This is a genomic window from Lysobacter daejeonensis GH1-9, assembly GCF_000768355.1.
In the GTDB taxonomy this organism is placed as follows: domain Bacteria; phylum Pseudomonadota; class Gammaproteobacteria; order Xanthomonadales; family Xanthomonadaceae; genus Aerolutibacter; species Aerolutibacter daejeonensis.
The window spans coordinates 57,672-111,292 of the sequence record NZ_AVPU01000009.1 but is presented as its reverse complement, the minus strand read 5'-3'; the positions used below and the strand labels follow the sequence as shown (position 1 = coordinate 111,292).

The window sequence follows — 53,621 nt, the reverse complement described above, 5'->3', positions numbered from 1 at the left end:
GTCCGTGAAAACGGGGGTGAACCCATCCATGAATGCTAACGCCTGAGTTAAGCCGAGCCGCGAAGCGGCTTCGGCTTGAATGAACTGTTAGGTCGCAGACTAGGGCCGCACAGCAGGGAAAACAACGGTTACCGCCGACGACGGAACAAGAACCTACTAAACAGTTCTTCCGGTGTGGCGGCCTGCTGGAAGAATAGTCGCAGGGCAAGGCTAGCGAGGGAAAACGCCAGCACCGCCAAAGCGAGATGAGCAGGAGACGCATGCCCAATGGAGAAGCCAGCCTGATGCAGGAACGCGGTGATGCCGACGGCGAATGTAATGGACGCTGCATGCCAAGCGACCCGCATAACGGGTGTCATGGGCTTTAGGAAGTGATTAGCCATCAATGCGGCCTAACGCCTGAATTAAGCCGAGCCGCGAAGCGGCTTCGGCTTGAATGAATTGTTAGGCACGCGGCTCGCGGCCTGTGGCAACGAGGATAACGCCCTTTGAGGTGCCCCAAGCGCCCATCAGAATCCACCCAGAGTGAAACAGTAGTGCCAGCTCCCCATCGACCCGGCGCGGCGGACGCCCATAGCTAATGGTTCCGGTCTGAAAGTAGTAAGCGATTGCTGAGAGGCTGTTGTAACAGAGCCAGCCGCCGAGCAAGAGCAGGCACAAACCAAAGATCTGAGTGCCGAGCCGAGAAGGTGTCATTGCGGGCCTAACGCCTGAATTAAGCCGAGCCGCGAAGCGGCTTCGGCTTGAATGAATTGTTAGGTGCGTGCCTGATTGGCGACTTGAAGCACCTGATGAGTGAGATGCACCGCTACATCTTGGGCAAGCGAGTATGCAGGATGGATGACCTCAAAGGCTTCAAGCGCTTCCTCAAGTAATTCCATGCGCGTTCCCTCATCAAGCATGGCGAGCGAATTGCGCTTGAACAGGTGATGTGCAACGAAATTCCTGGCTTTTAGTGCCTCTCCGAACGCCGCCTCAAGGTCTTCAGCCATGTTGAGCTTTTTCCCCATTCTCCTGAGGGCTTTGCCGAGCGTAAGCCCGTCTATTTCCACCCGGAGGCGTTGGTAGGTATCTGCGTTGGGAGCTAAGAAGCTGTTCGTCTCAAGCGCATCAAGCGCGAGGAGAGCTGTGCCAAGCTCCATTTCGAGCATTTGCGAGGCTTCTAGCGCTCGCCCTGCTGCTTCGTAAACTGCCTGACGCGTAGACATTTGGTCAGCACCTAACGCCTGAATTAAGCCGAGCCGCGAAGCGGCTTCGGCTTGAATGAACTGTTAGGCCTACAAGCCGAGCTGCATGCCATTGATGACACTGTCCAATACCTTGGTCTCGAAGTCCTGCAATTTTTGCCACGTGACCATGTCTAGCTTGGACCATTGTCCGCCGGCCGAAAGTCGCTTGCCTTTCTGGTATGCGTCAGCCCAGACGGCCTGGCAGCCTGACTCCCCTGTAAGGCCTTGCTTATCAACGATGCGAGCGGCAACCGACCCAACGAACTCCTTATCTGCGCCCAGCGCTAGGCCGGTTATCTCGCAGTACTTGTAATCGGGGGCAGCCGACGCGGTGAACGGTAGGAGCAAGAGGGATGCAACGACTAGGAATCGCATAGAACTCTCCTGTAGGCCTAACGCTAATTAGATCCCGTTTAGGGACGATAACACCGTATGGTCGGGACGCCCCCTGAGCCTGTCAATCGGAAAATTCCCACACAAGATCAATCCCTTGGCTGACTGTGCGGGCGCATCAGACACCTTACCGTTGCCGTGATATCAGGCAAAAGTGAGGTGATATGGATTATCAGCCGCAAAAGTCAGTGATAAGCACGGACGCTTCAGCCCCTTCGCGTCCCCGGCTGTTGGATGAAGTTCGCCGCAGGATCCGCGTCAAACACTACAGTTTGCGCACTGAGCGGGTGTATATCGCCTGGATTCGGCGCTTCATCCTGGCCAACGGCAAGCGCCATCCGCGCGATCTGGGACAGCCTGAGATCGAGGCCTTCCTCTCCCATCTGGCAGTGGAGGGGCAGGTCTCCGCGAGCACGCAGAACCAGGCCTTGTCAGCGCTGCTGTTCCTTTATCGCGAGGTGCTGGCGATGGAGTTGCCGTGGCTGGATGGCATCGTGCGCGCCAAACGCCCCCAGCGGGTACCGACCGTGCTGTCCAAGCAGGAGGTCGCCGCGGTGCTGGCCCATCTGGACGGGCGGATGTGGCTGATCGCCAGCCTGCTGTACGGGACGGGCATGCGGGTGCTGGAGTGCATGCGTCTGCGGGTGAAGGACGTGGATTTCTCCCGCAACGAGATCACGGTGCGCGAGGGCAAGGGTGCGAAGGATCGCCGCACGGTGTTGCCGCAGTCGCTGGCGTCGGCCTTGGAGCGCGAGGTGGTGCGTGCGCGTGCGCTGCACGACGACGATCTGCGGCAGGGGTTTGGCGAAGCCTATCTGCCGGCGGCGTTGGCGCGTAAATACCCGCAGGCGGCGCGTGACTTCGGTTGGCAATACCTGTTTCCTGCAGCGAGACGTTCACTGGACCCAAAGTCGGGGCAGGAACGGCGCCATCATGTCGATCCGGAATCACTGGGTCGCGTGTTGCGTCGGGCCCGGTTACGGGCGGACATCGCCAAGCCGGTGACCGCGCATACGTTCCGCCACTCGTTCGCCACGCACCTGCTGGAGCGCGGCTACGACATCCGCACGGTACAGGAGCTGTTGGGCCACAAGGACGTCGCGACCACGCAGATCTACACCCACGTGCTCAATCGCGGCGCGGGTGGCGTGCTCAGCCCATTGGATGGGCTCGGCTGAGCTCAGTCGATGAACTGCAGGCGCGCCAGTTCGGCGTACAGGCCGTCCTGGGCCAGCAGTTGCTCGTGCCTGCCTTCGGCGACGATGCGGCCGTGGTCCATCACCACGATGCGGTCGGCCTTGAGCACGGTGGCCAGGCGGTGGGCGATGACCAGGGTGGTGCGGCCTTCCATCAGCGTTTCCAGCGCCTGCTGCACGGCGCGCTCGCTCTGTGCGTCCAGCGCGCTGGTGGCTTCGTCCAGCAGCAGGATGGGGGCGTCCTTGAGCAGCGCGCGGGCGATGGCGATGCGCTGCTGCTGGCCGCCCGACAGGCGCGCGCCGCGCTCGCCGAGTTGCGTGTCCAGACGCTCGGGCAGGGCGGCGACGAAATCGGCGGCGTGGGCCGCCCTGACGGCGGCATCCACCTCGGCGTCGCTGGCGTCAAGGCGGCCATAGCGGATGTTGTCGCGCGCGTTGGTGGCAAAGATGGTCGGGTGTTGCGGCACCAGCGCGATCGCTTCGCGCAGCGCCGCCGGGTCGAGCTGGCGGAGGTCGACGTTGTCCACCTTCACTTGGCCCGCCTGCGGGTCGTGGAACCGCAGCAGCATCGAGAACACCGTGCTCTTGCCGGCCCCCGACGGGCCCACCAAAGCCACGGTCTCGCCCGGTTGGACATGCAGGCTGAAATCTTCCAGTGCCGGTGCGTCGGGGCGCTGCGGATAGTGGAACGTGACGTGGTCCAGCACGATGTCGCCGCGAACCGGCGCAGGCAGGCCCGTCGGCGCGGCAGGCGCGCTGATGGCGGGTGTCTCCTCCAGCAATTCGCTGATGCGGCCCATGCCGCCGGCGGCGCGCTGGAGTTCGTTCCACACTTCGGCCAGTGCACCCACTGAACCGCCACCAATCAGCGCGTACAGCACGAACTGGCCCAGGGTGCCGGCGGTCATGCGGCCGGATGCTACGTCATGCGCTCCTGACCACAGCACCAACGTGATGGCACCGAACACCAGCACAATGGCGATGGCGGTGACCCAGGCCTGCGCCCGGATGCGTCGGCCTGCGGTGGCCACTGCGGTCTGCAATGCGCTGGCAAAGCGTCCGCGCTCGTAGGGTTCGCGGGCATGCGCCTGCACGGTGGGCACTGCGCCGAGGGTTTCGGCGGCGAGTGCGTTGGCGTCCGCCACGCGGTCCTGGCTGGCACGCGAAATTTTCTGCAGCCGGCGCGCGCCCAGCACGATGGGCAGCACGGCCAGCGGAATGCCGAGCAGGGCAAAGGCGGCCAGCCGCGGACTGGTCACGAACAGCATGGTCAGGCTGCCGAGGAACGTCACCACGCTGCGCAGCGCCACCGACATCGTCGACCCGATCACGCTGCGCAGCAGTTCGGCATCGGCGGTCAGGCGCGAGACCAGTTCGCCGCTGCGGTTGCGGTCGTGGAAGCCCAGGTCAAGCCCCACCAGGTGTCCGTACAGGCGCTCGCGGAGGTCGGCGACCACCTTTTCGCCGAGCAACGACACAAAGTAGAAGCGCGCGGCCGTGGCCAGGGCCAGCGCCACGGCGACGACGAACAGCAGCAGGAAGGCGCGGTCGATCGCGGCGCCGCCGCCTTGCGCGAAGCCCTGGTCGATCATCGTGCCAAAGGCCTTCGGCAAGGTGAGCGTGGCTGCCGAGGAGCAGGCCAGCGCGACCAGCCACGCGGTGAACAGGCCGCGGTGCCGGCTCACGAAGGGCCACAGGGTGCGCAGGCTGCCGATGGGCGCCTTGGCCGGGGGGGGGGCGGGAGCGGCGTCGGCCGGCTGGTTCATTCTTCGTCCTGAGCGGTCATGCGCACCCGGTCACGGGTTGCGTCGCGAAGCAGCACTTTCAAGGGGGCAAGGCGTTCGGCAGGCAAGCGCACGCGCAGGCGCGCGCCTTCGGGGCCGAAGGTTTCGTCCAGTTTTTCCGCGCCAAACTGGGCCAGCGCCGCGTGCACCGCGCCCGTGTCTTCGAAGGGGTAGGCCACGGTGACTTGCGCGTGCACCACCAAGGGCTGGCGTGCGGCGGTACGCAGGCACTCCGCGGTCGCGCCCCCGTAGGCGCGCACCAGCCCGCCCGCGCCCAACTTGATGCCGCCATACCAGCGCGTAACGACTACCGCCACCTGGTCGTAGCCCTGGCCGTCAATCGCAGACAGGATGGGGCGGCCGGCAGTGCCTGCCGGCTCGCCGTCGTCGTTGAAGCGGTACAGGCCGCCAATGCGATAGGCCCAGCAGTTGTGCGTGGCGGTGGGATCGCCGACTTCGGCAAAGAACGACAGCGCCTGTTCCGGCGCGGTCACCGGCGCGGCCTGTGCCAGGAAGCGGCTGTGCTTGACCTCCAGCAGGTGCGTGGCCCGTGCGGCCAGTGTGTCGATGCTCATGCCTGTGGACCCATGCCGCGGATTTTACCTTGCGCGCTACTGCGCAAGGGGCGCGAGGTCCTGTGGGATGGCGTGGTCCGGGAAATGACGACGGAACAAGGCGAGGCTGGCGCGCGCACCCTCGACGTCCTCGGCAGCCTGGCGCAGTCGGATGCGGTCCAGCCAGGCGGTGGCCGCCAAGCGGGTGTCTTCTTCGACGGGTATGTCGCGCGGCTCGCGGTCTCCAATGCGAGCAGCGCTACCCAGCCTGCTGCCGGTGACCACCACGGATTCCCGGGCGGTGCTGCGTTGCGCGGACTTGGCGGCGCTGGCAGCGGCGGCACGATCGGAGGCGACTGCTTCCGACGTGGGAGCGGCAGCGGGTACCGGTGCAGGGGGCGCCGGTGGCGGTGCGGGCGGCGCCGCAGCCACGGGTGCCGGGGCAAGCTCCATCGGAGGCTCGTCCGCGGCTTCGATCGAATCGATGATGACCGGCGGCTCCTGGGGCGCTGCAACCTTGGACCTGGACGCCACCGGCGGCACCATCTGCCGCTGCGGTTGCGGCTCATCGTTGATGGCCTCGGGTTTGGCTTTGGTCTCTGCCTCGGGGGGCGCGACCGGCGGCATGGCTGCCGCAGCGTCAGCCGCCTCCGCATGGGGCTCGGCCACTTGCGGCGCAGCCGCTGGACCCTCTTCCAGTGCAGGCAACTCCGCCTCCGGGCGTAGCCGCATTTGCCAGCTGATGCCCACGGCCAGCGCCAACGTCGCGGCCACGCCCAACACGGCCGGCCAACGCCGGTGGCGCCGGGGCGCGGTGGCCAGCGCAGCATGGGCGGCGGAGAGGATCCGCGCATCCAGCGCCGCGGGGGGCTCGCCATGCGGCCCAATGCGTGACAGTCGCGAGGCCAGCTCGCGCTCTTCAGGCGTCAACGGATCACGGGAGACGGGGCTCATGACACCAACCCCGCGCGAAGCTTGTCCATGGCGTAACGCAGCCTCGATTTGACGGTTTCTCGCCCGGTGCCGGTGATCGTGGCGATGTCCTCCAGGCTCAGTTCCTGTTCCAGGCGGAGCAGCACCACCGCACGTTGTTCCTCGGGCAGCGCCTCGATGGCCAGTTGCAGGCGCCGCCGTTGCTCGAATTCCGAAAGGGTGTGCTCGGGCGTTTCGGGGTCGGGGACGCGCGCAGCGCGCTCGTCGCCATCCTCGGGCGCCGCTGGGCGGTGCTTGAGTCCGCGCCAGTGGTCATTGAGCCGGTTGTGGGCGATCCGGAACAGCCACGTGGCGAAGTTGGCCTCCGGCTTCCACCCCGCACGGGCGGCAATGACCCGCTGCCAGACGTCCTGGAAGAATTCCTCCGCCAATGCCTGGTCGCGCAGTTGGCGCAGCAGGAAGCGGAACAGCGGGCCGCGGTGGCGGGCGTACAACTGCTCGAACGCGGTGCCGTCTCCCGCCACCCAGGCGAGCATCAGCACGTCGTCGCCGGGGGCGGCACCGGAGTTCATGCCGTTCAGGGTACGGGCTCCCGTTGCCGTCGGGAAGCCGTTGCGGCATGGTGGGGACATTGACAGGGGCAGGCAGGCCAATTCGGAGATCACCCTCCCATGCAACGCATGGAAGGGTGGGACGGGGTTGGCATTGCCTGAACGGACGCGGGCTGGGGAGGCACGCGCCCTGAAGGGATTGCGTTGTCAACAATGATGAAAGTCCACACAAGCGAGGACATGGCGCCGCCGGCGGACGTGCAGTCGTTGGCCGACCGTTTGCAGCGGGCGTTGCTGCCCGGAGCGGGGCTGGCCATGGCATGGCGCGCCTCGGGCAACGGCGACAGCGGCCTCTCGGTGCTGGACGCGTCCGAGTCGGCCATTGCACTCGCCCGGCAATTGTTGGACGCCGGACAGACCATCCCCGAGTCCAACGGGCGGCTGTCCACCGCGTGGGCGTTGTCGGACGGCACGCGCGTGGCCGTGGTGGGCGAACCTGCAGCGCCGGTCCCCGACGACGTGCGCCGGGATTGGCCGCGGCTGGTCCGCGATCTGGCCACCGCGTGGCTGGAACTGCGCCGCGCCGAGGCGCGCATGGTGGCGCTGCAGAAGTCCGAGCAACTGCAGCAGGCGCTGTACGAGATCGGTGACCTTGCCGGCTCGGACCTGGACATGGCCGACATGCTTCGCCGCATCCACGCCATCGTCGGGGGGCTGATGTATGCGGAGAACTTCTACATCGTGCTGTACGACGATGTGCGCGACCGCATGCGGTTCCTGTATTTCGCCGACGAGCGCGATCCGTTCGTCGCCGATCCGGGCGTCGAGTTTGGCCCCGACGACATGCCAGACAGCCTGACCTTGGCCTTGCTGCGCCATGGCGAGCCACTGCAGGGCACGACCGACGACATCCGCCAACAACTAGGTATTGGTGCTCTGACGCAGACTGGGGAGAGCGCCCAGCCACCGGCAGCAGGTCCCGAGAGCGAAGACTGGCTGGGCGTGCCCATGCGGCGCGACGATCGCGTGTGCGGTGCGGTGGTGGTGCAGAGTTACGACCGCCCCAACTTGTTTGGCGAGGAGGAGCGGGCGCTGCTGTCGTTCGTGGCCCAGCATATCCTCACCGCGTTGGATCGCCACCGCGCCCGCGAGGAACTGGAACGGCGCGTGGAGGAGCGCACGCGCGCATTGCAACTGAGCAACCGCGACCTGCAGGCCGAGATCGTGGAGCGCCAGCGCGCCGAAAGGCTGCAGCGGGCGTTGTTCCGCATCGCCGAACTGTCGATCACCGCCGAGAGCCTGGAACGCTTCTACGCCCATGTGCATGACGTGGTCGGCGAGCTTCTGTATGCGCGCAACTTCTACATCGCGCTGCTGTCCGACGACGGGAGCTCGCTGGAGTTTCCCTATTCGATCGACGAGCGGGACATGGCGCGCGCCACGCGCAAGCTGTCCTCGGGTTTGACCGAGTACGTGCTCGCGCAGGGCCGGCCCCTGCTCGCCGACAGGGCGCGGATCGAGGCACTCGAAGCGCAGGGGCTGGCGCGCAGCATGGGCGCGCTCGCGTATTGCTGGCTGGGCGTCCCGTTGTACCGCGAGGACACCGTGGTCGGCGTCATCGCGGTGCAGAGCTATTCGCCCGCGATCATGTTCAGCGTGCGCGACCAGGAGCTGCTGACGTTCGTCGCGCACCACATCAGCATCGCGCTGGCACGCAAGCAGGCGCAGGACCGATTGGTGTCCGCCCACGCCGAGTTGGAGCAGCGCGTGGAAGCACGCACCCGGGAACTGGCCGCGACCAACGCCGAGCTGCTGCAACAGATCGGCGAGCGCTTGCGCGCGGAGCAGCAGCTGACCCATCAGGCGCGCCACGACGCCTTGACCGGCTTGCCCAACCGCAACCAACTGCTCGATCGCCTCGCGGCGGCGATTGCCAATGCACGGCAGGATCCTTCACGCCTGTTTGCCGTGCTGTTCCTGGACCTGGACCGGTTCAAGCTGGTGAACGACAGCGTGGGTCACTCGGCCGGCGACGAACTGCTGGTGGAGGCGGGCCGGCGCATCGTGTCGATGGTGCGGACAGGTGACACGGTGGCGCGGTTGGGTGGCGACGAGTTCGCGATCCTGATCGAAGGCCTTGAGGGCCAGCATGTCGCCGAGGAGCTGGCGCGCCGCATCCTGGGCGCGTTGGGCCAACCCTGCTGGATCGCAGGGCGCGAGGTGTTCCCGTCGGCCAGCCTGGGCATCGCACTCTGGCACCCGCGCTATCGCAATGGCGTCGAGCTGCTGCGCGATGCCGACGCGGCGATGTATAGGGCCAAGGCCGCCGGTCGCGACCGGCTGGCGGTGTTCGACGAGGACATGCGCGAAGAGGCGGTCAAGATCCTCGACCTCGAGGCTGACCTGCGCCGGGCGATCAATGGCGATGGCTTCGTTGCGTATTACCAGCCCATCGTGCAGTTGGGCGACGGGCTGATCGTGGGGCACGAGGCGCTGCTGCGCTGGCGCCATGAACGGCGCGGCCTGCTGATTCCGCCCGATTTCATCGGGCTGGGTGAGGACAGTGGATTGATCGAGGCCGTTGACTGGGTGATGTACGACCAGGTGGCGGCGCGCCTTGCCCAGGGCGTGAAAGGGTATGTGTCGATCAATGTATCGCCACGGCACTTCCGGTCACCGGAGTTCGCCGACCGGCTGCTGCGCCTGCTGGCCACGCATCGCGCCAACCCCGCGCAGTTGCGCCTGGAAATCACCGAAGTGGCGCTGCTCGACGATGTGCCGCGCGCCCTGCGGATGCTGCGCACGTTGCGCAGCCACGGGGTGGTGGCCCAACTGGATGACTTCGGGACCGGCTACTCGGCGCTGTCGTACCTGCATCGCTTCCCGATCGAGTGCCTGAAGATCGACCAGAGCTTTGTCGCGGGACTGGAGGGCGATACGCGGCCGGAAAGCGAGGCGGTGATTCGCGCCATCCAGGCCCTTGCCGGGACCCTGGGCATCCACACCATCGGCGAGGGCATCGAAACGCCCCTGCAGCGCGAAATCCTGCGCGAACTGGGATGCAGCCACGGCCAGGGATTCCTGTTCGGAATCCCGGCCGAGGCCATGGTTCAGGCCGCAGACGGCGCCCTCATTCACTGACGCCGGGGGTGGCGCCGCCCTCCGAGAGGCCACGTGCGGCCTGGATCAGCCGCACGAGTTCCGCGCGCTGGCCGTCCTTGTCCTCGCCCCGCGCACCGCGGACGGTGGACTCGATTGCGGTCCAGTTCCACCGCTCCAGGTGCGTGCCGCCGCGCAGCGCGTCGGCAAAGCCCGCCACGCCCGCTGCCAGGCGCAGGGCGTTGCTCGGCCGTTGCGCCAACGCGCTCGCGGCGATGGGAGTCTCGATCAGCTGGCTGTCGGCGCCGCCCGGCTGCTTGTAGCGCAGCCGCAGATGCGCCAGTTCGCCGCTGTTGGCGCCGCCGGTGGCAACTGCACCGCCGTAGCGCAACGCCGGGACGCGCTCCACACCGCTGCCAACCGGCGTGATCTCGTACAGCGCCGTGACCTCGTGGCCTGCGCCGATGTCACCCGCGTCCACCTTGTCGTTGGCGAAATCCTCGCGGCGCAACAGGCGGTTTTCGTAGCCGATGAGGCGGTATTCGGCCACGTGCGCGGGATTGAACTCCACCTGCACCTTCACGTCGCGGGCGATGGTGTGCAGCGTGCCGCCCATCTGCTGCACCAGCACGCGCTGGGCCTCCAGCGCGGTGTCGATGTAGGCATGGTTGCCATCGCCCACGTCGGCCAGGCGCTCGGCCATCTCGTCGTTGTAGTTGCCCTTGCCGAAGCCCAGCGTGGACAGTGCGATGCCGTGCTGGCGCTGGTCGGCCACCAGCGTTTCCAGGGCGCGGCGGTCGACCACGCCGACGTTGAAGTCGCCGTCGGTTGCCAGCAGCACGCGGTTCACGCCCCCCGGAATGAAGGCCTGCTTGGCCATGGCGTAGGCCAGTTGGATGCCTTCGCCGCCATTGGTGCTGCCGCCGGCCTGCAGCCGTTCCAGCGCGGCCAGGATTTCGCCCTGGCGATTGCCCGGCGTGGGCGGCAACACCAGTCCGGCCGATCCGGCATACACGACGATGGAGACGCGGTCCTGCGGCCGCAACTGCCGCACCAGCAGCGCGAGCGAGCGCTTGAGCAGGGGTAGCTTGTCGGGTTCATCCATTGAACCCGACGTGTCGATCAACAGCACCAGGTTGGCCGGCGGCAACTTGGCGGCCGGGACTTCATAGCCCTTGATGCCGATCATCAGCAGTTGGCGCTTGGCGTTCCACGGCGCGGGCGCCAACTCGGTGGTTACGCGGAAGGGCGTGTCCGCGCGTGTCGGAGCGGGGTGCCCGTAGTGGAAGTAATTGATGAACTCTTCCGCGCGGACCGCGTCTGCGGGTGGGCGGATGCCGTCGTTGAGCATCCGCCGGACATTGCTGTAGCTGCCGGTATCCACGTCCACCGAGAAGGTGGACACGAGTTGCTCGCTGGCGCGGTGGATGGGGTTGTCCTCGCGCGCTTCGTACTGCTCGGTGTTGGCGATCTCCGCCGACGGCAGGACGCCGACATAAAGGGGCTTCTGCGGAGCAGGCGGGGCGGCTGGGGGCGCCATCATCATGGCTTCCGCGTGCTTCACCCGGCTGCCGGTGACGACAACGGCGGCAGCAGCATCGGCGGCGGCCGCTGCTTCGGCCTCGGCGGGGCGCATGGCTGCCCGGTGGCAGCCCACCAGGGCCGTGCTGGAGATCAAGGCAAACAGCAGGGTGCGTTGCATGAGGCTCGTCCTTGGGGTTGGGTGATCCTTCCAACGCATGACCCCGGCGAATGGGGTTGATGGATTCGATCAGCCCGTGCGGATGACCAACAGCCTCGGCTCGGTCATGTCCTCGATGGCACAGCGAACGCCTTCGCGGCCCACGCCAGAGTCCTTGATCCCGCCATAGGGCATGTTGTCGACGCGGAAGCTGGGCACGTCCCCCACCACCACGCCGCCCACCTCCAGCCGGTCCCAGGCCTGCATCGCATGGGCGATGCGACCGGTGAACACCCCCGCCTGCAGGCCGAAGCGGCTGTCGTTGACCCGGGCGATGGCATCGTCGAAATGCTCGAACGGTTCGATGAAGGCGACCGGCCCGAACGCCTCCTCGCGGTACAGCGTGCAATCGCGGGGTACGCGTTCCAGCAGCGTCGCGGGCAGCAGGTTGCCTTCGCGCTTGCCGCCGGCCAGCCGCTTGGCACCGCCGTCGCGCGCTTCCGCGATCCAGGACTCCACGCGCTTGGCCGCGGCCTCGTCGATCATCGGGCCAATGAATGTGTGCTCGTCGCGCGGGTTGCCCATCGGCAGCTTCGCCACCGCGGCTTTCAGCTTGCGGCGCAGTTTGTCATGGACCGCCGCATGGGCGTAGATGCGCTGCACGCTGATGCAGCTCTGGCCGCTCTGGTAATAGGCGCCGAACACCAGCCGCTGCACGACGTGGTCCAGGCTGGCGCCGGGTTCATCATCGATGATGCAGGCGGCATTGCCGCCCAGCTCCAGTGTCACCTTCTTGCGCCCGGCGCGTGCCTTGAGGTCCCAGCCGACCAGGCCACCGGTGAAGCTGAGCAGTGCGATCCGTTCGTCCTCCACCAACAGTCCGGCGTCCTGGTTGGAGCACGGCATGACCGAGAACGCACCTTTGGGCAGGTCGGTTTCGGCCAGCACTTCGCCAATGATCAGCGCGCCCACCGGCGTCTTGTCCGAGGGCTTGAGCACGAATGGGCAGCCGGCGGCGATGGCCGGTGCAACCTTGTGTGCCACCAGGTTGAGCGGGAAATTGAACGGGGTGATGAAGCTGCACGCGCCCACCGGCACGCGGCGGGTCATGCCCCGGTAGCCACGGGTGCGCGGCGATAGCTGCAGCTCCAATACCTCGCCGCCGATGCGGGTGGCTTCGCCCGCGGCGATGCGGAAGGTGTCGATGAGGCGGGTGACCTCGCCGCGCGCATCCTTGATCGGCTTGCCGGCCTCGATGCAGAGCGCTTGCGCCAACTCTTCGGCGCGCTCGGTGAAACGGCGGACGCAGTGCTCCAGTACGTCGCGGCGGGCGTCCGGCGGGAAGGCGGCCATCGCTTCGCGGGCCTTGTGCGCCGCAACGATCGCCTTGCGCACCGCCGTGGCATCGGCCAGCGCCACGCGGGTGGCCGGCTTGCCGCTGTACTTGTCCATGACCTCAAGGTTGGCGTTGGCCTCAACCGGGCGGTTGGCGAGGTAGTAGGGGTAGCGCTTCTTCAGCATGGCGGGGCGCGCGAGAGGGGCCTGCACCGAGGTTAGTACATCGCGCTCGGTAGGAGGGCGTTCCGCGGCGGCTGCGGGCCCTGGCTAGGCCTGCCGGATGTGTCAGTTACGCGGGTCTTCAACCCGGAGTTGGAGCGTGCCATCGGACAGTCGGGCTTCCAGCCTGTCGCCGGGGGCGGCATCGAGGACGCTGCGCACGACATGTCGGTCCGGCCTCTGCAGGATGGCGTAGCCACGCGCCACCGTGGCCAGTGGGCTGACGGCCTCGAGGGAGCGGGCCAGGCCGCGCAAGCGCAGGGCATCGTTGGCCAGTTGCCGCGCCACCGCCGCCTTCGGGCGATGCGACAACAGCGCGAGACGTTCGCGCAGGCGCTGGATCCGGCGCTGCGGGTGCGTGGCGCGCAACACGGTCTCCGCGTGGCGCAGGCGGGCCTGCTCACCCGCCAGACGCTGCCGCCATGCCAGCAGCATCCGGCGCAGGGCGTCCTGCTGGCGGCGGCGCAGGGCTTCCAGGCGCGCCTGGGGGCGCTGGGCGTTGAGCCGCAAGGCGGCGCGGTCGGCGCGTTGCATGGCCTGCCGCACGCGCTGCAGTGACTGGCGCTGCAGGCGTGTGTGCAGTGCAGCCGTACGGCGCGCCAGGTCGTCGCGGTCGGGCACCAGCAGTTCGGCGGCGGCGGAGGGCGTGGGCGCACGCAGGTCCGCGGCGAACTCCACCAGGCTGAAATCGGTTTCGTGGCCGATGGCGGCGACCACCGGAACCGGGGACGCGGCCACGGCACGGGTAAGTTGCTCGTCATTGAAGGCCCACAGGTCTTCCAGCGAGCCGCCACCCCGGGTCAGCAGCAGTACGTCATATCGGCCGCAGGCTGCGGCGCGCTGGAACATGGCCCGGATCTGCGGCGGGGCGCCTTCGCCCTGCACCGGCACCGGCAGTACATCCACCTCCGCCAGGGGGAAGCGCCGGCCGAGCACACTCAACACGTCGCGCACGGCCGCGCCACTGGGCGAGGTGATCACGCCGATGCGCGACGGGTAGGCGGGCAGGGCACGCTTGCGGCTGGCATCGAACAGCCCTTCGGCCTGCAGCCGGGCACGCAATTCCTCGTAGGCGCGGCGCAGAGCGCCTTCGCCAGCCTCTTCCATGTGGTCCAGCACCAGTTGGTAGTCGCCGCGGGCTTCGTACAGGGTGAGCCGACCGCGGGCGAGCACCTTCAGGCCTTCGCGGGGCGTGAATTTCAGCCAGCTGCTCTTGGGGCGGAACATCGCGCAGCGGACCTGCGCGCGGGCGTCCTTGAGGGTGAAGTAGAGGTGCCCCGAGCTGGGCCGTGACAGATTGCCCAGCTCCCCTTCCACCCAGACCAGCGGGAAGGCGCCTTCCAGCAGGTCGCGCGCCAGCGTGTTGAGCTGGCTGGGGGTCAGGACGTCGGGGGTGTCGTCGCGGGACATCGGCGCTTCGGGCGGACGGCAGCACACCCTACCGCACGTGGCACGCGGGGTCACGCATCGACCGGCAGGCCGAGAGCCGCAGGGAGGGCTGGCAGGTCGGAGCGTTACAATACCCGGATGAACTCCGAAGCCCCCAAGCCCTGCGCTGTTCCCGCCTTTGGTCCGATGCCGCGCCGCCACACCCGCTCCGTCGTCATCGGTGGCGTGAGCGTGGGCGGCAGCGCGCCGGTGGTGGTGCAGTCGATGACCAACACCGACACCGCGGACGTCGCCTCCACCACGAAACAGGTGGCGGAACTGTGGCGCGCGGGCTCGGAGCTGGTGCGGGTCACGGTCAATACGGTTGAAGCCGCGGCCGCCGTGCCGCGCATCGTCGACAAGCTGGCGATGATGGGCATCTCGGTGCCGATCATTGGCGACTTCCACTACAACGGCCATCAGCTGCTCACTGCCGAACCGGCCTGCGCCGAGGCACTGGCCAAGTACCGCATCAACCCGGGCAACGTCGGCTTCGGCAAGAAGAAGGACAGCCAGTTCGCCACCCTCATCGAACTGGCGATCAAGCACGGCAAGCCTGTGCGCATTGGCGCCAACTGGGGTTCTCTGGACCAGGCGCTGGCCGCGCAGCTGATGGACGAGAACCACAAGCTGGCCCAGCCGAAGGACGCCGCGGAAGTGCTGCGCGAGGCGCTGATCCGCTCCGCGCTGGATTCGGCCGCGCGCGCCGTGGAGATCGGCTTGCCGGCCGACCGCATCGTGCTCAGCACCAAGGTGTCGGGCGTGCAGGAACTGATCGCGGTTTATCGCGAGCTTGCCCGTCGCGGCGACTACGCGTTGCACCTGGGCCTGACCGAGGCCGGTATTGGCAGCAAGGGCATCGTTGCCTCCAGCGCGGCGTTGGGCGTGCTGCTGCAGGAAGGCATCGGCGACACCATCCGCATCTCGCTCACGCCTGAGCCGGGCCAGGCGCGCAGCAACGAAGTGATCGTCGCGCAGGAACTGCTGCAGACCATGGGCCTGCGCGCGTTCACCCCGATGGTCACCGCCTGCCCGGGCTGCGGACGCACCACCAGTACCTTCTTCCAGGAGTTGGCGCAGAAGGTGCAGGAGCATGTGCGAGCGAAGATGCCGGAGTGGAAGGTGACCCATCCGGGCGCGGAGAACCTGACGCTGGCCGTGATGGGGTGCGTGGTCAACGGTCCCGGCGAATCGCGCCACGCCAACATCGGCATTTCGCTGCCCGGCACGGGCGAAGCGCCTTCGGCGCCGGTGTTCGAGGACGGGGAGAAGACCGTGACCCTGCGCGGCGAAGGTATTGCCGATGAGTTCGTGGCGATCATCGACCGTTACGTTGAACGACGGTATGGGGCGCGCGCCTGACCCAGGCGCTGGCAAGGGTGCCTTGGACTAGATCATTCCGCGTGTGACCGCCGGGGCGGCGGCGACTCCGCAAGATGACAGGAGACCGCATTGCATTCGTCGAATCCCACTCGTCGGCGACGTCGCGTCCTGCTGGCGGTCATGGGGCTGCTGGTTCCGCTTTGCATCTTCGCAGCGCTGGCGCTCTGGGGGATTCGAGGTGAGCCGCTTCGCTTTGATGTGGCGGCCATGCACGTGTTGCGTGCCTGGGCCGAGCCGCATAGGGACGCCGCGATCCTGTGGATGAGCCATCTCGGCTACAGCCATGGTGTCGTGCCGTTCGACCTGCTTCTCGTGATCGCACTGCTGCTACGGCGACGTTGGCGCGAAGGGGCATTTGCCCTGGTGGCACTGGGTGGGTCGCTTTGGCTCAACGGACAGTTGAAGGCACTGTTTGGCCGGCCCCGGCCGGACCTCTGGGAGCCGCTGTGGCGCTATTCGGGCTACAGCTTTCCGAGCGGGCATGCGGCGGCCACCGCGTCGCTGACCCTGGTGCTGGCGCTGCTGGCGTGGCGCACGCGCTGGCGCGTGCCGGTACTGGTGCTCATGGTGCCTTTCACGCTGCTGGTGGGCGTATCACGACCCTACATGGGCGTGCACTATCCATCCGATGTGCTGGCCGGATGGGCATTCGGCTGTGCGTGGGCTGTCTCGTGCTATCTCGTGGCATTCCATCGGCACGATCCTTGGCACGGATGGACGGCTGGGCGCTTCAGCTAACTCCCGTGGTTGGCAGCGCTCCAAGGGAGAGCGATCACTCGCCCGGTTTGGCCGCCTGCACGGGACCAGTGGTCGCCGCGCGTCGCGCCAGTTGCGCCTCGCGATGGGCGATGTAGGCATTGGCGGTGAAGATGATGCCCGCGCCAATGGCGGTCCAGCGATCGACCTGTTCGTCGAACAGCAGGTAGCCCAATGTGGCGACAATGGGCAATTGCATGAAACTGATCGGTGTAAGCGCCGATACGTCACCCAGTTTCAGCGCTCGCGTCCAGAGCATGTGTCCGCTGGTGCCGAGTACGCCGGCTGCCGCCACCCACAGCCAGGTGATGCCACGTGGCCATTCCCACACAAACAACGCGGGCCCGAGTGACATCGGCACCCAGAGCAGCGTGGTCCAGAGAACGATCCGGTCCGCGGGCTCCGTGTGGGAGAGCTGCTTGATCTGAATCGAGACCAGGCCACTGAGGACCGCCGCCGACAAGGCAATCAAGGTACCGGTGCTGAAGTTGGTACTGCCGGGGCGAACGATGACCAGCACGCCAACGAATCCAAGCACCACGGCGGCCCAGCGCCGCGCGCGCACCTGCTCGCCCAGCATCAGCACGGCGGCGATGGTCACGAACAAGGGGGTGGAGTAGGACAGAGACACCGCCTGCGCCAGCGGGAGGTGGCCGATGGCCCAGAAGCCGCAGAACATGGACAACACGCCGACGGCGCAGCGCACCACGTAGCGGGGGAGTTGCGTGGTGCGCAGCAGGTCCGGCCCATGGCGCAACAGCAGCGGGAGGGCCGCGATCACGCCGAAGAAATTACGGAAGAACGCGATCTCGAATGTGTGCAGGGTCTGCGATGCGAGCCGGATAGCGACGGCCATCAACCCGAAGAACACCGTGCTGCCCATCATCAGCAGCGCGGCGCGCAGGTGCGGGTTGGTGGGGCCCTTCACCACGTCGCGCCGATCACCCTTGGCTCGGGTTCGATGGCCACGCCGAACCGCTCATGCACCGACGCCGCGATTCGTCGTGCCAGGTCCAGCAGCTGTGCGCCGGTGGCCTGGCCATGGTTGACGAGCACCAGTGCATGCGAAGCCGCGACGCCCGCATCGCCGTCTCGATAGCCCTTCCAGCCGCACTGGTCGATCAGCCACGCGGCGGAAAGCTTGCGCGTGTCATCGCTGCCGCCGCGGAACATCGGCAGGCTGTCATGCCCGGCTTTCAGAGCCTCGGCCTGGGCCGCCGGCACGATGGGGTTCTTGAAGAAGCTGCCCGCGTTGCCCAATACCGCGGGGTCCGGCAGCTTGCGGCGGCGGATGGCGATCACCGCTTCCGCCACATCCGTGGGCGTGGGCTGCGCGATGCCCATCGTCGCCAATTCCTCGGCGATGCCCGCGTAATCCAGCCTTAATACCGGCTGGCGGGGCAGGGCGAACTCCACGGATGTGACCAGGTAGCGGTCCGGTGCGTGCTTGAACAGGCTGTCGCGATAAGCGAACCGGCACGCGGCGGCATCGAGGCGATGCACTTCACCCGTGGCCGGCTCGAACGCCTCCACCGCATGCACGAACTCGCGCACCTCGACCCCGTAGGCGCCGATGTTCTGGATCGGGGCCGCGCCCACGGTGCCCGGGATCAGGGCCAGGTTCTCGAGCCCACACAACCCCATCGACAGGGTGTGCATGACAAAGTTGTGCCACTGCACGCCGGCGTCGGCGCGGACGATGGCCGTATCGCCATCCTCCAGCACTGTCACATGCTGGCCCGTCAGCGCCAGCACGGCGCCGTCCGGATCGCCGGCAAACAGCAGGTTGCTGCCACCGCCCAGTACCAGCGCCAAGCCGGCAGCCAACTCGGGGCGTTGCAGTACCTCGGGTAGCCGTGCGGCGTCGGCCACTTCCACCAGCCACGGCGCCGTTGCCTCCACGCCGAAGGTGTTGCGCTCGCGCAGGGAAGCATCGCGGACGATGCGGGAGGTGTCGGTCATGTGCGGACTTTACGCGGCCTTGGGCGGGGCACCACTGGCGGGCGCCTCCTTGCGGCGACGGATCGCGTCGACGCACTCGGCCACCAGCGCCGGGCCGCGGTACACCAACCCGGAATAGCATTGCACCAATGTCGCCCCGGCGGCCATCTTTGTCACCGCATCGGCACCCGACAGGATGCCGCCCACGCCCACCAGCGGGATCGACTCCGGCAGGCGCGTGCGCAGCTTGCGCAGCACCATGGTGGAAGGCCCCAGCAGCGGCTCGCCGGACAGACCGCCCTGTTCGGCGGCTAATGGAGAGTCTTCCACGCCCACGCGCGAGATGGTGGTGTTGGTGGCGATCACGCCATCCACCTCCAGGTCGGCCAGCACCCGCGCCACCGCATCGATGTCGCTGTCGCTCAGGTCCGGCGCCACCTTGACCAGCATCGGCACGCGCTTCGCGTGCTTTGCGGCCAGGCGCTCCTGTTCCTCGCGCAGGATGCTCACCAGCTCGCGCAGCGCCTGCTCTTCCTGCAGTTCACGCAGGCCAGCGGTGTTGGGCGAGGAGATGTTGACCGTCACGTAGTCCGCCAGCGGATACACCCGCGACAGGCAGTACATGTAGTCGCCGGCGGCCGCCTCGTTGGGCGTGTCCTTGTTCTTGCCGATGTTGATGCCCAGCAGCCCGTTGCGGCGCTGTGCCTTCTCCACGTTGCGCACCAGCGCGTCCACGCCGCCGTTGTTGAAGCCCAGGCGGTTGATCACCGCGCGATGCTCCGGGATGCGGAACATGCGCGGCTTGGGATTGCCCGGCTGCGCGCGTGGCGTGACCGTGCCGATCTCGACGAAACCGAAGCCCAGTGCCAGCAGCGCGTCGATGTGCTCGCCATTCTTGTCCAGCCCGGCGGCGAGGCCGACCGGGTTGGGGAATGTCAGGCCGAACGCCTTGGTCGGCAGCGGATCGGGCCTGCGCGCCACCAGCGGGTTGAGCCCGGTGCGGTAGGCCAAGTCCAGCGCCTTGAGACCGAGACCGTGCGCGGTCTCGGCGTCATGGCGGAACAGGAAGGGGCGCGCGAGTCCGTACATCGCTTACAGGTCGAACTTGATGCCCTGGGCCAGCGGCAGTGCGTCGGAGTAGTTGATGGTGTTGGTCTGGCGGCGCATATAAGCCTTCCACGCATCGGAGCCCGACTCGCGGCCACCGCCGGTTTCCTTCTCGCCACCGAAGGCACCACCGATTTCCGCGCCGCTGGTGCCGATGTTGACGTTGGCGATGCCGCAGTCGCTGCCGGAGGCGGCCAGGAAGGCTTCGGCAGCCTTGAGGTTGGTGGTGAAGATCGACGACGACAAGCCCTGCGGCACGGCGTTCTGCAGTTCGATGGCTTCGTCCAGCGTGCTGTACTTCATCACGTACAGGATCGGCGCGAAGGTCTCGTGCTGCACGATCTCGGCGTCATTGGTCAGCCCCGTGACGATCGTCGGCAGCACGAAGTTGCCCTTGCCCTCGATCGCGGCGCCGCCGGTTTCGATCTTTCCGCCAGCGGCCTTGGCCTTCTCCACGGCATCCAGGTAGGCGTTCACGCCGTCGCGGCTGTTGAGCGGGCCCATCAGGTTGGTCGGGTCGGTCGGGTCGCCGATCTTCTTCTCGACCTGCTTGTAGGCGGTAACCAGCTTGCCCAGCACGTCGTCATAGATCGACTCGTGCACGAACAGTCGGCGGGTGGTGGTGCAACGCTGGCCGGCGGTGCCCACGGCGCCGAACACGATGGCCGGGATCGCCAGCTTCAGGTCGGCGGTCGGGTCGACGATGATCGCGTTGTTGCCGCCCAGCTCCAGCAGCGAACGGCCCATGCGGCGCGCCACGCGCTCGCCGACCATGCGACCGACCTTGGTGCTGCCGGTGAAGCTGACCAGCGGCACGCGCTTGTCGTCCACGAACTGCTGCGCCAGGTCGCTGCCCGCGTCATTGAACAGGAAGAAGATGTCCGGGAAGCCACCGGCCTTCAGCGCCTCGTTGCAGATCTTCATCGAGGCGATCGCCGACAGCGGGGTCTTGGGCGAGGGCTTCCACACGGTGATGTCACCGCAGATCGCGGCGATGAACGAGTTCCACGCCCACACCGCCACCGGGAAGTTGAACGCCGAGATCACGCCGACGATGCCGATCGGGTGCCACTGCTCGTACATGCGGTGGCCCGGGCGCTCGGAGTGCATGGTCAGGCCGTACAGCTGGCGCGACAGGCCGACGGCGAACTCGCCGATGTCGATCATCTCCTGCACTTCGCCGTCGCCTTCCGGCTTGGACTTGCCCATCTCCAGCGCGACCAGCGAGCCCAGCGCGTCCTTGTGCTTGCGCAGCGCGTCGGCGCACAGGCGGATGGCCTCGCCACGGCGCGGGGCCGGGGTGGTGCGCCACACCTTGTAGGCGGCCTGGGCGCGCTCGATGATCAGCTCGTAGTCGGCCTGCGACGAGGCCAGCACCTTGCCCAGCACCTCGCCAGTGGTCGGGTTGATCGGCTCCAGGACGCCGGCATCGCTGGTCTTGGACCATTCGCCGTTGCCGAGGAAGGTGCCGGATTCGGTGGCACCAAGGCCAAGTGCGGCGAGGACGGGGTGGGTCATTGCAGGCTCCATGCGTCGTGGCGCCGCCAGGATAGGCGGGCGCGGAGGGTGATGGCGGCCCCGACACGATTCGAACGTGCGACCTGTCCCTTAGGAGGGGACCGCTCTATCCAGCTGAGCTACGGGGCCAAACGGTTATTTTCGCATGAACCCGACGCCGGCCGGAAATTCCCGCGGGCGGGGCCGCGGCATCGAAGTGGCAATCCGCCCGACTCCCTTGATGGGGTGGGGCCTGTGGACCCCGCGGTACGGTCGCCGGGACTGGCGGCCGGGTGTCCCGCCAGGGGCTTGGCGTCACTCGAACAGGTGTCAGGGCGCGTCCCCTTCGTCCGGATGGGGGGCGGTGGGAGTCCCCAGGGGGGCCGTCAGCGCGTACAGGACGTGCAGATCCTCCGCATCCAGCTCCGTGCCCTCGCGGCCGCGGAAACGATGGTGGAAGGCGCGCACGGCCGCGGCAGGGTCGTCCAGCGAGTAGCCGATCGCGCGCAGTGCCAGCCACGGGTCGAAGCCGGGCGGCGGGGGCGGCGCGCTTTCCGCTGGCCAGACGCCGAATCCCGCCTCGGCCAGCCGCTTCCAGGGAAACAGGGGGCCGGGGTCGACTTTGCGGGTCGGGGCCACGTCGGAATGGCCGACGATCTGCGTGCGCGGGATGCGCAGCCGCTGGCACAGGTCCTCCAGCAGCACCAGCAGGCTGTCGATCTGGGCGTCGGGGAAGGGGCTGTGGCCGTCATTGTCCAGCTCGATGCCGATCGAGGCGGAGTTGATGTCGGTGATCGTGCCCCAGCGACCGGCGCCACCGTGCCAGGCGCGGCGTGTGTCGCTGACCAGTTGGAAGCGCTCGCCATTGCGGCCGATCAGGTAGTGCGCGCTGACGGGGCCGGTCCGGTTGCGGGTGCGCAGCGTGGCCAGGCTCTGCTGTACCGAATCCTGATCGGTGAAGTGCAGGACCACGAGCACGGGGCGGCGTTCATCCTGGTTCGGCGACGGCACCCACTCGGCCAGCGGATTGCGCGGCGGTGCGTGCGCGCAGGCGGCCAGCAGCAGTATCGGCAGCAGCACCGACAGCGGCCGCAGCCGACGAACGAGTGGGAAGCAGAACAGTCGGGGGGTCATGGCGAATCCTCGCAGGGGGCGACCCGGCGGAAGTCCAGATCGGCGTAGTCGTAGCTGAAATCGGCAGTCGGATCGACGTGCGATAGCCTCATCCGGCGATGCTTGTCATCGCCGGCTTCGAATGCCAGCCACGGCTCGGCATCAACGCTGGCGTCGTCCCAGTCGACCAGCCAGCGGTTGCCTACCTCCATCACTCGCCCATCCAGCCGTGGCGATTTGCGCGCGCGGAACCGGAGGTCGCCTTCGTGCGGACACAGTTCGACTTCGCCGAACCATGGATCACGCCACACACCCTGCTGGTCGCGCAGGGCATCTGCGCTCGCGGGGCGACGTGCCGAGGTGTCCGGTGCGCGCGGCGTGGACGCCGGCCGCATGGCGCGATCCTGTTCCAGCAGGGCGGCGTAGTGGCCAACGCCCGGCGTAGCGACGCCCCGCCGGGTGAAGTGCTCGAGCAGCACCTGCTCCAGTACGGTGCGGGCCTGCTCGCCTTCGCCGTTGGTCAGGATGACGAATCCGGTGTCCAGGTCGGGCAACAGCACCAGCGAGGCGTACATGCCCATCAGCGTGCCGGTGTGCGCGACCTTCCACACGCCATCGACGTCGGAGACGCGCCAGCCGTAGCCGTAGCCGTACATCCGGGTACCGTCCCAGTCACGCATTCTCTGGGATATCGGCATCGGCATGTGCAGCGTCCAAAGCACGCGGCGCTGCGTGTCAGACAGCCAGGGGTGTTTGGGGTGGGGCTCATCCAGCCAGGCCTGCATCCACTTGAGCATGTCCCCCAGGCTGCAGCGTATGCCGCCGGCCGCCATTGACGGTGAGTCCGGCACCAACGCGCCGTCCGCGCGCACCACGACGCTCCGTCCGTCCTGCAGCATGTGCGGCTGGGCCACATTGCCCACCGCCTCGCGCGACCAGCTGCCCACCTGGCAGCGGTCCATGCCAAGCGGCTGGAAGACCTCCTCGCGCACCAGTTGTGCATAGGGCTTGCCGGCCGCCGCAGCAGCCACTTCACCGGCCACGACATACAGCAGGTTGTCGTACGCATAGCGTTCGCGGAAACCATGGGTCGGCTTGAGGTGCGCCAGCGCGGCCACGATGTCAGCGCGAGTGAACGCATTGGGTTCGGGCCACAGCATCAGGTCGCCCGCGCCGGCACCCAGTCCGCTGTTGTGGATCAACAGGTCGCGCACCTGGATGTGACGCGTCACCCAAGGGTCGTGCATGCGGAAATCCGGCAGGTACTGGATTACCGGATCGTTCCAGTTCAGGCGACCCGCATCGACCAGCCGCGCCAGCACCGCGGTGGTCATCGCCTTGGTAAGCGAGGCGATCTTGAACACGCTATCCGCATTGACGGCATCGCCCGAGCCGGCCGCGAGTCCGCCGCGCGTCGCGCGGTAGGCGACCTCACCTTCGGCCACGACGCCCACCGCGATGCCGGGCAGCCGATAGCGTTCGACGACGTCGTCGACTGCCCGGTCGATGGTTGCCGCGTCGGGTAGGGCGGAGGCCTCGTGCGGCGCCCCTCGGGCATCTCCAAGCCACGCCAACGCGATCGCCGTAAGCACGGCGAAGCAGTACTGTCCGGGCTTCATCGGGAGCATCCTGGCCCGCCATTGGGTTGCGGCCGCATCGCGCACCTTTTCCAGTCCTGCCAGCGTATGCGGGAGGCCACCCAGGTCGGGCCGGCCTCCCACGCCACCAGCGTGTTCCCCTGGGGGTTCAGAGGAACTTGTACTCCAGCATCAGGGTGTAGGCGCGCCCACGTGGATCGGCAATGCGCGGCTCCCAGGCGGCGCCTGCCGCGTAATCGTTCTGGTGGGCGGTGAACGGCGGGTCCTCGTCGAGCAGGTTCTTCACCCCGAACGTGGCCGTCATGTTGTCGATGCCGCTCCAGCTAACACTGTAGTTGTAGGTGGTGTAGCTGGACACCGTCGAGTCCCACTCCGGCGGAATGTACGTGCCATTGCGCACGCTCACCGGCAACTCGTCGTTGTAGCCGTCGCGGTACACCTGGGTCAGGCTGTGCGACCAGTCACCGCGCCGCCATGCGAACGAAAGCGTGTGTTTCCACTTGATGGGCAGGTTGTAATAGCGCACGTAGTCGCCAACCAGGTTGTCGCTGTAGGGCAGCGTCTCCAGTCCCTTGGTCTTGAAGGTGTCGATGTAGCTGCCGTTGAGGTTGAGGTGCCAGTTGCCGCCGGCCAGCTCGCCCATCAGGTTGCCGTCCAGCTCGATGCCCTGCATCAGGCTGCCGCCGGAGTTGATGTAGCGACGGTCGATGGCGATCACTTCGCCATTGGCATCGCGGATCCAGTTGGCCGAGAACGCGTCGTAGTACTGGATCAGGATGTCGCGCGGTGCCGAGCGGATGGTGTTCTCACGTTCGATTTCCCACCAGTCCAGGCTGAGGTTGAACCAGTCCGTGGGTGCGAACACCACGCCGAAACTCTTCTGCGTGGACTCCTCCGGCGCCAGGTCTTCCTTGCCGCCAAACCACTCGTCCGGGCGGATCGTCTCGCAGCCGGGGATGTTGGCGTTGGCCACGCCGCCCGGGCAGGTGGCCGGGTCCGCCAGGTCCAGGCCGGTGTACTGCGTTTCGGTCACGCCATTGAACAACTGGTTGAACGACGGCACCTTGAAGCCCGTGCTGTAGGCGCCGCGGAATGCCAACGCTTCGATCGGCTGGTACTTGAACGACACCTTGGGATTGGTGGTGCTGCCGAAGCCGTCGTAGCGGTCGTAGCGGCCGGCGAGGGTGACGTCGAGGCTGTCGAACACCGGCAGGAGGAACTCGGCGAACACGGCCTTCACGTCACGGCTGACGTCGTCGAGGATGTTGGATTCGTCGAACGGTGCATTGAAGATCGGCCGCTTGTTCACCCGCGAGTCGCCATCGAACTTGAACTCCTCGCGGCGCAGGTCCACGCCGGCGGCGGCCAGCACTTCACCGCCCGGCAGGGAGAAGCCCAGCCCGCCTGAGAGGGTGGCGTCGATCTGGGTCATGATCGACTCGCCGCCGTACAGCATCACGCCCGTGGCCGAGGCGGCCTGCAGCGCCGCCATGGCTTCCGGCGTCTGGCTCTGCCCCGGCAGCAGGAACGGGTTCAGCAGGCCGCTGCCCAGGATTTGTCGCAGCTCATCGGTGTAGTGGTAGCCGCCGGCCAGCGTCGACTCCGACTTGCTGGAGGCGCGTGAGACGCCCGCGTTGTAGTCCCACTTGCCGAAGGTGCCCTCGAACGCCGCCAGCAGGCGGTAGGAGCGCGTGTTCGTCTCGATCTGGCGTGGGCCGCACGCAATGCAACGCCAACGGTAGGCGATCGGGGCGCCATAGTTGAGGTTGGCCGCACCGAAGTACGCCGCCAGCGCGTCGTAGATCATGTTGTAGGCCGCGCCGGTGCTGGGGTACCAGGTGACCGGACCAAGCGATGTGGCCGCGGACGACGTGCTGGACGAGATCTGGTTCGGCTCGAACGTCTTCTTGACGTCCACCTCCGACCCCATCAGTTCGATGTAGGCCTGGTGGTTGTCGCTGAGCTTGAAAGTGGCACGGCCGATGAAGTCCACGCTGTCCTGCGGCTGCTGGATGATGGCGGCCGCCGGGTAATCCCAGGCGCAGGCGTAGCGCGAGGTCGGCACGTTCCACAACCGGTAGCCATACGGGCCCATCATGTCGCCGCCGCTCTCGCAGCCGGCGGCGCCGGGCAGGTTGAGGATGTTGATGGCGGTCTGGCGGGAGCCGTCCAGCGGGTCGATCTGGCCGCCACGAATGAGGGTGTTGGCTCCCGTTCCCGTCGTGCCCAGGCTGAAGACGGTCGCGAACGGCGTACCGCGGGTGTCGGGCGACAGCCCGCGATCGGGCTGGAAGGTGTTCGAGAAATCGCGATCGGTACCGCGCAGCACCTCGTTCTTCTTGTAGGTGACCGTGCCGAACACGTTCCAGCGGTCGGTGTCGATATCGCCCCAGCCGGCCAACAGGTTGGCGCGGTAGATGTTGCCGCCACCGGCCTCGGTCACGTCGGCGAAGGCCGAGGCCTCGGCACCGGTGTAATCGGTGCGGGTGATGAAGTTGATGACGCCGCCGATGGCGTCGGTGCCGTAGATGGCGGAAGCGCCGTCACGTAGCACTTCCACGCGATCGAGGGCGGCAAACGGAATCGAATTCAGATCGACTGCACGCCCCTTCAGGCCGTGGGTGGCCACGCGGCGGCCGTTGAGCAGCACCAGCGTGGCATCGGCGCCCTGGCCGCGCAGATTGGCGCCGGAGACACCGTTGTTGCCGCGCTGTTCCTCGTTGACGATGCCGCCGTTGCTGGCCAGGTTGTCCGACGAATTGCCGGCGATGTTGAGGTGCATCAGCAACTGTTCGGCCGACGTGATGCCAAGCGCGTCGATCTGTTGCTTCTGGATCGTGGTGATCGGCAGTTGCGTCTCTACATCGGTGCGCTTGATGCGCGAGCCGGTCACGGTGACCTTGTCCAGGTCCGTTGCCTGGCCTGGGCCGGACGCCCCCTGCGCGCTTTGGGCCATGGCAGCGGCGGGCATGCAAAGCGACGCCAGCAACGCCGTGGCGAGGCGGTGGCGTTTGGGAAGCGGGGCTTGAACGGACATGGAACGTTCTCTCCTGGACCGAGGGTGGGACACGGGCAAACGCTGAAGCAGTCAGAAAAATCGCAGCGGCGCGGCCGCCGGTTCCCGGCGTGCGGGGAGCGGGCGCGTGCATCACGCATCGGTGTCGTACTGCCTGACCGGTGCCCCTGACACCCAGCGCCGCGAAGGGGCGGCCGGGCGTGAGAAGAATTCCCCTCCACGCGACCTCTCCCAAGTCGCGTGTCACACTTCAGTCATCACGTGTCTGGCCGATTTAGCACAGGCCATCGACCTTGGTCAATATTTTATTCCTTGCTGTGCTCTTGTTGGAATAAGTATTCGCGCCGCGGAGCGTCGGGAGACGACGTCATTTCTCCTCGGCGCCGGCAACCTCTTCCGGTGCCGCTTGCGGCAATGGGCGTGCCACCACGCTGGTCGCGGTCAGGTCGGCGGTGACGTTGCCGACGGTGGCGAACACGTCGGGAATCGTGTCCAGCGCCAGCAACAGGCCCAGCGGTTCGATCGGCAGGCCCATGGCCTGGGTGACAGGCATGTTGGTGGCCATGAAGCTGACCTGGCCGGGGAGGCCAACCGAACCCATGCTCACCACCACCGCCAGCGCCGCGCCGGTAGCCAGTTGCGCTGCGCTGAGGTCCACGCCGTAGGCCCAGGCGATGAAGATGGCCACGCCCAGGTACTGGATCGGGCTGGTGATGCGGAACAGCGACACGGCCATCGGCAACACCAGCGACACCACGCCGAGCGGGTGACCCAGGCGATTGCGGGCGCTTTCAATCATCGCCGGCAGCGAGGCCAGCGAGGACTGGGTGCTGGCGGCAATGGTCTGCGCGGGCAGGATTGCACTCGCGAATCGTCGCGCCTGTTCGCCGCCGAAGACCACCGCGACCGGGTACAGCATCAAGGTGGCGGCGATATACAGCGAGCACTGCAGGAGGATGTAATAGCCGAACGCGTCGAGCATGTTGCTGCCGACGCGCGCGCATACCGCCAGCACCAGCGCGAACACGCCCAGCGGCGCGACCCATAGCACCCAGCGTACGATCACGATCATCACGTCGGCCACCGTCTGCACCAGTTCGAGCAGCCGTTCGCGGCGCCCAACCTCGATCCGGGTGAGCGCGAAGCCGACGAACAGGGCAAACACGACCAAGGGCAGCATTGCGCTCTGTGCGGCGGCGGCGAGTGCGTTGCTGGGAATGACCGAGGCAAACCAGTCCGACAGCGTAGGCGGCACGCTCAACTGGGCCGAGGCGTCGGTGGCGGCGCGCAGCGACTCGGCCAGCCCCGGCTGGCGCGGCAGCAGCGACAACAACAGCGGCGCGACGATCGCGGCGAAGGCCGCCCCTGCGCCGAGCAGCACCACGAAGGTCACGATGGCGCGGCGGGCGGTACGGCCGGAAGCAGCCGCGTCGCTCGCGGTGTTGACGCCGATCACCACCAACGCCGCGACCAGCGGCACCACGGTCATCTGCAGCGCGTTGAGCCATAGCCGGCCGACCGGCTGGATGAGGTCGGCGGTCCGGGCTGCGACAGCGGGGTCCCACCAGGCCAACAGGAGGCCGATCGCGGCGCCGAGGAAGAGACCGAGAAGTACACGGGAGGTGGTCGACACGGTTGCTCCTGTTTCAGCGAAGGTGGGCCACTGGGGCGTGTTTCCAGAGAGAGGCGGAACGCGGCATCACCGCGTTCACCGGTTGCCTTCAAGTCGGGGCAAGCCCCATGCCTGTCGTAGCTCACCAAACTCCGTCAGCGGCAACAGCACGAACACCGGCTTATGCGTCGGCTGCAGCCAGCCCAGCAGTTGCTGCATCGCCGGCTCCGCCATCGCCGTGCAGCCAGCGGTGGTTTCGCCGGGGGCCTTCCACAGATGGGCAAAGATGCAACTGCCCGCACCAGCGCGGTGGGTCGGGTTGTGCTCGATGACGAAACCCCAACGGTAACGCTGGTCGCCGTCGGCGTGCAGGTCGCGACGCATCGGTTCGGTGGACCCGGCGACGGCCGCGGTCCCTACCGCGTTGGCGTTGACGATGCGGTTGTACAGCGGCGAATCGCTGACATCGATGCAGTAGTCCGATGCCTGCATCGCTTGGTATGGCCAAGCGGTGGTTGCGTCCGCGGCATAGCCGAATGCGGTGCCGATGTGGAACACGCCAGCGGGCGCGCGGCCGTCACCTTCGCGCTTCTGCGGACCGCCGATAGGCATCGGGTGCAGTCCGATGCCCCAGGCCGAACCGGTGCGGCCCACCATGACGGGGCTGGCCTCGCCCACGAGATGCCACTCGCGCTCGCCGTCGGCGCGTTCGTAGCGGCGCAGCTGGCCATGGTCCGCATCCCAGTCGGCGGTGGTGACCAGCACCAGCTGGCGGGCATCGGCCCACGCTGACGGCGGGGACGTCAGGCTACCACTGGCGCAGGCGGCCAGGGTGGCAGCGGCAAGCAGCGGAAGAGCGGCGCGAAACAGGGCAGGCATCGGCCATCCTCTTGAGGCAGTCACGGGGGCGCATCGGCGTGGCAAGGTCAGTCCTCCAGATCGTGCATCTGTTCGGCATTGAGGTCGAACCATCGCCGCCGTTCCTCATCGGCATCGCAGACCATCACGAAGATCAGGTCAAGCAGATGTTGCAGCGCCGACTGGTACAGCAACGGTTCGACATGGCGGCGCTCATCGTGCGCCGCCACCAGCAGTGCGACGTCGGCCAGCGCGCGCAACGGGTTGGGGGTGTGGCGGGTGACCGACACCACCTTGCCCCCATGTTGGCGGAAGCGCCGGCTGATCTGGCACAGGACCGGCTGCCGGCCGCGCTCGGAGAACACCAGCAGCACGTCACCAGGCGCAGCACTGGAGGCGCCGGCCTGCATCAGCACGGCATCGACGTAGTGCACCGTCAGCACACCCAGCATCGAAAGCCGGGTGGCGAACGCGCGTGCAGGGATGCCATCTTCGCCGAGGCCGATGACGAAGACCTTGCCGGCCACCTGGATCGCGCTGGCGACCGCGTCGATCTGTGCCGATGGATTGATCAGCCGGGTCTCGGCCTCCGCCTTTGCCTTCAACTGCCACAGATGTCCGGCCAACGCGGCGTGAGGACCGTCGTACCGCGCCTCGTCCACGGCAAGGCCGGTGGTTTCGCCATCGCGCGCCAAATCCTGGGCGATCGAGTACTTGAGGTCGGGGTAGCCCTTGAACCCCAGCTTCTGGCTGAACTTGACCACGCTCGACTGGCTGATGCCGAGTGCGTTGGCCAACTGTTGCGAGGAATAGTCGCGCAGCAGGTGTGCGTTCTCGAGCAAGAAGTCGCCGATGCGGCGCTCGATGGCCGACATCTGGTCGCGTTCGGCGCGGATTTTCAGCAACGGCGACATGGCGCGTCTGTTCTCAGTACGGCAGGGGTTCGAGACCGCGGATCTCGCGGATGCCCAGCCCGGGCGCATCGGTCACCGAGATTTCCGATTCGTTGAAGATCACGCCGCCGTCGACCGGGTTGAACGCGCACAGTGACGGCCCGTCCAGGTCCACGCGGGTGATGGCGTTGGCTTTGGCCACGGCCAGGTGCACCGCCGCGGCCACGCTGATGCTGGATTCCAGCATGCAGCCGATCATGCACTCCATTCCGTACAGCGCGGCAATATCGGCAATGCGCACCGCATTGGACAGGCCACCGGTCTTCATCAGCTTGATGTTGATGATGTCGGCCGCGCGCATGCGGATCAGTTCGATGACCTCGGTCGGGCCGAACACGCTCTCATCCGCCATGATGGGGGTGTGTACGCGCTCCGTGACGTACTTCATGCCATCCAGGTCCTGCGCCTTGACCGGCTGCTCGACCAGTTCCAGGCGTACGCCCGCGTCCTCCAGCAGGGTGATGGCGTGCACCGCCTGTTTGGCGGTCCAGCCCTGGTTGGCGTCCAGGCGCAGCAGCGCACGGCCTTCGACGGCGGCGTAGATTGCCTTGACCCGCTCGACATCCACGCCGATGTCCTTGCCCACCTTGATCTTCAGCGACTCGAAACCGCGCTCCACCGCGCTGATCGAGTCGGCCACCATCTTGTCGATGTAGTCCACGCTGATGGTGATGTCCGTGGTGATCACCGGGTCGCCGCCGCCCAGCATCTTGTACAAGGGCGCGCCGTAAAGTTGCCCGAACAAGTCGTAGACCGCGATCTCCACCGCGGCCTTTGCACTGGTGTTCTTCTCCAGCGCTTCCTGGATCAGTTGGGTGATGCGGTTGAGGTTGGCCACCTCCTGGCCGATCAGCCGCGGCGCGATGAACTTGCGGATGGCCTCCACGATCGAGCCGTGGGTGTCGCCGGTGATCACCGCGGTGGCCGGGGCCTCGCCATAGCCGACGTGGCCGGTGTCGGTATGTATGCAAACCACGATGTCCTCGACCGCCTCGACCGTGCGGAGCGCGGTCTTGAACGGGGTTTTCAGCGGGACGCGCAGCATGCCCAGCTTGATGTCGGTGATTTTCATGGTGCTTCGATCTGGAGGTATGAAGGGGCGCCTGTCCTCAGGGACGGATGCGCTGGATGTCGGTGATGCGCTCGATATAGGTCTGCTCGCCGTTGAACATCAGCGGCGTGAGCGGCGAGACGGTCACGCCATTGGTCTTCGCGCGCACCAGCGTGCCCTCGGGGCCGATGAAGCTCAGGCCGGCCGTGTCGTGGATGACGTACGGTTCGCCATCAAGGTGGCCGATGACCATCATCACGTGACCGGGAATGAAGACCAGGTCGCCGACCTGCAGCGAGTGCAGTGCTGCCCGGCGCTTGTCGGCACCGTCGGTGGTTGTCAGGACCAGCCGGTTGAGCGCGGGGCTGGCCGCCTGGTCGCCGGTATTGCGCGGCAGCACGACGCCAAGGCTGCGATAGATCTCCGACACGAAGCCGCTGCAGTCGCGTCCGTCGTAGCTGTGGCCCCAACCGTAGCGCTCGCCGAGGAACTTGAAGCCCTGTTCGATCAGGTGGCGTCCGGTCAGCGATAGCGGTCGGTCGGACGTAGGTTCGCGCTTGGACAGTAGCGCCGCAGCGAAAGCCAGGCGGCCGTCGGTGTCGCGGACTGGCAGTTCGACCACGTGCGCGGTGTAGGGATGCTGGCCATTGACCGGTCGGTCGGCGGGCCAGTCCGCCAGCACCGGAACGCGCACGCCCATGTCCAGCTTTACCAGCGACACGGCCGGCGCTTCCGGCGTGTACACGGTGCGGGCCTGCGCACCAGTGACGATGCGGTACGGCGTCCTGCGCCCGTACCCCAGCACCTGCGCGGCCGTGCCTTCGGCGACGAAGCGCTTTTCGATCCACGCGGCATAGCGGGGACTGACCACGAACCACCATTGGCCGTCGCGGCTCTCATGGGCCAATACCACCGGATCACCGGGGAAGAGCGCGCTCTCCTGGAACCGATCGATGTCGAGGTCGCCGGGTGCACTGAAGACCCGCAGCCGCGTGGGGAAGGTGCGCAGGTCGGCGCGCTGCACCACCAGGCCGTATCGCGTGGCTTGTCGGGCCGGGATCGCTGTCAGGTGGGCCGCATCGACAAGTTGGTCAAGCGCGGCAGGGGACACCGGTTGTCCCTGTTCGTCAAACAGCGGTCGGTTCGGCCGGCGGGAAAGGGCGTTGACCCACGCGGCGACGCGGTCGCGGGTGAGCGTGGCCGGGACTTTGTCCAGGTCGTACAGGCTGTGGTCCCTGCGCAGCATGCGTTCGTTCTGGGCCGCGATGGCGGCGTCGTCGAGGATGACGCGGTCGGCATCGGCCAGGCGTCGCACCCAGAACGCTGGATCGAGCTGGGCCTCCTCCACCCCGATGATGCCGGTGGCGGGATACGACCAGGTCCGCGCTGGCAGGGTGGAGGGTGTGGCCGCGGTGGCAACCAGGATCAGCGCGGCGAAGAATGTGGAGCGCAATCGCATGCTTCAACCCCCAAAGGGAGACAGGCCCGACAGGATGCCGGCCATCGCCAGGCCAACGCCGGTGCCCAGCACGAGGCCCAACGTCGCCAGCAACACAGCCGCCGGCACCAGCGGCTTTGAGTAGGTCGCCGCCAGCACCGGTGCGGTGGCCACGCCACCAATCTGGGCCAGCGAGGCGATGCCGCACAGGTGCAGGTCGAAGCGGAACAGGCGTGCGGCCAGCACCAGCAGCAACACGTGCAGCAGCAGCACGGTAAACCCCACCGCGACGAACAGCGGCGCAGTGCCCAAACCTTCGAAATTGCTCTGCGAGGCCAGCACCGCGACCAGGCAGGCCAGCAGTGCCTGGGCCAGCGGCGCGGGAACCGGCGAGCGGGCAAAGGGCGCGTGCGCCAGCAGCAGCCCGGCCACGGTGGCGATCAGCACTGTCCAGGCAGTGGGGGTCAGCAAACCGCCAATCGGCAGCATCGAGGCCACGCCCGCCGCGCCATTGCCGACCGCCAGGGCTGCACCCAACCACAGCAATACGCTTCCGGGTTTCGTCTGGCCGTCGTTGCGCGGCATGGCTTCGGGCAGATGCGGGCGGCTGCTCGCTCGGGTCCAGCGGTCGAAGGCTGGCGCCAGCCGCGCCGCGGAGAACAGCACCACCACCCACACCGAATAGCACAACGCATCGGCCAACAGCACCGAGGGAAGGAGGTTATCCGGCAGTCCGATCGACTGTTTGACCGCCACCAGGTTGGCCGAGCCGCCGGTCCACGTCGCGCTCAGCGCGGCCAGCATCTTCCAGCCATCGCCGGGCAGGAGGTGCCGGAATGCGAGGAAGGCCAGCACGATCGCCAGGAGGATGCTGGCCATCGCGCAGGCAAAGACCGCCAGCATGCGTGGGCCGAGCGCGACGATGGCGCGCAGGTCGCAGCCAATCATCAACAGGAACAGCAGCGCAGGTAGCAACTGCGCGGTCAGCGTGCGCTGCGCCTCGGCGATGGCCGGGGTGGCCTGCCATACCCCGGCGACCGCCAGCGCCGTCACGAACAGATAAGTCAGCACGATGGGTGGCAGCGTCGAGAACACCCGCCAGCCCAGACGTTTCTCAAGCGTCGGGAACAGCCCGGCCGACAGCAGCAGCACTGCGATGTAGGGCCAGACCGTTGCGATCATTCACGTCCCCCGGCGACACCGGCCGAGGAGGGGCGGTGCAAGATCAGGAATAGATACTTCGTTCTCGTCTTAGTCAAGAATAAATTATCGACCCCCAGTCTGGCGGTCGTTCGCCTGACGGTGGCACAGGGCGTCTGCGTGGCCGGCCCAAAAAGAAAAGGGCCCGCAATGCGGGCCCTGAAATCGTGGTGGAGCCAGGGAGGATCGAACTCCCGACCTCGTCATTGCGAACGACGCGCTCTCCCAGCTGAGCTATGGCCCCACGGCAGGCGGCATTATACGGACGTCGATGCGTTGTCGCTAGTCGTCAGCAAAGGCGCCAGCACCGGCTCCAGGACGGTGCGTCGCCAGCCACCGATGGCATCGGGCCACTCGCCGGTGTCCATCAACGCTTCCAGCCAACGGCGCGAGGCCAGCACGCCATCGGGCAATTCGAGCTCACGGCTGCGCGCGGCCACGGCGTCCTGCAGGCGGCGCAGGCGGTTCTTGTCGCGGGCTTCGGCCTGGCGCGCGTCGGGGGCGTCAGCTTCATCCGCCAGCGGCGTCTGCAGCGCCTGCCAGACCGCGTCGGCCAGCTTGCGCGGGGCCTTGGGCTGGCTGTCGAAGACGCGTAGCAACCCCGCCAGGTCGATGGGCGGGGTGCGGGCAAGGCTGACGGCCAACTCGTTGTCCAGGATCCAGGTGCGCGGGCGGTCGTGCGCGCGCGCGTACTGGTCACGCCAACGCAGCAGGCGCAGCAGGCGACGCTGCGCATCGGGCTCCAGGATGCCGGCGCTACGCAAGGACAGGTGTGGCCAGCGCTCCGGGCCCTCGTTCACCGCATTGGTCACCGTGCGCGTGGCGTCTTCGGCCAGCCAGACGCTGCGGCCGGTGCGCTCCAGCTGGTCGGCGAGGATGTCGTGCATCTCGAACAGGTGGCGCACGTCGTCGGCGGCATATTCCAGTTGTGCCGCCGACAGCGGGCGGCGCAACCAGTCCGAGCGCGTCTCGCCCTTGGGCAGGGCGGTACCGGTCAGTTGCTCCACCAGCTTCTGGTAGCCCAGTCCGCCGCCAATACCCGCCATCGCCGCCGCGGCCTGTGTGTCGAACAGGGGGGACGGCACCACACCGCACGTGTGCCGAAACGCCACCAGATCCTCGCTGGGGCTGTGCATCACTTTGAGGATGGCGGTGTCGGCCAGGATCGCGGCCAACGCGTCGGCCATGCCTGGCACCAGCGGGTCGACCAGCAGGATGTCGTTCGGCTCCAACGTGTCTGCGCCCGTGTCCAGCGCGATCTGCACCAGCGCCAGTTGCGGCCAGAAGGTGCGCTCGCGGATGAACTCGGTATCCAGCCCGATGCGGGCCGGGCGTTGGGCGAAGCGCGCCTGCAGCGCGACGGGGTCGTTGATCCAGATGGGCACGGGGTGGTCGTTCACGCGTTTGGGTTGCCGGGGCGGGCGACAATAGCCTACTTTCACCCGGGCCGGCATCCAGGGTAGGCCGGACAGGAGAGGGCGATTGCGGGCGATCGTGATGGCGAGCATGGTAGCGGCTCTGCTGCTGGCGGGGTGTTCCCGCGAGCAGGGCGGCGACCATGGAGCAGCCGCAGACGAGGCGGCCACGGGCGCGCGTCCCACCGTGACGGTCAGCAAGGATCAGGCTGTCTCACCGGTCGGCCCCTGGCATCCGCCGGCAGTGGAAGTGACGGAGGCCAACGTCCTTGCCCTGAAACGAAAGGCCGAAGCCGCCCTGGCCAAGGGCACCCTGTTTGCCGATGCGGACAGCGCTCTGCCGATCCTGCTGGCCTTGACCAGGCATGCGCCCGATGACCAGACCGTCACCGAGACGCTGTCCCAAGCCACCACTGCGTTGGTCGCCCAGGGCGATGCCGCCCTCGCAGCGATCGACAACGATGCCGACGCGCTGCGCAAAGCCTTCGAGGTCGCCGCCGTGGCGCGCACTGTCGCGCCCGCCGATGCGGCCGTGCAGGCCTACCTCGGCCGGGTGGACCGAGCGGAAGAGGCCGCCAACGCCAACCGCCGCGGCGAACGTGCGCTGGCCGAGGGTGAGGTGGGCGAGGGTGGCAAGGGTGGGGCGCTGCGCCACTTCCGGCAGGCGTTGCAGTGGCGTCCGGGCGATGCCCGCGCGAATCAAGGCCTGGCTGCGGCCGAGAGCTTGCTGATCCGACGCGCCGAGTTGGCCGCGGACGAACACGACTATGCGGCGGCCGAGCGTTGGCTCTCGTTTGCCAGCAGGGTGCGCGGCGACTTGGGCACCGTTGAGCATGCCCGGGTCCAGATTGTCGGGCGGCGTGCAGCACGCATCCGCGAATTGCGCGATCTGGGCATTGCTGCACTGGCCAAGGAGGGGGGCTTGGATGCGGCCCGCGGTCACCTTGCGTCTCTGCTGCGCATCGCGCCTGCGGGTGACCCCGCCGCGGTGGAACTGCGCGAGCGGATCGAACTCGCATCGCATTACGGGGTGTTCCGCCCGGGCCAGGTGTTCACCGAGGCGCTGCGCAATGGCGGCCGTGGCCCGCAGATGGTGGTTATTCCGCACGGCGCTTTCCGCATGGGGGCGGCCGACGGGGAGCGCGACGCCGGCGACGCGGAGTATCCGGCCCGCAACATCCGCTTCGACCGTGGCTTGGCCATGGCCCGCACCGAAGTCACGGTCGGCGAGTTCGCCCGCTTCGTGGCGGCCACCGGCTACCGCTCGCGCGCCGAACGCCGCGGTTACTCCATTGCCTACGACGAGCGCAGCGGCAACCTGGTGCGCAGGAGCAGCGTGGATTGGCGCTCGGACTACGCCGGCAAGCCGGCCGCGGCGAACCTGCCCGTGCTGCATGTGAGCTGGCAGGACGCGCATGCCTATGCCGAGTGGCTGTCCGCACAAACGGGCCAGGCCTACCGCCTGCCCAGCGAGGCCGAGTTTGAATACGCCCTGCGCGCGGGCAGCGTGTCGCGCTTTCCCTGGCAGGGAGACATTCCCCCGGCAGGCGCGGGCAATTTCACCGGAGGCAAGGATGCATCGCCCAGTGGCCGAGGCTGGCGCAACGCGTTCGATGGTTACGGCGATGGCGCGTGGGGCCCCGCACCGGTCGGCAACTATTCAGTCAATGCATACGGTCTTCACGACCTCGCCGGCAATGTGAGCGAGTGGGTGGCGGACTGTTGGCACGACACCTACCGCCGCGCCCCCGACGATGGCGAGGCCTGGGTGAATCCGGGCTGCCGTACGGCGGTGGTGCGTGGCGGCTCATGGGCCAGTTCGCCGGCGCAGACCCGGTCGGCGTGGCGCCTGGGCAGTGATCGCAACACCACCAATGCCCGCGTTGGCTTCCGGGTCGTGCGGGATATCTGAATCCAGGAGCACGTGGCATGAGGACTGATCCTTTGGGCGGCCGGCGGCAGGCAGGCGGACAGCGTCGCGGTGGCGGCATCCGCTGGTGGATCCTGATCCTGTTCGCCGGTTATGCGGCCTGGCAGTGGTTCGGCAGCGCCAAGGTCGACCCGTACACGGGCGAAAAGGCGCACTACGGCGCCACGCCGGAGGAAGAGGTGCAACTGGGCGCGCAGGCGTTCCAGGAAGTGGTGGGCGATGCGCAGTCGCAAGGCGCGCTGTTGCCCGCCAACGCGGAAGTCAGCCAGCAGATCCGCACAATCGCCCAACGCCTGGTGAGCCGCGTGCCGGCCGTGACCGCCGACCTGGCCGCTGCGAACCAACAGGAAGTGCCGACCTCCCACCAGAACTTCCAATGGGACGTGGCGGTGATCCAGTCCGACGAGGCGAATGCATTCTGCCTGCCCGGTGGGAAGATGGCGGTCTATACCGGATTGATTCCGGTGGCCCAGAACCAGAATGCGATGGCCGTGGTAATGGGGCATGAGATCGCCCACGCTCTGCTTCGCCACGGTTCGCAGCGCATGGCGCAGCAGAAACTGGTGCAGATGGGGCAGGTGGCGGCCGGCATGGCCGTCGGCGGCATGGACCCCCAGCAACAGCAGGCGGTGATGGCGGCGTTGGGCGCGGGTGCGCAGTACGGGTTCATCCTGCCGTACGGGCGCAACCACGAGACGCAAGCGGACGAAGTCGGGCTGATGCTGGCCGCGGCCGCGTGCTATGACCCGCAGGAAGCCATTCCCCTTTGGGAGCGGATGGCCACGCTGGGCGGCGGGGAGCGACCGCCGGAGTTCGCGTCTACGCACCCCAATCCCGCCAATCGCATCCAGCATCTGCAGTCGTTGATGCCGCAGGCACAGGCGTTCCGTGCCAAGTACTGCCCACAGGGTGCTGCCACGTCCAGTCGCTGAGGAGCCGCCCGCCGAGGAGCAACCCGCTGGCCTAGGAGATGCAAGCGGGAACTCAGTTTGGCGCCGGGCGGGCGAGATTTCGCCCAGGCCCCAAAGAAAAAGCCGGCCAAGGCCGGCTTTTTCAACTGGCGAGAGGCTTGCTCTCAGCGTCCGCGCTTGGGGTCCGGCGGTTTGCGCGTCGTGTTGGGTGAGGAACCCACACTGCCGGTCAGGTTCTGTTGGAAGTCCTTCCACATGGCCATGTTGCGCTCGGTGAGCTGGTTCATCAGCGACCACGGGGTCTGGCCCAGTACCCCGCCCATCTGGCTGCGGAACTGCTGCTGCTGGTCCAGGAACACTTGCATCGAGCGTTCCAGGTAGTTGCCCATGAAGCCCTGCAGCGAGTCACCGTAGAAGCGGATGATCTGGCTCAGCAGCTGCGTCGACAGCACCGGCTCACCGTCCTGCTCATGCTCGGAGATGATCTGCAGCAGCACCTGGCGGGTCAGGTCTTCGCCGGAGCGTGCATCGCGCACCTCGAAATCCTCGCCGTCGACGATGAGCTGGCGCACGTCCTCGATGGTGATGTAGCTGGAGATCTCGGTGTCGTAAAGACGACGATTCGGATACTTCTTGATGACGCGGGTCGAGGCCATCGAGCGGGAACTCTAAATCGTGGTGCCTTGCAGCATGGCGCAGCACGCGCGGCCTTGCAACTGGCCAGTTGAACAGCTACCGGGTCCAGAAGTGACAAGGCCGGCAACGGGTGCCGGCCAAGGTTTGGGAGGGGGCGCGGCCGGTCGTCGTGCAACCGCCACGGCAGGGGCTTACCAACCCATGTGGTGGCCGCCGTTGATGTCGAGGTTGCTGCCGGTGATCCAGCTGGCCTCCTCGGCGGCGAGGAAGCCCACGCCGTAGGCGATTTCCGCAGGGGTGCCCAAGCGGCCGGTGGGGATGTCGGCCACGATCTTGGCGCGCACCTCCTCCGGCACGGCCATCACCATGTCGGTGGCGATGTAGCCCGGGGAGATGGTGTTCACGGTGATGCCCAGCTTGGCGTTCTCGCGCGCCAGCGAAATGGTGAAACCATGCATGCCGGCCTTGGCCGCGGCGTAGTTGGCCTGGCCGTACTGACCCTTCAGACCGTTGATCGAGCTGATCTGGATGATGCGGCCCCACTTGCGGTCGCGCATGCCTTCGATCACCGGGCGGGTCACGTTGAACACCGAGTTGAGGTTGGTGTTGATCACCTCGGTCCACTGCTCGGGCTTCATGCGGTGGAAGGTGCCATCGCGGGTGATGCCGGCGTTGTTGACCAGGATCTCCACCGGGCCGAGCTTCTGCTCGACCTCGTGCACCATGGCCGCGGCCTCGTCGGGCGAAGTCACGTCACCTTTCACCAAGGCGACGTCATAGCCGTCGGCCTTCATCCGTTCCTGCCAGGCCTTGGCTTTTTCCTCGTTGCGGTAGTTGGTCGCCACACGGTGCCCCATGTCCGCCAGCTTCTTGACGATGGCGGTACCGATACCGCCCGTACCACCCGTGACCAGTGCAACGCGTGATTGCATGCCGCCTTCTCCATGCCGCGACCTTGCGGCTCCGCCTCGATACTAGTCCTACATTGTGAAACTTTAATGCTGCAATGCGGCGACTTTGGTCGATGCGGTGGCCGGGATGCGGCGCGGATCGAAAACAGCCTGCGCGTCGGTGAGCAGGCCCGGGACATCGAGCGACGTGGCCAGTGCCTCCGCTGGCTGGCCGAGCTCGCGCCACGCGGTGCGAAGGGCGGGCAGCGGGTTGTTGGGGTCCACCGGGTGTGCGGCGTCCGTCTTGGACAACTTGCGGCCGTGTGCATCGAGCAGCAGCGGCAGGTGCGCATAGCGGGGCTGCGGCAGGCCAAGCGCGCGCTGCAGCAGGATCTGCCGCGGGGTGGAGTCCAGCAGGTCGGCGCCGCGCACCACGTCGGTAATGCCCTGGTCGGCATCGTCGACCACCACCGCCAGCTGGTAGGCCCAGCAGCCGTCGGCGCGACGGATCACGAAGTCCCCAACGTCGCGCGCCACGTCCTGCCGTTGCGGACCCTGGATTGCATCGTCGAAGGTTATGAGGGTTCCATCCTCCACGCGCAGGCGCACGGCGGGATCGGGGCGGGGGGCAGTGGCCACGCACGCCCGGTGGATGCCACCATTCGCGGCGAGGACGGTGCGGCTGCAATGGCAGACGAACGCCTGCCCCGTGGACAGCAGTTGGTCCAATGCGGCCTGGTACAGCGCACCCCGCTGGTGCTGGAAAACCACCGGCTCGTCCGGATGCAGGCCAAAGGCCGCCAGAGTCTGGAGTTGTCGCTGGGCCGCCCCGGGCACCTCGCGCGGCGCATCGACGTCCTCCACGCGCACCAGCCAGCGGCCGCCAGCGTGGCGTGCCAGCAGCCAGCTGCCGAAGGCCGCCAGGAGGGAGCCGGCATGCAGGTCACCGGTCGGGGACGGGGCGAAACGGCCGCGATAGGAAGGGGCGGGGACGGGCGTGCTCACGCGGACAGGTGCGGCGACAGATGCGGCAAAGCGGGCGGGTTCACTTGAAATCCATGCGAGACTGCCACACTTTTCCGGTATCCGCGCACGGTGCGCGGCAGGATTCTGAGCATGTTCAAGCGGATCGTACTTTTCCTTGCCACCAACCTCGCCGTGCTGGCGTTGCTGAGCATCGTCATGGCGGTGCTGCAGAACGTGTTCGGCGTGACACTGGGCAACAATGGTGCCCTGCTGGTGATGGCGACGGTCTTCGGCTTCGGCGGTTCGTTCATCTCGCTGATGATCTCGAAGTGGATGGCCAAGCGTTCCACCGGCGCGCACGTGATCGAACAGCCGCGCAACGAGGCCGAGCAATGGCTGGTCACCACGGTGCGTCGCCAGGCCGAGGCCGCCGGCATCAAGATGCCCGAAGTGGCCATCTATGACGCCCCGGAGATCAACGCCTTCGCCACCGGCCCCAGCCGCAACAACTCGCTCGTCGCCGTGTCGACCGGCCTGCTGCGCGCCATGAACCGCGATGAGGCCGAAGCCGTGCTGGCCCATGAGGTCAGCCACGTGGCCAACGGCGACATGGTGACGATGGCGCTCATCCAGGGCGTACTGAACACCTTCGTGATCGTGCTGGCCCGCGTGGTCGGTCGCGTGGTGGACGGTTACCTCAACGGCAACCGCGAAGGTGGTCCCGGCATCGGCTACTACGTGATCGTGTTCGTACTGGACATGGTGTTTGGCTTGTTCGCCAGCATGATCGCGATGTGGTTCTCGCGTTACCGCGAATTCCGCGCGGACGCCGGTGGCGCCAACCTCGCCGGGCGCCAGAAGATGATTGCCGCGCTGGAGCGCCTCTCGCAGACGTATGGTGAGAGCACCCTGCCCAAGCAGGTGGCGGCCTTCGGTATCAGTGGTGCGGTGGGTCACGGCCTGCGCAAGCTGCTGATGAGCCACCCTCCGCTGGCGGAACGCATCCAGGCATTGCGTGACGCTCCGGTCGCGCCGGTGCGTGGCACCGTGGTCGGGTGACACCTGGCCATCAAGCCAAGGAAAAGCCCGCCGGAAGGCGGGCTTTTTCGTTCTGGCCCCGGTTGTCGTGGCATGCCAGACGAGGCGCCGCGCGGAGCAGGAGGCGGGCCTTAGCGCGAACTTTAGAACTCGTAGTCCATGCTCGGGCTGGACGCCGCGAGGAAGTGCCCCTGCGCGTAGTCCACCCCCGCGCCAAACAGGATGGACATGCTGCCCGCATCCTGCACGAATTCGGCGATGGTCATCTTGCCCAATTCACGCGCTTTGCCGGCCATATCGCGGATGCGCGCCTGGTGCTCGGAGTTGCCCGGCAGGTCCTCCATGAAGGCACGGTCGAGCTTGAGCACCGAGGCGTCGAAGTGGCTGAGCATCTGGAAAGAATTGAGCCCACTGCCGAACTGCTCCAGGCAGATGCGCACGCCCAGCCGTGCCAGCCGGGCCTGGAACGCCTGCGCCGCGCGCAGGTGGGTGAACACCTTCGACTCGGGGATCTCGATGACCAGCAGGCGCCCGTCGGCACCGTGCTTGGTCAACTGCTCCTCGATGTGCCGCGCCAGGGCGTCGTCCTGCAGCGAATGCTCGGTGACCTTGACCAGCACCGTGGTTTCGTGGCCGCTGCGGGCACGCTCGCCGATCAGGCTGATCGCCTTGCCCACCACCCAGCGGTCGATCTCCCACATCAGGCCGTGTTCCTCGGCGACCTGCAGGAAAGTCAGTGGCTGCACGATTTCGCCATGCTCGCCGCGCAGTCGCAGGAATGCTTCGTACATCTCGCGCGGTTCGCCATGCAGGCCGATCAGCGGCTGGAAGTGCATCAGGAAACCGTCGCCGTCCAACGCCTGGCGAATACGCGTGATCCACGCGGCCATGCGCTCCTGCTCGGCGCGGTCGACGGCACCCGGGTCGAAGAGGTCGACGCGGTTGCCACCCACGCCAATGGCCGACTGCACGCTGGCCGCGGCCTTGCCGAGTACCGCAGTCATGCTGGCGATGCGCTGGCTGATCTGGACGCCGCCGATGCTGGCGGTGATGTTGAGCGAATGGTTGCCCATTTCCAGCACGGCATCGGCGAATGCCGCGAGCACCCGGTCGGCAAGCGCCACGGTTGCGCTGTGGTCGGCGCCCGGGCGCAGCACCGCGAACTGGTGTTCGCCAAAGCGGGCGGCGATGTCGTCGGGGCCGAGTGCCTTGCGCAAGCGCTCGGCGCAGGCGCTGACCAGATCATCCGCCGCACCCAAGCCAATTTCCTGGACCAGGCGGGCGTAGTGGTCGGGTTCCACCAACAGCAGGCCATGCTGGGTCGCGTTCTGTGCAGCGTCGGCGACAGTGTCCTCCAGTTGCCGCAGGAAGGCCTGCCGGTTGAGCAGGCCGGTGACCTGGTCGCGCTGGCGCAGTTCTTCCAGCAGCGCCTCATCCACCGCGGCGGTTTCCTGGCGGCGCAGGATGAGTTGCTGGCAGGGTTCGCCTTCGTATGTGGCAGCGGTGAATTCCATCATCGCGGGGAACTGCGCGCCGTCCAGCGTCCGGGCCTGGATCTCGTGCCGCGGCGGGGGCGCCTCGCCCTTGGACAGGGACTTGAGCAGCTTCTTGAAGCCTTCCACGTACTGTGGCGCCACGAGGTCGAGCAGCGACATGCCCTCGATATCCTCGAACGAGTCAAAGCCGAACATCTCCAGGTAGGCTGAATTGGCCCGGATGTGCATGCCTTCGTGGATGTACGCGATGGGGTCGCGCGAGGATTCGATCAGCGCGTCGCAGCGCCGCTCGGTCTCGCGGACGTGGTTCTCCAGCCGGCGGAGCGCACGGCGCGCCTCCAGGTCGGTCCACTCGGAACGGATCACGTATTCGATCTGCGGGGCACGGTCGCGCAGCAGGATGCCGCGTGCGCCCATGGCGCTGGCCTCGAGCAGGCGCGCATCGTCGATCGTGTCGTGCAGGACCAGCACCGGCAGGTCCTTGCCGGTGGCCACCACCAGTGCCATCGTCCGGGCCAGCGGGACGGCCTGGGACGCATGGGCGGCGATGATGAGGTCGGGCGTCTGGCTGTCGAGCAACGCCTTGAGCTCGTCCTCGTTTTCGGGGCGGGTGGGGCGCACGGCGATGCCGGCATTGCGCAGCCCACTGACAATGGCCTCCGCCGCCTCGACGCTGTCGTCGACGATGAGCAGGCGAAGGGCCTTGTCCTTGCCGATTTGCATGGCGATCTCCATGGGTCGGGGTTATGCCACGAAGCGGCGGTGGCCGTCCATGAGAAAGAGCAGATCCCTCATGCGGGTTCTCAGAACCTACAGCGGTCGCTTGCCGGTATCCCCCGCGATCTCGCGGACGAGCTTGGGCACCAGGTAGCCCGAAAGCCGGGCGGCCAGGCCGCCATGCAGGGCCCTGGCACGGTCATCGTCCACTTCGAAGTGGGCGGCGCCTTGCACGCGGTCCAACTGGTGCAGGTAGTAGGGCAACACGCCGGCGGCCAGTCCGCGCTCGCTCAGTTCGGCCAGCGCATCCACGGAGTCATTGACCCCCCGCAGCAGCACCGCCTGGTTGAGCAGCTGGGCGCCAGTGCCGCGCAGCCGGCGCAATGCCGCGTCCACCTGCCCGTCGAACTCGTTGGCGTGGTTGGCATGCAGGACCACCGTAACCGGCCAGGGGAGGGCGTCCAGCCATGCCAGGAGGGCGTCGTCGACGCGTTCGGGCAGCACCACGGGCAGGCGGGTGTGGATGCGCAGCCTGCGCAGGTGGGGCAAGCCGACCAGGGCATCTGTCAGCTCGACCAGCTTGTGGGTGGCCAGCGACCACGGGTCTCCCCCGGACAGGATCACCTCATGGATGCTGTCGTCGGCCCGGATCAGGTCGACGGCACCCTGCCAGCCGCCGGCCGCGGCGGTCTCCTCCGCATAGGGGAAGTGGCGCCGGAAGCAGTAGCGGCAATGGATGGCGCAGCTGCCGGTGGTGACCAGCAGGGCCCGCCCGTTGTACTTGCGGATCACCCCGTCTCCGGCCTTGGCGGCGGCATCGCCCACCGCATCCAGGCTGAAGCCGGGCATCGGCCGCATCTCGGCATCCAGCGGCAGGGTCTGGCGCAGCAGCGGGTCCGCCGGGTCGCCATGGCGCATGCGGGCCACGAACCCGCGGGGTACCCGCAGCGGGAACTGGGCGGCGGCTTCCGCGGACAGCGCCGGCACCTGTCCGTCCAGCCCCAGCATGGCCAGCAGCTCGCGGGGGTCGCGCACCGCGTCCCGCCACAGTTGCTGCCAACCGTGGGGCGTGGAAGGGGCGGGCTGCATGGGGAGGGGGGCAGCGGGTATCATGGCGTACTGTTTTCGCGCCGAAGTTGCCCAATGGGGCGGCAGCGCGGGCCGATATTCTAGCCGGGCGGGGCCTTGCGTGCCGCGCCGCTGGCGACCCTCCATTCCAACTAGAAGCATTCTCCAGGAGTTGCACCATGGCCAGCCTTGGCATGAACGACGTGAAGAACGGTCAGAAGATCCTCGTCAACAATGACCCGTGCGTCATCACCGAGACCGAATACGTCAAGCCGGGCAAGGGCCAGGCGTTCACCCGCGTGAAGTACCGCAACATCAAGTCGGGCCGCGTGGTCGAACTGACCATGAAGGCCACCGACTCGCTGGAAGTGGCCGACGTGGTCGACACCGACATGCAGTACCTGTACGCCGACGGCGAGTACTGGCACTTCATGAATCCGGAAACCTTCGAGCAGGTACAGTCGGACAAGGCCGGCATGAGCGGCGCCGAGAAGTGGCTCAAGGGCGAGGAGGAGTGCGTGGTGACCCTGTGGAATGGCACCCCGATCGCCGTGCAGCCGCCGAACTTCGTCGAGCTGAAGATCACCGAGACCGATCCGGGCGTCCGTGGCGATACCTCGGGCGGCGGCGGCAAGCCGGCCACCCTCGAGACCGGCGCCGTGGTCCGCGTGCCGCTGTTCGTCGGCCAGGACGAAGTGATCAAGGTCGATACCCGCTCGGGCGAATACGTCTCACGCGTTAAGTAATGCCGCCGAGGGCGGCCTGCCGCCCCGGTGACCCCGTGCCGCCCCCACCGGGCGGCGCGTTGCCGCCAGCCGGAAGGCCTGCATCACGCGGTCATGCGCCCGGTGCAGGCTGCCGGGGAGCGCCCCCGACAGGAATGCCCGATGACGATCCATGCAGCACCCGAAGCCTGTGACCTTCTGATCGAAGCCGGCTGGGTGGTGCCGGTCGTCCCGCACGGGGTGGTCCTGGAGGACCATGCCGTGGTGGTGACCGGCGGCGTGATCCAGGCAATCCTGCCGCGCCCGCTGGCCCGCCAGCGCTATTCCGCGCGCGAAGTGGTGTCGCGCCCCGATGGCGCGCTGATTCCCGGCCTGGTCAACGCCCACACCCACAACCCGATGACGCTGCTGCGCGGCGTCGCCGACGATCTGCCGCTGATGCAATGGCTGCAGGGCCACATCTGGCCGATCGAGGCCGAGGTCATCGGCCCTGGATTCGTGGCCGATGGCATTGCCCTCGCCATCGCCGAGATGCTGCGCGGCGGCACCACCTGCGCCAACGAGAACTACTTCTTCCCCGACGTGCAGGCCGCCGTCTACAAGCGTCATGGCTTCCGCGCCGTGGTCGGCCTGCCGGTGATCGACTTCCCCACCGCGTGGGCGCGTACGTCGGACGAGTACTTCGACAAGGCCGCCGAAGTGCATGACCAGTGGCGTGACGACCCGCTGGTGGCCACGGCGTTCGCGCCGCACGCGCCGTACACGGTGTCGGATGCCAACTTCGAACGCATCCGCATGCTGGCCGACCAGCTGGACGTGGCCGTGCATTGCCACGTGCACGAGACCGCGCACGAGACCGAGGAATCGCAGGAGAAGCACGGCCAGCGTCCGCTCGCGCGCCTGGACCGTTTGGGCCTGGTCAACGACCGGCTGATCGCCGTGCACATGACCCAGCTGACCGACGCCGAGATCGCGCTGTGCGCCGAGCGCGGCGTTAGCGTGGTGCATTGCCCGGAATCCAACCTGAAGCTGGCTTCGGGCTTTTGCCCCGTGGGCAAGCTGCAGAAGGCCGGGGTCAACCTGGCCATCGGCACCGACGGCTGCGCCAGCAACAACGACCTGGACATGTTTGGCGAGATGCGCACCGCGGCGCTGCTGGCCAAGGCGGTGGCCCACGATGCGTCGGCGCTGGACGCCGCCAGTGCGCTGCATGCCGCCACCCTCGGCGGGGCCAAGGCGCTGGGGCTGGATGCCCGCTTGGGCAGCATCGAAGCAGGCAAGCACGCGGATCTCGCGCTGGTCGACCTGGGCCAATTGGAAACCCAGCCCCTGCACCACGTGATCTCTCAGCTGGTGTACGCCGCCGGTCGCCAGCAGGTAAGTGACGTGTGGATCGCGGGCAAGGCCAGGTTGCGTCAGCGCGAACTGGTGGGCATGGACCTCGCAGAACTCATCGCCAACGCCCGCCAATGGCGCGCGCGCATCGCTTCCATCCGGATTTCCTGATGACCACGCAGACGCAATCGCACGACACCAACTTCAACCAGGCCGAGCTGGACAAGTTCGGCGCGCTGGCCAACCGCTGGTGGGATCCGGACGGCCCGCAGAAGGCGCTGCACGCGCTCAACCCGGCGCGCCTGGGCTACGTCGCGGAACGGACCACGCTGCGCAATGCCGATGTGCTGGACGTGGGCTGCGGTGGCGGCCTGTTGAGCGAGGCCCTGGGCCAGGAAGGCGCGCACGTCACCGCCATCGACCTGTCGCCGGAACTGGTGAAAGTCGCGCGCCTGCACGGGCTGGAGTCGGGCGTGAAGGTTGATTACCGCCTGCAGTCGGTGGAATCGCTGGCGGTGGAAAAGGCCGGTCATTTCGATGCCGTCACCTGCATGGAGATGCTGGAGCACGTGCCCGATCCGGCGGCCATCATCCAGGCATGCGCCACGCTGCTGAAGCCCGGCGGCAGGCTGTTCCTGTCCACGCTCAACCGCACCCCGGCCGCCTTCGCGCTGGCCATCGTCGGCGCGGAGTACGTGGCCCGATTGCTGCCCAAGGGCACCCACCAGTACCGCGACTTCATCAAGCCGTCCGAGCTGGCGGCCTGGCTGCGCGACGCCGGTCTGCAGTTGGAGGACGTCAGCGGCCTCATGTACGAGCCGTGGCGCAATGCCGCGCGGGTCACCCGCCGCACCGACGTCAACTACCTGGCCTGTGCGGTCAAGCCGGCATGAACCACGAACATCATCCCGCGATCGCGAAGGGGGCAGGCATTGCTCCCTCCGCCGATCCCACGGCAGCCGGCTTCCCCAAGGCGGTGCTGTTCGATCTGGACGGCACCCTGCTGGACAGCGCCCCGGACATGCTGGCAACCACCAACGCGATGCTCGCCGCGCGCGGCCGCGCGCCGATGACGCTGGCAGCGCTTCGGCCGCACGTGTCCAAGGGTGCCCGCGCGATGATCGGTGCGGCGTTCCCGGATGTGGACGTGGGCGAGCGCGAAGGCTGGGTGCCGGAATTCCTGGAGCACTACGGCCGCGAACTGGGGCGCCACGGCGCGCCGTTCGAGGGCGTCGAAGCGATGTTGACCGCGCTGGAAGCCGCTGGCTGCGTGTGGGGCATCGTCACCAACAAACCCGAATACCTCGCCGCCCTGCTGGTGCCGATGCTTGGCTGGGAGGACCGCTGCGCGGTGCTGATCGGTGGCGATACGCTCCCCGTGCGCAAGCCCGACCCGCTGCCACTCATCGTCGCGGCGGAACGCATTGGGATGGCGCCCGCCGACTGCGTCTACGTCGGTGACGACGAACGCGATATCGTCGCCGCCCGCGCGGCCGGCATGCCGTCGGTCGTGGCGCTGTGGGGCTACCGCCTGCCCGGTGACCAGCCGGAGGAATGGCGTGGCGACACCATGGTCGAGCAACCGCAGGCGTTGTGTGACGCTGGTGCATGGCCTTCGCCGTGACGAGCCTGGCCGAACAGGAGCAACGAGTGCCCGACAACGCCGCGGCACCCGACAGCTTCATCGACAAATGGCTCACGCGCTGGCCCGAATGGGCCGTGGCGCAGGTATTTGTTCCCCAAGCACGGCGGCGCGCGCTGCTGGCTTGGGCCGCGTTGCAGCAGGAACTCACCGATGCGGCCTGGGGTGGTCAGGATCCGCGCCCCGGCGAGGCCAAGCTGGGCTGGTGGCAGGAGGAGTTGCAGGGCTGGAGCCGAGGCCTGCGCCGTCATCCGTTGGGTGCCGTCTTGCAGGGTCAAGGCGGAGACTGGCTGGTCCTGGCCAACGTCCTGCCGGCGCTGCGCGACAGTCGCGAGCGGCCGGCTGATGCGGCAGAGGCGTTGGCGCAGATCGCCCCTGTCGCCCGCGCGTTTGCCCTTGTCGATGCCGCGCTCGAGGCCAGCATGGCCGGCGAGACGCTTCGGGGTGGGCGTGGCGCGATGGGCAACCCGTTGGTGATCCAACAGTTGCTGCACGCGCGGCTGCTCGCTTCCGGGGAAGCCGCCGTTCCGTTGCAGGAATTGGCCCGGGCCGGGCGGGGCGATGCGGCGGCGTTGTGGGCGCAGCGCGTGCCGGCGTTGCCATTCGTGCCGCACGGTGGGAGCGACACAGTGCCCCCCGATTCGGGCCGTGACGGCCCCGCGGGTTCGCTGGCGGCCATTCCCCGGTTTCGCCGCGTGACGGCCGCGCTGGCGCGCCAACGTCTCAAACACGGCGATGTTGCGCGGCCGCTGCCTGCCTGGCGGGCGCTGTTGGCCACCTGGCTGGCTGCCCGGAACTGATCGTTCCGGTGGCACAGACGGTTCCTTCGCGGTCGCCCGATAGAATGAGTCGCGTTGCGATTCCCCCATCCAACCCCATATCAGCCGCCGTGACTACTTCCCTCAACCCGCCCCGCACCCTCCCCGACGTGGCCTTCGACGCCGCGGCCGCGGCGCGCCCGCTGGACTGGGTGGGGATGTCCAACATCGCGCTACCGCTGCGGGTGCCCTCCGGGACCGGCGAGACCCTGCAGGTGGCGGCTTCCGCCGATGTGGCCGTCAACCTGACCAAGGCGGACAAGCGCGGCATCCACATGTCGCGCCTGTACCTTGAGCTGCAGCACGCGTTCACCAGCGAAGTGGTGACGCCGGCAGGGTTGCGCCGGATCCTGCAAACCCTGGTGGACACGCAGGCCGGGCTTTCCAGCGCGGCGCGGCTGGTGCTGCGCTACGAGCACCTGCTGCTGCGCCCGGCGCTGGCCAGCGAACATGCCGGCTGGAAGCGCTACCCGGTGGAGATCGATGCCCGGCTCGCCGACGGCCACCTCCACCTGGGCCTGCGTTTTGCAGTGGAGTACTCCAGCACGTGCCCGGCCTCGGCGGCACTGTCGCGCCAGATCAATGCCGAGCGCTTCGCCGAGGACTTCGCTGATGCGCGTCCGATGTCCACGGCCGTCGTTCGCGACTGGCTGGCGTCGCCGCGCGGCATGGCCGCCACGCCGCATGCACAGCGCAGTCGCGCGGATGTCCGCGTTGAGTTGCGCCATGCCTTTGACGAACTGCCGCTGGGCCCTCTGATCGACGAACTGGAGCGGGGTCTCGCCACGCCCGTGCAGACCGCGGTCAAGCGCGAGGACGAGCAGGCGTTCGCCCGCCTCAATGCGGAGAACCTGATGTTCTGCGAGGACGCCGCGCGGCGCGTGGCGGCGGTGCTATCGGCAGATCCGCGGGTGGAACACTTCGAGGCGACGGTGTCGCACTTCGAGAGCCTGCACGCGCACGATGCCGTGGCGAGTGTCACTGGGCATGGCCCGGCGCTCGCTGGCCCGCGGGGCTGAACCCACGCGCGTTTGCAGTTTCTAACGGCCGAAGGCCGGCAGTACCGGTGGCTCCACTGCGCCTGGTCGAAACCAGGGGGGCTACGGCGCTGGCGCGCCGGAGGTCTCCAGCACCAGCAGGGGGTCGATCCGCACGTCGAACCAGTTCATGCCCCAATGCAGGTGCGGCCCCGTCGCGCGTCCGGTGGCGCCCACCGCACCGACCACCTGGCCTTGTGCGACGCGGTCGCCCACCTTCACGTCCAGGCGCGACAGGTGCAGGAAGTTGGAGCTGATGCCGTGGCCATGGTCGAGCAGCAGCGTGCCGCCGGTCAGGTACAAGCCCGGGTCGGCAAACGTCACCACGCCGGCGGCGGGCGCCTTCACCGCCACCCCCTCCGGAGCCGCGATATCCATGCCCGAGTGCGCGGCGCCGGGCTCGCCGTTATAGACACGCCGGTTGCCGAAACGTCCGCTCACGCGGCCCTGTACCGGCCAGATGAAGGTTTGGGCGAAGTCGTTACGCGCGTCGTCGCGCAGGCGCGCTTCGGCCACGCGCGCCTGTTCTCGCTTGATGCGTTCTGCGATGGCAGGCGGTGGATTCACCGTGGACGGGGGGACGCCATCAATCCGCTCCTCGGGCCAGTCCCGTGGTGTGACCGCCAAGCTATGGACCTGCACCTGGCCGTCACGGCGAATGATCTGGATCGCCAAGGGGCCTGAAGCGTCGCGTCCGACGCCGAAGACGAATCGTCCGTCGGGTGAAACCCGCAGCGTCCGCCCGGCGTATTCCACCCTCGCACCCGCTTCGGCCAGGCCCACGACCAGCGAACCTTGGGGTACGGCAGCCGGTAGGAAGCTGGCGCCTGCCGTTTCGACACTCGCTGGGCCCGCATCGGATGCGCCGCCTCGCGCCGCGATATCGGCGGTGGCGCATCCACCGGCGACCGCGACCAGCAGCGCAGCCAGCCATGCGGCCCACGCCGGACGTGGCCTCATCAGCGCGCGAATGCCAGTCGCTGGCCGTTGGCCGCGCCCACCAGGCGTTCGCCATCCCACGCCAGCGCGCCGTTCACCCAGGTCGATGCGATGCGCGAATGGAACGTGCGGCCTTCGAACGGCGACCAGCCGCACTTGGACAGCACCTGGGAGCGCTGCACGGTGAAGGGCGTGTCATCCACCAGCACCAGGTCGGCGAAATAGCCTTCGCGCAGGAAACCGCGCTCGGCCACGTCGAACAGTTGTGCCGGTGCATGCGCGAACTTCTGCACGACCTGCGCCGTGGTCAGCTTGCCTTCGTGCACCAGTTCCAGCGCGGCGTTGAGCGCGAACTGCACCAGCGGCAGGCCGCTCGGCGCGCCGGTGTAGGGGCGGGCCTTTTCCTCCAGCGTGTGCGGTGCATGGTCGGTGGCCAGCACGTCGATCACGTCGCCGGCCACGGCTGCGATCAGCGCCTCGCGGTCGCTGCTGTCCTTGATGGCCGGGTTGCACTTGATCAGGTGGCCCAGCGTCGCGTAGTCCGTGCGGTCGAAGCGCAGGAAATGGATGCAGGTCTCGGCGGTGATCTGCTTGCGGCTGCCGTCGGCGCGGATCAGCGGGCCGACCTCGAACAGCGCCAGCTCGTCGGCGGTGGAGATGTGCAGCACGTGCAGGCGGGTGCCATGGCGTCGCGCCAGCGAAATGGCCAGCTGCGTCGACTTCAGGCAGGCCTCGCGCGAGCGGATGTCCGGGTGGAACTCGGCCGGGATGTCGTCACCGTACTGGGCCTTGTAGCGGGCCAGCTCGGCGTCGATGGTCGGCGTGTCCTCGCAGTGGGTGATGATCGGCGTGGGCGCTTCGCGGAAGATCGCGTCCAGCGTGGCCGGGTTGTCGACCAGCATGTTGCCGGTGGAGGCGCCCATGAACACCTTGATGCCCGGCGCAGTCAGGGGATCCAGGCGGCGCACGGCCTCCAGGTTGTCGTTGCTGGCACCCAGGTAGAAGCCGTAGTTGCCCCAGGCCCGGCCATTGGCGCGGCGGTACTTGTCCTCCAGCGCATCGGCGTCCAGCGTGGGCGGGGTGGTGTTGGGCATGTCCATGAAGCTGGTCAGGCCCCCCGCCACGGCCGCTGCCGACTCCGTGGCCATGTCGGCCTTGTACTCCAGGCCCGGCTCGCGGAAGTGCACCTGGTCGTCGATCATGCCCGGGAGCAAACGACGGCCAGCGGCATCGACCACGGTTTCGTTGCCGCGCGCGCTCAGTCCGCTGCCGATCTCGGCTATGCGGCCGTCTTCGATGCGCAGGTCGCCGTCGAATTCGCGGCCTTCATTGACCAGTCGTGCGTTGACGATGAGGGTATTGGGCATCGGTAGGCGCCGTCAGTGGGAATGGGGAGGATGGTGCGGTTTTGCCGAAGCGGGTGGAACGGGGTCGATCCCGCCCGGATGGAACGGATGGCAGCGAAGGACGCGGCGCATTGCCAGCCAACTGCCCTTGAGGGCGCCGAAGCGGCCGATAGCCTCCATCGCGTACACCGAGCACGTGGGGTGGAAGCGGCACCGTGGGCCCAGCAACGGGCTGATCCAGCGCTTGTAGAAGCGAAGGCAGGCTATGAGCAATCGGTCGATCACGGGTTCTTTATGCTGGCTGGCGCCATGATGCGCCCCGGCGTTGGCGTACGTTTGGGCTGCGAATGATTCGCCCGGTGCCAAGCCTTGCGGTCATGGTCTGAGAAGCCGTGGCGATGTATGGTGGAGGCAGTGGGGAGTCGCGGTTGCCGCGGTCACCGGGGCAGGGTATAACAGCGCGCCTTCCCGTCACAAGGGAATCAGAAGGACACGTCGCTCGTGGCAGTGAAGAAAACCGCGAAGAAGGCCGCCAAGGCCATCAAGAAGTCCGTCAAGCCGGTGGCCAAGCAGCCGGTTGCCAAGAAGGCCGCGACCACGAAGCCGGCCGCGAAGAAGGCCGTGGCCAAGAAGCCTGTCGCCAAGAAGGCACCGGCCAAGCCAGTCGCGTCCAAGCCGGTGGCTGCCAAGAAACCTGCGGCGAAAAAGCCGGTGCCCAAGACGATGGCAGCCAAGTCGGCTGTGGCCAAGGCCCCCGGCAAACCGGCAACTGCCAAGAAGGCGC

General features: G+C 67.5%; 45 protein-coding genes and 2 tRNA genes (1 of these 47 only partly in view). 14 read left to right on the top strand and 33 right to left on the bottom strand.

Translation table 11 applies throughout. The annotated features are described in order from the left end of the window. Positions 1-755 precede the first annotated feature (755 nt). Both N800_RS07240 and N800_RS07235 read right to left on the bottom strand, forming a co-directional pair. A complete protein-coding gene (locus N800_RS07240; protein WP_156962903.1) occupies positions 756-1,208 on the bottom strand; it encodes a hypothetical protein in 453 nt (150 codons plus the stop codon). A gap of 69 nt (positions 1,209-1,277) precedes the next feature. Next, positions 1,278-1,604: a hypothetical protein gene (locus tag N800_RS07235; RefSeq protein ID WP_156962902.1), complete on the bottom strand. Its 327-nt coding sequence runs from the start codon at positions 1,602-1,604 to the stop codon at positions 1,278-1,280. A 182-nt stretch (positions 1,605-1,786) separates the two neighbouring features. Here N800_RS07235 and N800_RS07230 point away from each other — a divergent pair, with 182 nt between their 5' ends. Then, the gene (locus N800_RS07230; protein ID WP_052107997.1) at positions 1,787-2,800 is read left to right on the top strand and encodes an integron integrase; all 1,014 of its coding nucleotides are present in this window, start codon (positions 1,787-1,789) and stop codon (positions 2,798-2,800) included. Between the two features lie 2 nt (positions 2,801-2,802). On the opposite strand, the gene N800_RS07225 is transcribed toward N800_RS07230, so the two are convergent. The 4 genes from N800_RS07225 to N800_RS07210 are packed head-to-tail and all read right to left on the bottom strand — an operon-like array spanning position 2,803 to position 6,661. Continuing rightward, complete coding sequence (locus tag N800_RS07225; RefSeq protein ID WP_036136471.1) at positions 2,803-4,584, bottom strand: ABC transporter transmembrane domain-containing protein; 1,782 nt, start codon at positions 4,582-4,584, stop codon at positions 2,803-2,805. After that, positions 4,581-5,177, bottom strand: a complete 597-nt coding sequence (locus N800_RS07220; protein WP_036136469.1) for an IMPACT family protein — start codon at positions 5,175-5,177, stop codon at positions 4,581-4,583. The genes N800_RS07225 and N800_RS07220 overlap by 4 nt, the downstream gene beginning before the upstream one ends. Positions 5,178-5,213: 36 nt before the next feature. Continuing rightward, positions 5,214-6,110 (bottom strand): hypothetical protein, encoded by an 897-nt coding sequence (locus N800_RS15290; RefSeq protein WP_052107996.1) that lies wholly within the window; start codon positions 6,108-6,110, stop codon positions 5,214-5,216. Continuing rightward, positions 6,107-6,661: an RNA polymerase sigma factor gene (locus N800_RS07210; RefSeq protein ID WP_036136468.1), complete on the bottom strand. Its 555-nt coding sequence runs from the start codon at positions 6,659-6,661 to the stop codon at positions 6,107-6,109. Before N800_RS07210 ends, N800_RS15290 begins: the two co-directional genes overlap by 4 nt. 195 nt (positions 6,662-6,856) lie before the next feature. Here N800_RS07210 and N800_RS07205 point away from each other — a divergent pair, with 195 nt between their 5' ends. Continuing rightward, positions 6,857-9,781, top strand: coding sequence for an EAL domain-containing protein (locus tag N800_RS07205; RefSeq protein ID WP_232227564.1), 2,925 nt, complete (start codon positions 6,857-6,859; stop codon positions 9,779-9,781). Here the strand turns inward: N800_RS07205 and N800_RS07200 are convergent. From N800_RS07200 to xseA, 3 genes are all read right to left on the bottom strand, one after another. After that, positions 9,771-11,441 carry a vWA domain-containing protein gene (locus N800_RS07200; protein ID WP_198032492.1) on the bottom strand — a complete coding sequence of 557 codons (1,671 nt, stop codon included), beginning with the start codon at positions 11,439-11,441 and terminating at the stop codon, positions 9,771-9,773. The genes N800_RS07205 and N800_RS07200 overlap by 11 nt on opposite strands. A gap of 69 nt (positions 11,442-11,510) precedes the next feature. Further along, positions 11,511-12,941, bottom strand: a complete 1,431-nt coding sequence (locus tag N800_RS07195; RefSeq protein ID WP_036136466.1) for an aldehyde dehydrogenase family protein — start codon at positions 12,939-12,941, stop codon at positions 11,511-11,513. Positions 12,942-13,043: 102 nt separating this feature from the next. Then, positions 13,044-14,387: an exodeoxyribonuclease VII large subunit gene (gene xseA, locus N800_RS07190; protein ID WP_036136464.1), complete on the bottom strand. Its 1,344-nt coding sequence runs from the start codon at positions 14,385-14,387 to the stop codon at positions 13,044-13,046. A 117-nt stretch (positions 14,388-14,504) separates the two neighbouring features. Between xseA and ispG the strand changes: the two genes are divergently transcribed. Together ispG and N800_RS07180 are read left to right on the top strand one after the other, a co-directional pair. Then, entirely contained in the window at positions 14,505-15,767 is a 1,263-nt protein-coding gene (gene ispG, locus N800_RS07185; RefSeq protein WP_052107995.1) for a flavodoxin-dependent (E)-4-hydroxy-3-methylbut-2-enyl-diphosphate synthase, read from the top strand. Positions 15,768-15,908: 141 nt separating this feature from the next. After that, positions 15,909-16,526 (top strand): phosphatase PAP2 family protein, encoded by a 618-nt coding sequence (locus N800_RS07180; protein WP_052107994.1) that lies wholly within the window; start codon positions 15,909-15,911, stop codon positions 16,524-16,526. Positions 16,527-16,560: 34 nt separating this feature from the next. On the opposite strand, the gene N800_RS07175 is transcribed toward N800_RS07180, so the two are convergent. From N800_RS07175 to rnd, 16 genes are all read right to left on the bottom strand, one after another. Further along, positions 16,561-17,448 (bottom strand): DMT family transporter, encoded by an 888-nt coding sequence (locus N800_RS07175; protein WP_036136525.1) that lies wholly within the window; start codon positions 17,446-17,448, stop codon positions 16,561-16,563. A gap of 20 nt (positions 17,449-17,468) precedes the next feature. Then, positions 17,469-18,506: a UDP-N-acetylmuramate dehydrogenase gene (gene murB, locus N800_RS07170; RefSeq protein ID WP_036136459.1), complete on the bottom strand. Its 1,038-nt coding sequence runs from the start codon at positions 18,504-18,506 to the stop codon at positions 17,469-17,471. 9 nt (positions 18,507-18,515) lie between these two features. Further along, a complete protein-coding gene (locus N800_RS07165; RefSeq protein WP_036136457.1) occupies positions 18,516-19,574 on the bottom strand; it encodes a quinone-dependent dihydroorotate dehydrogenase in 1,059 nt (352 codons plus the stop codon). Positions 19,575-19,577: 3 nt separating this feature from the next. Then, on the bottom strand, positions 19,578-21,110 hold the full coding sequence (gene amaB / locus N800_RS07160) for an L-piperidine-6-carboxylate dehydrogenase (RefSeq protein ID WP_036136455.1): 1,533 nt from the start codon (positions 21,108-21,110) through the stop codon (positions 19,578-19,580). A 52-nt stretch (positions 21,111-21,162) separates the two neighbouring features. After that, positions 21,163-21,239, bottom strand: a tRNA-Arg gene (locus N800_RS07155). A gap of 180 nt (positions 21,240-21,419) precedes the next feature. Next, a complete protein-coding gene (locus N800_RS07150; RefSeq protein ID WP_052107993.1) occupies positions 21,420-22,223 on the bottom strand; it encodes an N-acetylmuramoyl-L-alanine amidase in 804 nt (267 codons plus the stop codon). Beyond that, on the bottom strand, positions 22,220-23,821 hold the full coding sequence (locus N800_RS07145) for a serine hydrolase (RefSeq protein WP_084087322.1): 1,602 nt from the start codon (positions 23,819-23,821) through the stop codon (positions 22,220-22,222). Before N800_RS07145 ends, N800_RS07150 begins: the two co-directional genes overlap by 4 nt. A gap of 127 nt (positions 23,822-23,948) precedes the next feature. Beyond that, the gene (locus N800_RS07140) at positions 23,949-26,837 is read right to left on the bottom strand and encodes a TonB-dependent receptor (protein ID WP_036136452.1); all 2,889 of its coding nucleotides are present in this window, start codon (positions 26,835-26,837) and stop codon (positions 23,949-23,951) included. Positions 26,838-27,183: 346 nt separating this feature from the next. Next, positions 27,184-28,449: a dicarboxylate/amino acid:cation symporter gene (locus tag N800_RS07135; RefSeq protein ID WP_036136449.1), complete on the bottom strand. Its 1,266-nt coding sequence runs from the start codon at positions 28,447-28,449 to the stop codon at positions 27,184-27,186. A 75-nt stretch (positions 28,450-28,524) separates the two neighbouring features. Beyond that, positions 28,525-29,307 carry a L,D-transpeptidase family protein gene (locus N800_RS07130; protein ID WP_036136448.1) on the bottom strand — a complete coding sequence of 261 codons (783 nt, stop codon included), beginning with the start codon at positions 29,305-29,307 and terminating at the stop codon, positions 28,525-28,527. Between the two features lie 47 nt (positions 29,308-29,354). Then, positions 29,355-30,200 carry a MurR/RpiR family transcriptional regulator gene (locus N800_RS07125; RefSeq protein WP_036136446.1) on the bottom strand — a complete coding sequence of 282 codons (846 nt, stop codon included), beginning with the start codon at positions 30,198-30,200 and terminating at the stop codon, positions 29,355-29,357. A 13-nt stretch (positions 30,201-30,213) separates the two neighbouring features. Beyond that, on the bottom strand, positions 30,214-31,311 hold the full coding sequence (locus tag N800_RS07120) for a dipeptide epimerase (protein ID WP_036136444.1): 1,098 nt from the start codon (positions 31,309-31,311) through the stop codon (positions 30,214-30,216). A 37-nt stretch (positions 31,312-31,348) separates the two neighbouring features. Next, a complete protein-coding gene (locus N800_RS07115; RefSeq protein WP_232227563.1) occupies positions 31,349-32,749 on the bottom strand; it encodes a C40 family peptidase in 1,401 nt (466 codons plus the stop codon). Positions 32,750-32,752: 3 nt separating this feature from the next. Then, positions 32,753-33,910 carry a DUF819 family protein gene (locus N800_RS07110; RefSeq protein WP_036136441.1) on the bottom strand — a complete coding sequence of 386 codons (1,158 nt, stop codon included), beginning with the start codon at positions 33,908-33,910 and terminating at the stop codon, positions 32,753-32,755. Between the two features lie 186 nt (positions 33,911-34,096). After that, positions 34,097-34,172: transfer RNA gene (locus tag N800_RS07105), tRNA-Ala, on the bottom strand. Between the two features lie 13 nt (positions 34,173-34,185). Next, positions 34,186-35,313, bottom strand: coding sequence for a ribonuclease D (gene rnd, locus N800_RS07100; RefSeq protein WP_036136516.1), 1,128 nt, complete (start codon positions 35,311-35,313; stop codon positions 34,186-34,188). Positions 35,314-35,425: 112 nt separating this feature from the next. On the opposite strand from rnd, the gene N800_RS07095 reads away from it, so the two are divergent. Together N800_RS07095 and N800_RS07090 are read left to right on the top strand one after the other, a co-directional pair. Beyond that, on the top strand, positions 35,426-37,255 hold the full coding sequence (locus N800_RS07095; RefSeq protein ID WP_232227561.1) for a formylglycine-generating enzyme family protein: 1,830 nt from the start codon (positions 35,426-35,428) through the stop codon (positions 37,253-37,255). 17 nt (positions 37,256-37,272) lie between these two features. Continuing rightward, a complete protein-coding gene (locus tag N800_RS07090; protein ID WP_036136436.1) occupies positions 37,273-38,205 on the top strand; it encodes a M48 family metallopeptidase in 933 nt (310 codons plus the stop codon). 143 nt (positions 38,206-38,348) lie between these two features. Here N800_RS07090 and phaR read toward each other — a convergent pair whose 3' ends face one another. The 3 genes from phaR to gluQRS all read right to left on the bottom strand — a co-directional run bounded on the left by phaR (position 38,349) and on the right by gluQRS (position 40,715). Further along, positions 38,349-38,840 carry a polyhydroxyalkanoate synthesis repressor PhaR gene (phaR, locus tag N800_RS07085; RefSeq protein ID WP_036136434.1) on the bottom strand — a complete coding sequence of 164 codons (492 nt, stop codon included), beginning with the start codon at positions 38,838-38,840 and terminating at the stop codon, positions 38,349-38,351. Positions 38,841-39,011: 171 nt separating this feature from the next. After that, the gene (gene phbB, locus N800_RS07080; RefSeq protein WP_036136433.1) at positions 39,012-39,752 is read right to left on the bottom strand and encodes an acetoacetyl-CoA reductase; all 741 of its coding nucleotides are present in this window, start codon (positions 39,750-39,752) and stop codon (positions 39,012-39,014) included. 63 nt (positions 39,753-39,815) lie between these two features. Then, positions 39,816-40,715, bottom strand: a complete 900-nt coding sequence (gene gluQRS, locus N800_RS07075) for a tRNA glutamyl-Q(34) synthetase GluQRS (protein WP_052107991.1) — start codon at positions 40,713-40,715, stop codon at positions 39,816-39,818. Positions 40,716-40,826: 111 nt separating this feature from the next. Between gluQRS and htpX the strand changes: the two genes are divergently transcribed. Further along, positions 40,827-41,735, top strand: a complete 909-nt coding sequence (htpX, locus tag N800_RS07070; RefSeq protein WP_036136430.1) for a protease HtpX — start codon at positions 40,827-40,829, stop codon at positions 41,733-41,735. Positions 41,736-41,857: 122 nt separating this feature from the next. Here the strand turns inward: htpX and N800_RS07065 are convergent, their stop codons facing one another. Both N800_RS07065 and epmB read right to left on the bottom strand, forming a co-directional pair. Next, a complete protein-coding gene (locus N800_RS07065; RefSeq protein WP_036136510.1) occupies positions 41,858-43,933 on the bottom strand; it encodes an EAL domain-containing response regulator in 2,076 nt (691 codons plus the stop codon). A gap of 87 nt (positions 43,934-44,020) precedes the next feature. Continuing rightward, positions 44,021-45,040 carry an EF-P beta-lysylation protein EpmB gene (epmB, locus tag N800_RS07060; protein ID WP_036136427.1) on the bottom strand — a complete coding sequence of 340 codons (1,020 nt, stop codon included), beginning with the start codon at positions 45,038-45,040 and terminating at the stop codon, positions 44,021-44,023. Positions 45,041-45,174: 134 nt separating this feature from the next. On the opposite strand from epmB, the gene efp reads away from it, so the two are divergent. The 6 genes from efp (at position 45,175) to folE2 (ending at position 50,534) form a co-directional block, all read left to right on the top strand. After that, positions 45,175-45,741, top strand: coding sequence for an elongation factor P (gene efp / locus N800_RS07055; RefSeq protein WP_036136426.1), 567 nt, complete (start codon positions 45,175-45,177; stop codon positions 45,739-45,741). Positions 45,742-45,882: 141 nt separating this feature from the next. After that, positions 45,883-47,226 (top strand): TRZ/ATZ family hydrolase, encoded by a 1,344-nt coding sequence (locus N800_RS07050; RefSeq protein ID WP_036136423.1) that lies wholly within the window; start codon positions 45,883-45,885, stop codon positions 47,224-47,226. Beyond that, positions 47,226-47,948, top strand: a complete 723-nt coding sequence (ubiG, locus tag N800_RS07045) for a bifunctional 2-polyprenyl-6-hydroxyphenol methylase/3-demethylubiquinol 3-O-methyltransferase UbiG (protein WP_036136508.1) — start codon at positions 47,226-47,228, stop codon at positions 47,946-47,948. Before N800_RS07050 ends, ubiG begins: the two co-directional genes overlap by 1 nt. Then, positions 47,945-48,679 (top strand): phosphoglycolate phosphatase, encoded by a 735-nt coding sequence (locus N800_RS07040; RefSeq protein WP_084087318.1) that lies wholly within the window; start codon positions 47,945-47,947, stop codon positions 48,677-48,679. Before ubiG ends, N800_RS07040 begins: the two co-directional genes overlap by 4 nt. 26 nt (positions 48,680-48,705) lie before the next feature. Then, entirely contained in the window at positions 48,706-49,497 is a 792-nt protein-coding gene (locus tag N800_RS15285; RefSeq protein ID WP_198032491.1) for a phytoene/squalene synthase family protein, read from the top strand. Positions 49,498-49,586: 89 nt separating this feature from the next. Beyond that, a complete protein-coding gene (folE2, locus tag N800_RS07030) occupies positions 49,587-50,534 on the top strand; it encodes a GTP cyclohydrolase FolE2 (RefSeq protein ID WP_036136421.1) in 948 nt (315 codons plus the stop codon). 81 nt (positions 50,535-50,615) lie between these two features. On the opposite strand, the gene N800_RS07025 is transcribed toward folE2, so the two are convergent. The 3 genes from N800_RS07025 to yidD are packed head-to-tail and all read right to left on the bottom strand — an operon-like array spanning position 50,616 to position 53,122. Further along, positions 50,616-51,512: a M23 family metallopeptidase gene (locus N800_RS07025; RefSeq protein ID WP_084087314.1), complete on the bottom strand. Its 897-nt coding sequence runs from the start codon at positions 51,510-51,512 to the stop codon at positions 50,616-50,618. After that, entirely contained in the window at positions 51,512-52,858 is a 1,347-nt protein-coding gene (locus N800_RS07020) for a dihydroorotase (RefSeq protein WP_036136419.1), read from the bottom strand. Before N800_RS07020 ends, N800_RS07025 begins: the two co-directional genes overlap by 1 nt. Positions 52,859-52,870: 12 nt before the next feature. Beyond that, positions 52,871-53,122: a membrane protein insertion efficiency factor YidD gene (gene yidD, locus N800_RS15610; protein WP_084087312.1), complete on the bottom strand. Its 252-nt coding sequence runs from the start codon at positions 53,120-53,122 to the stop codon at positions 52,871-52,873. 216 nt (positions 53,123-53,338) lie between these two features. On the opposite strand from yidD, the gene dksA reads away from it, so the two are divergent. Then, positions 53,339-53,621, top strand: partial view of an RNA polymerase-binding protein DksA gene (gene dksA / locus N800_RS07015; protein ID WP_036136418.1) — the beginning only. Its footprint extends 860 nt past the window's final position; 283 of the gene's 1,143 nt are visible here — the first part of the coding sequence; its start codon is at positions 53,339-53,341; the stop codon falls past the right edge of the window.

What these genes read in the sequence shown, in the direction of transcription:
- N800_RS07240 (WP_156962903.1), bottom strand. Translation starts at nt 1,208, where the DNA reads ATGTCTACGCGTCAGGCAGTTTACGAAGCAGCAGGGCGAGCGCTAGAA.
- N800_RS07235 (WP_156962902.1), bottom strand. Translation starts at nt 1,604, where the DNA reads ATGCGATTCCTAGTCGTTGCATCCCTCTTGCTCCTACCGTTCACCGCG.
- N800_RS07230 (WP_052107997.1), top strand. Translation starts at nt 1,787, where the DNA reads ATGGATTATCAGCCGCAAAAGTCAGTGATAAGCACGGACGCTTCAGCC.
- N800_RS07225 (WP_036136471.1), bottom strand. Translation starts at nt 4,584, where the DNA reads ATGAACCAGCCGGCCGACGCCGCTCCCGCCCCCCCCCCGGCCAAGGCG.
- N800_RS07220 (WP_036136469.1), bottom strand. Translation starts at nt 5,177, where the DNA reads ATGAGCATCGACACACTGGCCGCACGGGCCACGCACCTGCTGGAGGTC.
- N800_RS15290 (WP_052107996.1), bottom strand. Translation starts at nt 6,110, where the DNA reads ATGAGCCCCGTCTCCCGTGATCCGTTGACGCCTGAAGAGCGCGAGCTG.
- N800_RS07210 (WP_036136468.1), bottom strand. Translation starts at nt 6,661, where the DNA reads ATGAACTCCGGTGCCGCCCCCGGCGACGACGTGCTGATGCTCGCCTGG.
- N800_RS07205 (WP_232227564.1), top strand. Translation starts at nt 6,857, where the DNA reads ATGAAAGTCCACACAAGCGAGGACATGGCGCCGCCGGCGGACGTGCAG.
- N800_RS07200 (WP_198032492.1), bottom strand. Translation starts at nt 11,441, where the DNA reads ATGCAACGCACCCTGCTGTTTGCCTTGATCTCCAGCACGGCCCTGGTG.
- N800_RS07195 (WP_036136466.1), bottom strand. Translation starts at nt 12,941, where the DNA reads ATGCTGAAGAAGCGCTACCCCTACTACCTCGCCAACCGCCCGGTTGAG.
- xseA (WP_036136464.1), bottom strand. Translation starts at nt 14,387, where the DNA reads ATGTCCCGCGACGACACCCCCGACGTCCTGACCCCCAGCCAGCTCAAC.
- ispG (WP_052107995.1), top strand. Translation starts at nt 14,505, where the DNA reads ATGAACTCCGAAGCCCCCAAGCCCTGCGCTGTTCCCGCCTTTGGTCCG.
- N800_RS07180 (WP_052107994.1), top strand. Translation starts at nt 15,909, where the DNA reads ATGGGGCTGCTGGTTCCGCTTTGCATCTTCGCAGCGCTGGCGCTCTGG.
- murB (WP_036136459.1), bottom strand. Translation starts at nt 18,506, where the DNA reads ATGACCGACACCTCCCGCATCGTCCGCGATGCTTCCCTGCGCGAGCGC.
- N800_RS07165 (WP_036136457.1), bottom strand. Translation starts at nt 19,574, where the DNA reads ATGTACGGACTCGCGCGCCCCTTCCTGTTCCGCCATGACGCCGAGACC.
- amaB (WP_036136455.1), bottom strand. Translation starts at nt 21,110, where the DNA reads ATGACCCACCCCGTCCTCGCCGCACTTGGCCTTGGTGCCACCGAATCC.
- N800_RS07150 (WP_052107993.1), bottom strand. Translation starts at nt 22,223, where the DNA reads ATGACCCCCCGACTGTTCTGCTTCCCACTCGTTCGTCGGCTGCGGCCG.
- N800_RS07145 (WP_084087322.1), bottom strand. Translation starts at nt 23,821, where the DNA reads ATGAAGCCCGGACAGTACTGCTTCGCCGTGCTTACGGCGATCGCGTTG.
- N800_RS07140 (WP_036136452.1), bottom strand. Translation starts at nt 26,837, where the DNA reads ATGTCCGTTCAAGCCCCGCTTCCCAAACGCCACCGCCTCGCCACGGCG.
- N800_RS07130 (WP_036136448.1), bottom strand. Translation starts at nt 29,307, where the DNA reads ATGCCTGCCCTGTTTCGCGCCGCTCTTCCGCTGCTTGCCGCTGCCACC.
- N800_RS07125 (WP_036136446.1), bottom strand. Translation starts at nt 30,200, where the DNA reads ATGTCGCCGTTGCTGAAAATCCGCGCCGAACGCGACCAGATGTCGGCC.
- N800_RS07120 (WP_036136444.1), bottom strand. Translation starts at nt 31,311, where the DNA reads ATGAAAATCACCGACATCAAGCTGGGCATGCTGCGCGTCCCGCTGAAA.
- N800_RS07115 (WP_232227563.1), bottom strand. Translation starts at nt 32,749, where the DNA reads ATGCGATTGCGCTCCACATTCTTCGCCGCGCTGATCCTGGTTGCCACC.
- N800_RS07110 (WP_036136441.1), bottom strand. Translation starts at nt 33,910, where the DNA reads ATGATCGCAACGGTCTGGCCCTACATCGCAGTGCTGCTGCTGTCGGCC.
- N800_RS07095 (WP_232227561.1), top strand. Translation starts at nt 35,426, where the DNA reads ATGGCGAGCATGGTAGCGGCTCTGCTGCTGGCGGGGTGTTCCCGCGAG.
- N800_RS07090 (WP_036136436.1), top strand. Translation starts at nt 37,273, where the DNA reads ATGAGGACTGATCCTTTGGGCGGCCGGCGGCAGGCAGGCGGACAGCGT.
- phaR (WP_036136434.1), bottom strand. Translation starts at nt 38,840, where the DNA reads ATGGCCTCGACCCGCGTCATCAAGAAGTATCCGAATCGTCGTCTTTAC.
- phbB (WP_036136433.1), bottom strand. Translation starts at nt 39,752, where the DNA reads ATGCAATCACGCGTTGCACTGGTCACGGGTGGTACGGGCGGTATCGGT.
- htpX (WP_036136430.1), top strand. Translation starts at nt 40,827, where the DNA reads ATGTTCAAGCGGATCGTACTTTTCCTTGCCACCAACCTCGCCGTGCTG.
- N800_RS07065 (WP_036136510.1), bottom strand. Translation starts at nt 43,933, where the DNA reads ATGCAAATCGGCAAGGACAAGGCCCTTCGCCTGCTCATCGTCGACGAC.
- epmB (WP_036136427.1), bottom strand. Translation starts at nt 45,040, where the DNA reads ATGATACCCGCTGCCCCCCTCCCCATGCAGCCCGCCCCTTCCACGCCC.
- efp (WP_036136426.1), top strand. Translation starts at nt 45,175, where the DNA reads ATGGCCAGCCTTGGCATGAACGACGTGAAGAACGGTCAGAAGATCCTC.
- N800_RS07050 (WP_036136423.1), top strand. Translation starts at nt 45,883, where the DNA reads ATGACGATCCATGCAGCACCCGAAGCCTGTGACCTTCTGATCGAAGCC.
- ubiG (WP_036136508.1), top strand. Translation starts at nt 47,226, where the DNA reads ATGACCACGCAGACGCAATCGCACGACACCAACTTCAACCAGGCCGAG.
- N800_RS07040 (WP_084087318.1), top strand. Translation starts at nt 47,945, where the DNA reads ATGAACCACGAACATCATCCCGCGATCGCGAAGGGGGCAGGCATTGCT.
- N800_RS07025 (WP_084087314.1), bottom strand. Translation starts at nt 51,512, where the DNA reads ATGAGGCCACGTCCGGCGTGGGCCGCATGGCTGGCTGCGCTGCTGGTC.
- N800_RS07020 (WP_036136419.1), bottom strand. Translation starts at nt 52,858, where the DNA reads ATGCCCAATACCCTCATCGTCAACGCACGACTGGTCAATGAAGGCCGC.